The sequence below is a fragment of the Hydrogenophaga sp. genome (assembly GCF_019264445.1).
Classification (GTDB): domain Bacteria; phylum Pseudomonadota; class Gammaproteobacteria; order Burkholderiales; family Burkholderiaceae_C; genus Hydrogenophaga.
The window spans coordinates 1-55986 of record NZ_JAHVAB010000042.1 but is presented as its reverse complement, the minus strand read 5'-3'; the positions used below and the strand labels follow the sequence as shown (position 1 = coordinate 55986).

The window sequence follows — 55986 nt, the reverse complement described above, 5'->3', positions numbered from 1 at the left end:
GCGCCGGTGTATGCGCCCTTGCGTGCACCGAAGAACTCGGCCTCGATGAGGTTTTCAGGGATGGCGCCGCAATTGACCGCCACGAAGGGGCCTGCGCTGCGGTGGCTGCAGTCGTGCACCGCGCGCGCCACGAGCTCCTTGCCGGTGCCGGATTCGCCCAGGATGAGCACGGGCGCCATGCTGGAGGCCACTTTTTCGATGCGCGCCTTGATCTGCACGATGCTGGGCGAGCCGCCCACGATGCGCTGCAGCGAGGGCGCACTGGTGGCGAGTGGCGATCCTTTGCGTGCCGCGTCGGTCGCACCGCCAGCAGGGGCAGCGACGGCACCTGCGACCGCGTTGAGTACCGACCCGGTCACGCTCTGGCGCTGGCTTTGCAAGGCGGCCGTGACCGCGCTGCGCAGTTGTTTGAGGTCGACCGGTTTGGTGAGGTAGTCAAACGCACCCGCCTTGAGCGACTCGACGGCGTTCTCGGCCGAGCCATAGGCGGTGATGACGATGCTTTTCTCGGGGCGTTGCGCCTCGGCCAGCTCGCGCAGCAGGTCCAGGCCCAGACCGTCGGGCAGGCGCATGTCGGAGATCAGCACGTCAAAGCGTTGCTGCGCCAGCCATTCGCGCGCCTGTGCGAGGTCGGGTGCGGCCACCACCGCGTGGCCCTCGCGCAGCAGCGTGAGCTCGTACAGCGTGCGCAGATCGGGCTCGTCGTCGACGACCAGCACGGAGGCGGGGGTGTTGGAGGTGGGCATCTCGGTGCTCGGGCGTGGAGGCGTCAGCGCGCGCCCAGAGGGGCGTCACCCGACAGCCGGTAGCCATGCGGCTCGTTGCGCGTGGCGACGGAATCGCCCACCGGGTACGACAGGCTTTGCTGCATGGGCTCGCGGGGGGTGGCAGCGGCTGGCCCGCTGGCGGGGATGAGCGCATAAAACTCGTTGCCTTCGCGCTGGTCCAGCCGCGTGCGCCGGTAGGCGATCTGTGCGCCATAGCGCTCACAGAGCTCGCGGCAGATATAGAGGCCCAGTCCGCTGGAGCGGCTCTCGGAGGAGAAGAAGGGCTCGAACAGGTGGCGCATCACGCTGGCTTCGAGCGGCTGGCCATCGCTCCACACCGAGAGGCGCACGTGTTCGTTGCCGCTGGGCTGCGAGATCAGCCGGATCGAAGAGGGCTTGCCGCTGGCGTGACGCAGCGCGTTGTCCAGCAGGTTCACCAGCAGCCGGCGCAGGTGCTCAGGGTCGAAGCCCACGTAGGCTTCGGGCGCATGCACGTGCACACCCAGCACGCGCTCGGCGCGGCTTTGCCTGGCCCATTCCTGTGCGATCTGCCGCACGGTCTGGTCCAGGGGCAGCGTGGGCGATGAGACCTGGCCCTGGCTCGGTTGGGCGCGCGCGACGTTGAGGATGTCGTCGACGATGCGGGCAAGGCGCTGGGCGTTCTGCTCGATCATGCGCGTGAGGCGCTTCTGGGCGGGGGCCTGAACCTCTTCGTCGAGCAGCGCGTTGGCCTGCGTGATGGCCGACAGCGGGTTGCGGATTTCGTGTGCCACAGCGGCCGACATGCGCCCCATGGAGGCCAGCTTCTCGGTGCGCACGCGCGCCTCGACCTCCCGCAAATCTTCCAGAAACAACACACACAGTCCCGCGCGCCGGCCGCCCTGCGCGGTCAGCCGGGTGCGGGCGTGCAGGCGCTGGATCGGGCGGTCCTCGTTGTCGATGGTGGTCTCGGTTTCCAGGGCCTCACCCATGGAAAACGTTTCGTTCACGATGTGCGCCAGGTGCTGCCAGCTCGATCGCGCCGAGAGCAGCAACTTGGCCGCTTGCGGCGATACCTGGCCCAGCAGCATGGCTTGTGCGGCCGGGTTGGCGCTGCGCACGACACCGTGCGGGTCCACCACCAGCACACCCACCGTCAGGCTCTCGATCACGAGTTCGTTGACCTGGGCTTGCGCGCGCGCGGCGGCCTGGCTGCTGGCGGCAAGCGCTTCTTCGCGGGCCAGCCGGATGGCGAGCTGGTTGGCCAGCACCGCCACCAGAAAGAAGCCGGTGCCGGTCAGGCCGGCTTGCAGGAAACGGGCGGTGGACAGGTCGCTGAACAGCGTGGCGTTGAGCGCGGCCTCGCCCAGCAGGTACAGCGTGACGCTGGCGGCCGTGGCCAGCGCCAGCGTGAGCGAGCCCATGATCGCCGCGAGCAGCACCGGCAAGGCAAACAGGGCCGTGTAGTTGATGCTGCCGATCTGGAAGGTCTGCAGCAGGGCGAACACCACCACATCCACGCCGATGGTCAGCAGCCACTGCAATTTCGCTGCGCGGCCTTGCTCGCTCGGTCGCCAGAGGTACAGCGTGAGGAACGCGATGCACAGGTGGGCCGAGCAGACCAGCGTCAGCCAGTCGGGTCCGCCGGATTTCGTGACCAGCAAGAACGCCTGCAAGGCCAGCAGCACGGTGGCAATGAACACCCGTGCGCGCATGAAGGCCCGCCAGAGCCTCACGAAGGCCCGCTGGCGCTGCTCGCGACCCTGGTTGCTCCCGCCTTCGAAGGCCGAGTACCAGGACGGCGCGAACTGCGAGCTGACGTCCCGGACCATCTCAGTCTTCGCGCAGGCGCCGGTGTTCTGCGCTGCAGTAGTGCCCCTGGCTGCCTCGCACGGCTTCGGTTTGTGGCAGGTGCGTGCCGCACTGCTGGCAAGCCACCATGATGGCCGGCGCCTGGGCCCGACCCGACGGGGGCGCGCGGCGCGCGGCCTGGTCCCTGTCGGCCAGGCGGTTGTTGCGCCACACATAGAACGCGACCACGACCACGGCCAGAACGAGCAGGTACTTCATGGGGGCAGTGTCAGGCGCGGTGCAGCAGCACTTCAAGCACGAAGCGCGAGCCGGCGTAGCCCAGCAGCAGCAGACCGGCCGCCAGATAGAGCATGCGCACCGCCACGCGGCCGCGCCAGCCGAGGCGCCAGCGCCCCCCCAGCAGCACGCCCATGGTGAGCCAGGACAGCACGGAGAAGGTGGTCTTGTGGTCCCAGACCCAGCGGTGGTTGAGGGTTTCAGAGAAATACCAGCCCGCCAGCAACGTGGCGCTCAGCAAGGCGAAGCCCGCCGCCACGAAGCGGAAGGTGAGCCGCTCCAGCGTGAGCAGCGGCATGGCCGCATCGTTGGCTTCGCCCAGGCGCATGGACCGCTCGGCGCGTTGCATCAGCCAGGCATGCACCACGGCAGCGCCGATCAGGCCGTACGAGGCGATGCCCAGTGCCCAGTGCAGGGGCATCAGCGGCGATTGCAGGGCCGGGTAGGGTGTGCCGGGGAATACCCAGGCCAGCACCACCACGGCCATGCCCACCACCGCGAGCGTCCAGCGCGCGCGCATCTGCGGGTACAGGCGACTCTCGATCAGGTACACCGTGAGCACCAGCCAGGCCGTCACGGACAAGGCCGGCGCAAAGCCGAAGCGCGTGGGTTGCTCGAAGAGACCCAGCATCAGCACGAGCAGATGCAGGGTCCAGGCCAGCACCAGGAAGCCCCGCCTCTGCGGCCCCGACATGCGCGGTTGCGTCCAGGCCAGCACGGCATACACCAGCGCGGCAAGGGCAGACGCGGTGGTCACAGGCAGGTTGGTGGCGAGGGAGGGGAGCAGGCTCATGACCGGTGGAGCGCGCCAGGCGTGAAAGGGGAGGGCGCGGCTAAAATCATCCGGACAGTTTAACGGGCTTGTTCGGCCCGAGCGCGCCGGCCCGCTGGCCGTGCCACCCGCCTGACGGCCCGCATCCACGCGGGTCAGCGGCCTTTTCCCCCACCAAGCGCAGCATGGCTTCAGCCCTTTCAGATCGACTCTCACGCATCGTCAAGGAAATGCGCGGCCAGGCCCGCATTACCGAAAGCAACGTCACGGACATGCTGCGCGAGGTGCGCATGGCCCTGCTCGAAGCCGACGTGGCGCTGCCCGTGGTGCGCGATTTCATCGCCCGGGTGAAGGACAAGGCGCTGGGCCAGGAGGTGGTGGGCTCGCTCACCCCGGGGCAGGCGCTGGTGGGGATCGTCAACCGCGAGCTGGCCGCCACCATGGGCGACGGCGTGGCCGACATCAACCTGGCTGCGCAGCCACCGGCGGTCATCCTCATGGCCGGCCTGCAGGGCGCGGGCAAGACCACGACCACCGCCAAGCTGGCCAAGCACCTGATCGAGAAGCGCAAGAAAAAGGTGCTGACCGTCTCGGGCGACGTGTACCGCCCCGCGGCCATCGAGCAGCTCAAGACGGTGACCGGGCAAGCCGGCGCCGAATGGTTCCCCAGCACGCCCGACCAGAAGCCGGTGGACATTGCGCGCGCCGCCCTGGATCACGCGCGCAAACACTACTTTGATGTGTTGCTGGTCGACACGGCCGGCCGGCTGGCGATCGACGAAGCCCTGATGCGCGAGATCCAGGAGCTGCACGCCGTGCTCAAGCCGGTGGAGACGCTGTTCGTGGTGGACGCGATGCAAGGCCAGGACGCGATCAACACCGCCAAGGCCTTCAAGGACGCACTGCCGCTCACCGGCATCGTCCTCACCAAGCTCGACGGCGACTCGCGCGGTGGGGCGGCGCTTTCGGTGCGGGCCATCACCGGCGCGCCGATCAAGTTTGCCGGCGTGTCGGAAAAGATCGATGGCCTGGAGGTGTTTGACGCCGACCGCCACGCGCAACGCGTGCTGGGCATGGGGGACATCCTGGCGCTGGTCGAGCAGGTGACCGCCGGGGTGGACATGGCGGCGGCCCAGAAGCTCGCGGCCAAGGTCAAGAGCGGCGAGGGCTTCGACCTCAATGACTTCCTCGACCAGCTGCGCCAGATGAAGCAGATGGGGGGTCTCTCCAGCCTGATGGACAAGCTGCCCGCCGCCATGGCGGCCAAGGCGGGTCAGGTGGACATGAACCGCGCCGAGAAGGACATCAAGCGCAAGGAAGGGATCATCTGCAGCATGACGCTCAAGGAGCGCAAGAAGCCCGAGATCATCAAGGCCACGCGCAAGCGCCGCATTGCCGCCGGCGCGGGCGTGCAGGTGCAGGAGGTCAACCGCCTGCTCAAGGAGTTCGAGCAGATGCAGGACATGATGAAGAAGATGAAGGGCGGCGGCATGATGAAGATGATGAAGCGCATGGGTGGCATGAAAGGCATGCCCAAGCTGCCCGGCATGGGCTGAACCCCGACACGCCATGACGCTGCGCGACTCCGACCACACCATCGAAAACCTGGCCGCACTCCAGGCCCTGTTTGGTGCCGTGGGCGAAGCCTCGGTGCGCAAGGAGGTTTCGCACCTGCACCCGGTGTACCAGCGCTGGATCGAGGCCTCGCCCTTCGCGGTGCTGGCCACCGTCGGGCCCGACGGGCTGGACGCATCGCCGCGCGGTGACCCGCCGGGGCTGGTGACGGTGCTGGACGCCCACACCCTGCTGTTGCCCGAACGCGCCGGCAACAACCGCATCGACAGCTTGAAGAACATCCTGGCCGATCCGCGCGTGGCCTTGCTGTTTCTGGTGCCGGGCGTGGGCGAAACCCTGCGTGTGAACGGCCGCGCGCGCATCTCGGTGGCGCCAGACTTGCTGCAGCGCCTGGCCATGGACGGCAAGCCGCCCCGTTGCGTGCTGGTCATCAGCGTGGAGTCGGTGTTCTTCCAGTGCGCGCGGGCCATGAAGCGCGCGGGTCTCTGGGATGCGTCCACCCAGACCACGGTGCCCACCGCCGGCGAGATGCTGGCGGCGCTCACCCGGAACGACATCGACGGGGCGGCCTACGACCGCGCCTTGCCCGCGCGCCAGCGCGACACGCTCTATTGAAGTGACACGGGGTGCTCAGCCGAGCGTGCGCGCCAGCGCTTGCGCGGCGGTCTGCAGGCGCGGCAGCTGCAACCGGGCCTGGGCCAGCGTCATGCGCGCGGCGGGGGCTTGCAGCGCAAGGGCGCACCGCACCGTGGTCTGACCGGGTGCGAACACCGGCACCGCCACGCAGACCAGGCCTTCGACGAATTCTTCGGCGTCCACCGCATGGCCGTCGCGCCGGATGGTCTCCAGTTCGGCTTCCAGCGCGTCGCGCCCGGTGAGCGTGCTGGCGGTGTAGCGGCGCAAATCCAGCCCATCGAGCACGGTGCGGCGCTGCCGTGCGCCCATCCAGGCCAGGAAGAGCTTGCCGCTGGCCGAGCAGTGCACTGGTACGCGGGTGCCCGGTCGCAGCTCCATGCGCAGCGGAAACGCCGACTCCACGCGGTCAAGGTAGATCACCTCGGCGCCCGACAGCGCAGTGAGGTTGCAGCTCTCGCCCACCTCGCTGACCAGCTGGCGCAACACCGCGTGGCGCACGCCCTGCAGCGTGCTGCTGCTCAGCGCCGCTTCCGACAGTCGCAGCAGCCGTGGCGCCAGCGCAAAGTGCCGACCGTCCGGTTCGCGCACGAGCCAGCCACCGGCTTCGAGTTGCGTCAGCATGCGGTGCACGGTGGGCTTGGGCCAGCCGCTCTTGGCCACCACGTCGGGCAGGGCCTGGGGCGTGTTTTCACGGGCCAGCAGGTCCAGCAGTTCCAGCAGGCGCAGGCCGGGGCTGACCTCGGTGTCTGTGTTCATATCTCGAATAATGAGACGATTACCGAAAATATTTCGAGACAAATTCTAGTGCCGCCTACATTGCGGGCACAAGCAAACACGAGGAGACGGTGGTTTGACACGTTTGAGCTTTCGCAACGCGGTGGTGACGGGCGCGTGTGGTGGCCTGGGCCAGGCGCTGGTGCGCGAGCTCCTGGAACAGGGCGCGTGCGTGGCGCTGGTCGGCTTGCGGCGACCCGCGCTGGAGGCGCTGGCATCGTTGGCGCCCGGGCGATGCGCCGTCTACACACCGGAGGTGTCCGACGCTGAAGCCATGCAGGCCATGGCGGCCGACTGGCTGGGCCGCTTCGGCCCGCCCGATCTGGTGATGGCCAACGCTGGCGTGGCCGGGGGTTTTGACACCGCGCAGGCCAGCGACCTGGCCACGATGCGCCGCATGCTGGAGATCAATTTGCTGGGCGCGGCCACCACCTTTCAACCGTTTCTGGACCCCATGCGCGCGAGCGGGCAGCGCGGCGCGCTGGTGGGCGTGGCCAGCGTGGCGGGCTGGCGCGGCATGCCGGGCAATGGCGCCTATTGCGCGAGCAAGGCCGGGCTGATCGCCTACCTGCAGAGCCTGCGCGCCGAGCTTCGGCCCACCGCGCTGAGCGTGCACACCGTGAGCCCCGGCTACCTGCGCACGGCACTCACCGCCGGCAACCGCTTTGCCATGCCGGGCCTGCTCGAGCCCGACGAGGCCGCGCGCCGCCTGCTCGCGGGGGTGGCCCGCGGCACCGAACACATCGTGCTGCCCCGGCGCATTGGCTGGCTTTCGCGTGCACTCAGCCTGCTGCCCGCACGGCTGCACGACCGCATCTTGCTAAGCCAGCCGCGCAAACCCCGCGCTGGCGAACCCGGTTCGACCGACATACCAGGTTTGAGGAAATGAAACACCCCCGCCGCGCTGCGCGCGACCCCCTCGAGGGGGCGACGTCTGCGGCCCGGCAAAGCCGGTTCCGCGACGTCTCTGGATCGACAGCCGCCTCTCACACACCATGACCACATCAACACAAGAACAAATCGCCCTCATCGGTGCCGGGCCCTCGGGCCTGGCAGGCGCGCGGTGCCTGCAGAAGCACGGCATCGCCTTTCAGGGCTTTGAGGCCCATACCGATGTGGGCGGGCTGTGGAACATCCACAACCCGCGCTCCACGGTGTATGCCTCGGCGCACCTCATTTCCAGCAAACGCATGACGGAGTTCAGCGAGTTCCCGATGGCCGAGCGCGTGGCCGACTACCCGAGCCACCGCGAGCTGCTGGACTACTTCATGGCCTTTGCCGACCACTTCGGGCTGCGCCAGCACTACCGCTTTGGCGTGCGCGTGCTCCGGGTGGCACCGGTGAGCGACGCGCCCGACACGCTGTGGCGCGTGACCACCGAAGACGCCCAGGGCCAGCAGACCACCGCCGACTACAAGGGCGTGGTGGTGGCCAACGGCACGCTCGCCGAGCCCAACATGCCCGCGTTCGAAGGGCGCTTTGCCGGCGAGCTGCTGCACACCTCCGCCTACAAGCAGGCCTCGCAGTTCAAGGACAAGCGCGTGCTCATCGTGGGAGCCGGCAACTCGGGCTGCGACATTGCGGTCGACGCCGTGCACCAGGCGCGCAGCGTGGACATTTCGGTGCGGCGCGGCTACTACTTCGTGCCCAAGTACGTGTTCGGCAAACCGGCCGATTCCATCGGCGGCAAGATCAAGCTGCCGCCCTGGCTCAAACAGAAGATCGACAGCACGGTGCTGAAGTGGTTTACCGGCGACCCGGTGCGCTTTGGCTTTCCCCAGCCGGCCTACAAGATGTACGAGTCGCACCCGGTGGTGAACTCGCTCATCCTGTACCACATCGGCCATGGCGACGTGGGCGTGCGCGCCGACATCGCGCGCTTTGACGGCCCCACCGTGCACTTCAAGGACGGCAGCCAGGGCGACTACGACCTCGTGCTCGCGGCCACCGGCTACAAGCTGCATTACCCCTTCCTCGACCACGCCCTGCTCAACTGGCAAGGCATGGCGCCGCGCCTGTACCTCAACATCTTTGCGCCGCGCTTTGACCGGCTCGCCGTGCTCGGCATGGTCGAGGCCAGCGGCCTGGGCTGGCAGGGGCGCTACGAACAGGCCGAGCTGGTGGCCCGGTACTTCAAGGGTCTGGACGAAGGCAAGGCCAGCGCGTTGGCACTCCAGGTGGCCAAGGCCGGGCCACCCCCTGATCTCTCGGGTGGCTACAAATACCTGCAGCTCGAGCGCATGGCCTACTACGTGAACAAGGACGTCTACCGCGCCACGGTGCGCAAGGCGGTCGAGGCGCTGGCCTGACGAGCGCCAAGAACAACAACCGAGGAGACCTCCATGCTGCCTGTTGACGAGATCCGCCTGAATTTCAACCCGGCCTCGCTTGCCGTGCTCAACGGCGTGCTGGCCTTCCTGATGTTCGGCATTGCGCTGGACACGCGCATCGATGACTTTCGCCGAGTCGCGCGCATGCCGCTGGCGTTCACGGTCGGCATCGTGGCGCAGTTCATCGCGCTGCCCGCCATCACCTTCGGGCTCACGCTGCTGCTGCAGCCCGCCACGAGCATCGCGCTGGGCATGATCCTGGTGGCCTGCTGCCCTCCCGGCAACGTGAGCAACATCCTGACCCACCGCGCCAACGGCAACGTGGCGCTCAGCGTGTCGATGACGGCGGTGTCCAACGCGATTGCCATCGTCGCCATGCCGCTGAACTTTGCGTTCTGGGGCGGCATTCACCCCACCGCCGCGCCGCTGCTCAAGACCATCGCGCTGGACCCGGTGGAGATGTTCGGCCACATCCTGCTGATCATTGGCGTGCCCTTCGTGCTGGGCCTGTGGTGCGCGCACCGCTTCCCGAACTGGACCACACGCTTCAAGAAGCCGCTGCGCATCCTGAGTTTCATTGCGCTCATCGCCTTCATCGTGGGCGCGATCGCGGGCAACTGGCGCTACTTCCTGGACTATGTCGGGCTGGTGCTGCTGGCGGTGGTGACCCACGACGCGCTGGCCTTTGGCACCGGCTACGCCATCGCCCGCGCCGCCGGCCTGCCCGACTACGACCGCCGCGCGCTCTCCATTGAAGTCGGCATCCGCAACGCGGGGCTCGGCCTCGTCATCATCTTCAGCTTCTTCGGGGGCCTCGGTGGCATGGCCGTGGTGGCGGGCGTCTGGGGCTTCTGGGACATCATCGCGGGCCTGGCCCTGGCGAGCTGGTGGGCACGGCGGCCTTTGCAGGGCGGCGTGCCCGACGCAGGCCGGCCATGAACGCACCGCAAGACAAGGCGCCGGCAGCGCGGCGCGTGCTGGTCACGGGTGCGCAGGGCTTTCTGGGGCGTGGGTTGGTCGAGGCGCTCGCGCGCGCGCCGCATATTGAACACGTGGTGGCGGTGGATGTGCGGGACGTGCCGCCCGAGAACCGCCTGCCCCGTGTGACCTGCGTCGTGCAGGACGTGCGCGACAGCGCCCTCGCCGACACCGTGGGCCAGCACGCCATCGACACCGTGGTGCACCTGGCTTCCATCGTCACACCCGGCAAGGGATCGAACCGCGCGTTCGAGCATTCGGTGGACGTGGGTGGCACCCACAACGTGGTCAGCGCCTGCCTGGCGCACCGCGTGGGCCACCTGGTGGTCTCCAGCAGCGGTGCGGCGTACGGCTACCACGCCGACAACCCGGCCTGGCTGACCGAGGCGCACGCGCTGCGCGGCAACGAGGTGTTTGCCTACGCGCATCACAAGCGCCTGGTGGAGGAGATGCTCGCCGAGGTGCGCCAGACGCACCCCGCGCTGCGCCAGACGGTGCTGCGCATCGGCACCATCCTGGGGGAGCGGGTCGACAACCAGATCACCGCGCTGTTCGAAAAGCCGCGCATCCTCGCCATCGCCGGCAGCGACAGCCCGTTCGTGTTCGTGTGGGACGAGGACGTGACCGGTGCCATCCTGCATGCCCTGAGCGGGCAGGCCGTGCCCGGCTGCTACAACCTCGCCGGCGACGGCGCGCTCACGCTGCCCGAGATCGCGCAGCGCCTGGGCAAGCGGCTGCGCGTGCTGCCCGCCGGCTTGCTGCGCACGCTGCTGCGGGTGGGCTCGGCGCTGGGCGTGAGCCGCTACGGACCGGAGCAGCTCGACTTTCTGCGCTACCGCCCGGTGCTGCTGAACACGGCGCTGAAAGAGCGCTTCGGCTACACGCCGCGCAAGACCAGCGCGCAGGCGTTCGGCGCGTTTGTGGCCGCGCGCGACGCGCAAGGCAGACCCGTGAGGGCGATGCCATGATCGCGTTGCCTCTGTCGCGCGGCGACCTGCTGCGCGCCCTCGCGGTGGTGGTGATCTGGGGCCTGAACTTCGTGGTCATGAAGGTGGGGCTGCAGGGCATCGGCCCCATGTTGCTGGGCGCGCTGCGGTTTGCGGCGGCGTCGCTGCCGTTCCTGCTGTTCGTGCGGTTCCCGAAGCTGCCCGTGCGCTACGTGGTGGCCTATGGCCTCGCGCAGGGGCTGGGGCAGTTCGGCTTTCTGTTTCTGGGCCTGAGCCTGGGCATGACGGTGGGCATGGCCTCGGTGGTGATGCAGACGCAGGCGTTCTTCACGCTGCTGCTGGCGGTGCCGCTGCTGGGCGAGCGCGCGCGTGCCCACCAGTGGCTGGGGCTCACGGTGGCCCTCAGCGGCCTGGTGCTGATCGCCACGGCGCATGGTGAAGGCCCTGGCCAGATGACGCTGGCAGGCTTTGTGCTCACGCTGGGCGCGGGCTTCATGTGGGCGGTGTCGAACATCGTCGTGCGCCTGGCCAACCGGCAAGGCGACTACGACCCGATGCCCTTCATCGTCTGGAGCAGCGTGTTTCCCATCCTGCCGTTTGTGGCGCTGGCGCTGTGGATGGACGGCCCGCAGACCGTGCTGGCCCAGCTCATCGGCCTGCGCTGGCCGGCGCTGCTGGCGGTGTTGTTCCTGGCCTGGCTGGCCACCTTGCTGGCCTACACGCTCTGGACGCAGCTGCTCAAGCGCCACCCGGCTGGCCGCGTCACGCCGTTTTCACTGCTGGTGCCAGTGGTGGGCTTGTGGTCGGCCTGGATGTTCTTCAACGAGCTGCCCATGCCGCAGCAGTGGCTCGGCACGGGCTTGGTGTTGCTCGGGCTCTTGGTGAACCAGCTGGGGGGCTGGTGGGTGGCGCGGCGCGCCTGACGGGACCGGATCACCCGACCTCGCCCACCCGCGGGCGAGCAAGGCAGGCGATCAAAACATCAAGCCGCCTGGTGCGCCAGGGTGAACCGGCTGGCATGCCGCCACGCACGGCGCAGCACCGCAGGCGACCACGATTCCTCAGGGATCAGCAGCACACCGCGCGAGCGCATCCAGGCACCCAGGTCGACGTGGCTCGTGGCCACCGTGAGGGGCACGGCCAGCAACAGCGGCAGGGCCACGGGCATCAGCCAGATCAGCGCGTTGGCGTTGATCGCCGCCACGCCCGCACCCAGCAGGCCAATCACCAACGTCATGGGCGCCAGGCGGGCCAGCGCATCGCGCCACGACACGCCGTTGGCTTCACGCGGGGGCGACTTCCACTCCAGCTTCAGGCCGGTGATGGCCACCAGCACGAACAGCGAGTGGGCCAGCATGCGGATGGGCGCCTGCATCAAGGCCAGCACGGTCTCGACCACCGAACTGCTCAGCAGGCCCACGGTGCCACCGAAGGACTTCTGCTCGCCCTTCATGAACACGGCCAGCAGACCCAGCACGCGCGGCATGAACAGCATCGTCAACGTCCACATCCACAGCGCGCGCAGCTCTTCAGGCACGGCTTGCCAGCTGGGGATGGCGCTCGAATCGGCCGCCCACAGCGCGGTGCCGATGGACAGGAAGGCCAGCCACAGCGGTGCCGACAGGTAAGACATGGCGCCGATGGCGAACATGGTGCGGTGCACGCGGTGGATACCGGGCTCGGCCATGAGGCGCGAGTTCTGCAGGTTGCCCTGGCACCAGCGGCGGTCGCGCTGCAGTTCGCTCAGCAGGTCTGGCGGTTGCTGTTCGTAGCTGCCGGTCAGGTCGGAGACCAGCCACACGTGGTAGCCAGCGCGGCGCATCAGGGCGGCTTCCACGAAGTCGTGGCTCATGATGCCGCCGGACATGCCGCCGGTGCCCTTGATGGGCGCGAGCGCGCAGTGCTTCATGAAGGGCTCGACGCGGATGATCGCGTTGTGGCCCCAGTAGTGCGACTCGCCCAGCTGCCAGAACTGCATGCCCAGCGTGAACAGGCGACCCGTCACGCGCGAGCCGAACTGCTGCGCGCGGGCGTGCAGCGTGGCGTGGCCGATGGCCTGCGTGGCGGTCTGGATGATGCCGGCCTTGGGGTTGGCTTCCATGAGCTTGACCATGGACACCAGGCAGCTGCCGCTCATGACGCTGTCGGCGTCGAGCACGACCATGTAGCGGTAGTCCTTGCCCCAGCGGCGGCAGAAGTCCGCCACGTTGCCGGCCTTGCGGTGGGTGCGGCGGGTGCGCAGGCGGTAGTACACCTCGATCTGCGGCAGGTCGGGCTGGGCGGCGAGGGCGGCGCGCAGGTCTTCCCAGGCGGATTTTTCAGCGGCAGCAATGGCGGGGTCGTAGCTGTCGGACAGCACGAACACGTCGAACTGGCCGGCGTGGCCAGTGGCCGCGAGCGACTCACACGTGGCGCGCAGGCCGGCAAACACCGTGGGCACGTCCTCGTTGCAGATCGGCATGATGATCGCCGTGCGCGCATCGGGGTTCATGGCGTGCTCGCGCACATCGGCCGCGCGCAGCGTGTGGCGGTCGCCAAACAGCGAAACCCAGAAGCCCATGAGGGCGGTGACGAAGCCGGTGACCACCCAGGCCGAGAGCAGGCCGAAGAGCGCCAGCTGGCCATATTGCATCCAGGCGTTGTGGTGCTCGGGTTGCGCGTCGGCAAACAGGCTGGTGGCAAAGGCCGTGCTCAGCACCGCGAGCACCGCGAACACCAGGCGGCGGCGGTTGGCCGCGCTCTGCCAGGCCATGGGCGACTCAGCGACCTCGGTGGCGGTGGCAACGGGCGTGCGCGGGGGCAGCGCGCGGCTGGCAGCGCTCAGCAGGGCGGTGCCGATGCTGTTCCAGAAACCGCGCCAGGGGCGCGGCACCATCGAACCGCGGTTGATCGGGGGCGCCGTCACCGAGTTGGGGTGGCGCTCTTCGCGCAGCTGCGTGCGGGCATGCAAGGGCATGGGAAGGCTCTCAGGCGTGGCACCGTGGTGCGATGGCGCAGGGGCCGTGCTCATTCGGGAAGCAACAGATGTGTCCATGTTTCGCTCACGGTGTCGTTGTGGTGTTGAAGGAAGGCGCGCAGTTCGACCGGCTGGGTCGCGTCGACGCGCTCGACGCGCACGGTCACGCGCCAGGAGCGCGTGGCGGGGTTGGGGTAGGCCAGCGTTTCGAGCACGCGGCCATTGGCGTTGGCGGTGACGACGGCCTTGACCGGTGCGTCAGCGGGCAGGGCGTCGAGCGCGGGGCCGGCGAAATCGATCACGTACTGCGGCTGGCGCGTCTGCTCGGCCGGTGACAGGCGGGTGAAGCCGTAACCGCGGCGGGTCTGCGTGACCCAGCTCGACGGCGGGCGCTGCTGGGTGTCGCCTTGCCAGGCGAGTTCGTAGCTCAGCTCCAGCGGCTGGCCGGGGGCGGGCAGCTGACCGGGCACCCAGTAGGCGACGATGTTGTCGTGCGTCTCATCGGGCGTGGGCAGTTGCACCAGCTCGACGCGCCCGGCGCCCCAGTTGCCCAGCGGCTTGATCCAGGCGCTGGGGCGGCGCTCGTAGCGGGCTTCCACGTCTTCGTAGTTGGCGAAGCTGCGGTCGCGCTGCATCAGGCCGAAACCGCGCGGGTTCTGCATGGTGAAGGAGCTCACCGTGACGTCTTTCGGCCGCTGCAGCGGGCGCCACAGCCATTCGCCTTCGCCGCTGACCATCATCAGGCCGTCGGAGTCGTGCACTTCGGGGCGGAAGTCGCCGCGCAGGGGCTGGTTTTCGCCCGAGAGGAACATGCTGGTCAGCGGTGCCAGACCCAGCGTGTGGACGGGGCCGGCGCCGGCGCGCAGGAACACGCGGGCGTTCACGGTGGTGGTGGTCTGCTGACCAGGGCGGATCACGAAGCGGTAGGCGCCGGTGGCGCGTGGCGACTCCAGCAGGGCCAGGACCGTGACCTCGGTGGCGCCGGCGGCGGGCTGCTGCAGCCAGAACTCGGAGAAGCGCGGGAATTCCTCGCCGCTGCCACCCACGGTGTCGATCGCCAGACCGCGGGCCGACAGGCCGTACTGCTGGCCGGCACCGAGCGCACGGAAGTAGCTCGCGCCCTGGAACACCACCAGCTCGTCCTTGTACGCCTGGCCGTTGAGCGGGTAGTGCAGGCGGAAGCCGGCGTGGCCCAGGTCGCCCCAGCGGCTGGTGTCGAAGTTGTTTTTGCCCTGGTCGAAGTCGGCGCTGCGGTAGGGCAGGTGGTTCACCCGGCCGTCAGGCTTGAGCTCGTGGATGCGCACCGGCTCGGTCTGGTACAGGCCGAGGTGGAAGAACTGGACCTCAAACGGCAGGTTCTGATCTCGCCAGACCGACTGGTCCGGCTTGAAGCGGATGTCGCGCAGCTGGTCGTAGGTGATGGTGGCGAGCTCGGCGGGGAGCTTGTCGCTGTTTGCGCGGTAGGGCTGCGTGGCGCGCGTCTGGGCGAGTTGCGTGAGACTGTCCCAGTCAAAGCGCTCGGCTTGGGCCGACGCCCCGCACAGCGAGACCAGCAGGGCGCCAAGCACGGTCCAGCCGCGCAGCTGGCGGGAGGTGAAAAGGGGGCGAATCGTGTGGGGCATGCCGGTATAAGGGCAAACCCTGTGCCAACACGAAAAAACCCTTTCAAATCAACCGCTTTTCAGGTATCCAGATGTGTCCGGCGCCCTGAAGGGCTGTTCGGGGTGTCTGAACCCCCTGTTTTTGTCGCCAGATGGCGACAGGCTGTTGGGCTGCCGGGGAAAAATCCAGCAAAAACAACAGCTTGTGCGTGTCACTCTTCAGCGACAGCGTCGCCAGAGGCGCCTTGGGCGTCGGTTTTGAACAGCCCGGGCGTGAGGGCGTGTTTTTGCAGCAGCCGGTAAAACTCGGTGCGGTTGCGCTGGGCCAGGCGCGCGGCGTCGGCCACATTGCCGTCGGTCATCTTGAGCAGGTCCACGAGGTACTCGCGCTCGAAGCGCTGCTTCGCGTCGGCAAAGCTGAGCACTTCCACCGAAGGCGTGCGCAAGGCGCGCTGCACCAGCGCGAGCGAGACCAGCGGCGTGGTGGAGAGCGCGCACACCTGCTCGACCACGTTGTAGAGCTGGCGCACGTTGCCCGGCCAGGCCGCCATCGTCAGCGCCTTGAGCGCTTCCGGCGCAAAGCCGGAGCTGCGCTTGCCGTACTTGGCGGCCAGGCGCGCCAGGAAATGGTTGGCCAGCAGGGCGATGTCTTCGCGCCGCTCGGCCAGGGTGGGCAGCGTGAGCGTGACGACGTTGAGGCGGTAATACAGGTCTTCTCGGAACTGGGCGTTGGCCATCGCGTCTTCGAGGTCGCGGTGCGTGGCCGAGATAATGCGCACGTCCACCGGCAGCGACTGGCTCGAGCCCAGCGGGCGCACCGCGCGCTCCTGCAGCACCCGCAGCAGCTTCACCTGCAGCGCAGGGGGCATGTCGCCGATCTCGTCGAGCAGCAGCGTGCCGCCATCGGCCGCCTGGAACAGGCCCTTGTGGTTGGACACGGCGTCGGTGAAGGCGCCTTTCATGTGACCGAACAGTTCGGACTCCAGCAAGGCCTCGGGGATGGCGCCGCAGTTCACCGCAATGAAGGGCTTGCTGGCCCGCGCACTGGCCTTGTGGATGGCGCGCGCCAGCATTTCCTTGCCGGTGCCCGAGTCGCCGCGCAGCAGCACGCTGGCATCGCTCTGGGCGACCATGCGCGCTTCGGCCAGCACATCGGCCATGCGGTTGGAGCGGCTCACGATCTCGCTGCGCCAGGCCTCGTCCACGCGGGCGCTGTCGTCGGCGGGTGCGCCCAGGGCCAGGGCCTGCGCGATTTTCTCGAGCAGCTCCTTGGCGTCGTAGGGCTTGGTGAGGTAGGTGAACACGCCGCGCGCGGTGGCTTCCACGGCGTCGGGAATGGTGCCGTGCGCGGTGAGCAGGATCACCGGCAGCGAGGGGTGGCGCTTGCGGATTTCGTCAAACAGGGCCAGGCCGTCCTTGCCTGGCAGTCGCACGTCGGAGAGCACCAGCTGCGGCCGCTCGATGTCGAGCTGGCTGAGCGCGGCTTCGGCTGAGCCGACCGAGGTGACCTGATACCCCGCTGCGCCCAGGCGCATCGCCAGCAGGCGCAGCATGTCGGCGTCGTCGTCGACGACCAGCAGGCGCGCGCGGTGCGTGGATGGCAGGGGCGTAGGGGTGTTCATGGGTTGGGGCGCGTGCCGTTGGGCGCGGCGGCAGGGGGGCGGGTGGTGAGGCTGCGTTCGATGGCGCGCATGGCTTCGAGCCGCTCATTGAGCTGGTCGATGCGGCGCTGGCTGTCGCGCAGCTGCTGGGCCTGTCGCTCGGCCGCGTCTTCCAGCCGGCGCTGGTCCATCAGCCGGTTGGCCAGCAGGCGCGCCAGCGGCTTGAGCGGCAGGCTCTCGGGGCCGGTGTGCGTGATCACGCGCTGCAGCAGGCCCAGCGAGCGGGCGGTGTCGGCGGGCTGGCGCAGGTGCATCAAGGCCAGGGCCAGCTGCATCTGGCGCAGCGCCACGTTGCCCGGGTCACCCTGCACGACGATTTCGGCGGCGAGGTCGGTCGGGCTGAGTGCGTGAAGCCGGTCGGCGTAGCTCAGCAGGGCGGTGATCACATCGGGCACGGGCGGGGTTTCGGCGCTGATCACGCTGGGCGTCTCGACGGGCGCGGTCAACACGGGCGTGGCCGTGGGCGACGGCGCGGCCACCACGGACGGGCTCTTCTGCGGCATGGGCACGCTGCCGTTGTCGGTGCTCTCGGGTGCGGCTGGCGCGGTGCTGCATGCCGCCAGAGACAAGACCAGCACGGCGGCGAAGCCCGCCACGCGCAAGGGGTGGGCGGCGTTGGGGAAGTTAGTGGGCATGGGGCAGTTCAATCCGGAAATGAGCACCCTGGCGCTGCGGCAGCAGGGTGATGCGGCCACCGTGGGCCAGAATGTATTCGTGCACGATGGACAGGCCGATGCCGGTGCCGCGCACGGCCCCTTGCGGTTGCCGTTCGCCACGGTAGAAGGGTTCGAAGATGCGTTCGCGGTCGGCCTCGGCCACGCCGGGGCCCTGGTCCATGATGTCGATGCAGGCGCGCCCGGGCAGGTCGATCAGGAGCAGGCGGATGTGACCGCCGTGCGGTGAAAAACGGATGGCGTTGGACAGCAGGTTGCCCACGGCGGAGGCAATCTTCTCGCGATCCACCGGCATCGTCACGGCAACGCCTTCCACCCGCACCGTCAGGGCCTGGGCCTGCCATTGCAGGCGCTGGGTGTCGATCTGGTCTTCGAGCAGGGCGAGCAGGTCGGTGCGTTCGCGCTTGAGCTGGCGCGCCTCGAAGGCGGCGGCGTTGAAGCGCAGCAGGGCCTCGATCTGGTGCTGCAACAACTGGGTGTTGTGCTGCAGGATGTTGACCACCTCGGCCTGGCTGGGGTTGAGCGCGCCGGCCACGCCATCGCCCAGCACGGCCACGCCTTCGTGCAGCGAGGCCAGCGGGGTCTTGAGTTCGTGCGAGATGTGGCGCAGGAAGCGGGCCTTGTCGGCATCCAGTTCGGTCAGGCGCAGGCGCAGCCACTCGAGCTGCTGGCTCACGCGCCGCACGTCGGAGGGGCCGGGGATGTCGATCGGTACGTCGAGCTGGTTTTCACCCAGTCCCTGGATCGCCTTCTCCAGCCGCTTGAAAGGCCGTGCCAGCCAGATGCCGAACGCCAGCGCCAGGATCGCAGCCACCCCGATGGAGCCCACCACCTGCTGCGTGAGTTCCTGCCGGCTGGTTTCGAAGCGGGCTTGCAGCGCCTCGTTGCGGTCCGTGATGATGGACTGCACCTTTTGCGCAATGGAAGCGCTGTGGCCATCGATCTCGCGAAACACCTGTGCCACCTCGCGCTCGCGGTCCAGGGCGGTTTCGGGCGGCCCGTCGAGCAGCAGGGTGATGGCGTCGAGGCGGTCGCGCCAGTTGTAGGCGTAGTCGGCGGGCAGGTCGTTGTCTTCCAGCCGGCGCAGGATGTCGCGCGCATTGCCGGCGGCGTCGTCGAAACGCTGGCGCAGCTGGCGGTCGCGCAGCACCAGCGACTGCCGCGCCGCGCGCTCCATGGTCAGGCTGCGTTCGGACAGCGACTGCGCGGCCGTGGACAGCGCAATGGCCTGGGCCGCGCTCTCGCGGCTCTGCGCCATGAGCGTTTCCAGCGAGAACAGGGCACGCACCGCCGCCACGCCCAGCAGCGCGCCGATCAGCAGGAAGGCCACCAGCAGCAGCTGCTGGAAGGAAAAGCGCAGGGGTTTCACGCGGCGTCAGGCCTCTTGTGCCACGAGCACAGCGCCTCTGAGCGAATGCGGCCGCGCTTCGGTGATGCGCACGTCCACCATCTGGCCCACCAGCCGGTCCGCCAGCGGCCCGCCCTCGAAGTTGACGATGCGGTTGCATTCGGTGCGGCCCATGAGTTCGGCTGCGCTCTTGCGCGAGCGGCCTTCCACCAGGATGCGTTGCACCGTGCCTTCGCGGCTGGCGCTGATGCGGCGCACGTTGTCTTCGAGCGTGGCCTGCAGGTGCTGCAGACGCTCGAGTTTCACGGCGTGCGGCGTGTCGTCGGGGAGGTTGGCCGCGGGCGTGCCCGGGCGCGGGCTGAAGATGAAGCTGAAGCTGGCGTCAAAGCCGACGTCGGTGATGAGCTTCATCATCTTGTTGAAGTCGTCGTCTGTCTCACCGGGGAAGCCGACGATGAAGTCGCTGCTCAGGGCCATGTCGGGGCGGATCGCGCGCAGCTTGCGCACGGTGCTCTTGTATTCCATGGCGGTGTAGCCGCGCTTCATCGCCATCAGGATGCGGTCGCTGCCGTGCTGCACCGGCAGGTGCAGGTGGTTCACGAGCTGCGGGATCTTGCCGTAGGCCTCGATCAGGCGCGGCGTGAATTCGTTGGGGTGGCTCGTGGTGTAGCGGATGCGCTCGATGCCGGGGATCTCGGCCACGTACTCGAGCAGCAGCGCGAAGTCGGCGATCTCGCGGGTGTCGCCCATGGTGCCTCGGTAGGCGTTCACGTTCTGGCCCAGCAGCGTCACTTCCTTCACGCCCTGGTCGGCCAGGCCGGCTACCTCCACCAGCACGTCGTCGAAAGGGCGGCTGACTTCTTCGCCGCGGGTGTAAGGCACCACGCAGTAGCTGCAGTACTTGGAGCAGCCCTCCATGATCGACACGAACGCCGAAGCGCCTTCCACCTTGGCCGGCGGCAGGTGGTCGAACTTCTCGATTTCAGGAAAGCTGATGTCGACCTGCGGCAACGCGTGGCGCGCGCGCTGGTTCAGCAGCTCGGGCAGGCGGTGCAGCGTCTGCGGGCCAAACACCACGTCCACATACGGCGCGCGCTTGATGATCTCCGCGCCCTCCTGGCTCGCCACGCAGCCGCCCACGCCGATCAGCACGCCCTTTTCCTTGAGATGCCGGACGCGGCCGAGATCGCTGAACACCTTCTCCTGCGCCTTCTCGCGCACCGAGCAGGTGTTGAACAGGATCAGGTCCGCCTCTTCCACGTCTTGCGTGGGCACGTAGCCTTGCGCGGCGCCGAGCACGTCGGCCATCTTGTCCGAGTCGTACTCGTTCATCTGGCAGCCGAAGGTTTTGATGAAGACTTTTTTGCTCATGGGAATTTCCAACCAGAAAGGGAGAGGACACCAGCGGGTGGCGTCCTGTGCGCGCGGCCGGCGCGGGCGGCGGCGGGGCCGGGTCAGTTCGTCGTGCGCGCCGGCGTGCCGGCGGGCGAGGCTTGCTGCGACTCGAAGATGAAGTTGCGCTGGGTGCCGTAGCCCGGGCGCTTTTCCTTGGCCTCGGCCTCGGTCAGCAGCCACACCTGATGCACCTGGCCGCGCTGGTCCAGGGTGTAGTTCACCACCAGTTCCTGGTTGACCAGCGTGGCCGACATCACCAGGTTGTTGCGGGTGTCCAGAATACGGGCGCCGGGCGAGAAGCGTGTGGGCCGATCGTCCATGGCCACCAGCGGTGGCTGCACCACCACCATGGAGCCGCGCAGCGCCTTGGCAGGAAAGTTGCGCTGCACGGCCTGGGCGTGCGCCGCAGCGGGTGCGAGGGCCAGCAGGAGCGCAGAGCTCAAGCCCAGCAGGGCGGTGTGAACGAAACGGCAGCGGTTCATGGCATCTATCCAGAGGCTGTGGGGGTGGGGTGAAGCCCCGGGCATGAGGGGCATTCAGCGGGGGGTGATTGTCTCACGCGGGTCGCGGCGCACAATCTCCCACCACCATGACCCCACACCTTTCATCGCGCCCCTGCCACCGCTGGCTCCTGGCCTTGTGCCTGAGTGTGCTGCCCTTCCTCTCGGCCTGCTTCACCACCCCACCGCAGGGGGTGGCCGTGGTGAGTCCGTTCGACGTCAAGCGCTATGCCGGGCAGTGGTACGAGATCGCCCGGCTCGATCACCGCTTCGAGCGCGGCCTCAGCGACGTCAGCGCCACCTACGGCCTGAACGCCGATGGCACCGTGTCGGTGGTCAACCGCGGCTTTGACACCGCCCGTGGCGAGTGGAAAGAGGCCAAGGGCGTGGCGCGTTTCACTGGCGACCCCGGCACCGGATCGCTCAGGGTGTCGTTCTTCGGGCCGTTCTATGGCGGCTACCACGTCATCGCGCTCGACCCGGCTTACCGCTGGGCCATGGTGATCGGTCCCGACACCGACTACCTGTGGATCCTCTCGCGCGACAAGCAATTGCCCAGCGGCGTGCGCGAGCGGCTGGTCGCGCAGGCGGCATCGCTGGGTGTGAACACCCGTGAACTGATCTGGGTCGAGCACCGGCGCAGCGACCGCTGAAGCCGGCTCAGGCCGAGGGCCTGCGCAGCAGCACCACGTTGGGAGCCGGTACCTCGCAGCTCCAGCCGTGCTGGAGCGCCAGGCGCTCGAAGGTGGCCTGACGATAGAACACCACATGCGTGGGGTCGCGCCGGTAGTGCCATTGCGCAAAGCGCGCGTCGTCCGTTTGAAAGCGCGTCATCACGGCGAGCCACCCGCCTGGCTGCAGCAGCGTGTGCAGGCGCCGAAATTCATGGGCAGGCCGGTGGAAATGCTCCACCACCTCGGTGCAGGTGATGAAGTCGTAGCGCTCGTTCAAGGCCGCCGGGTCGGGGTGAAAGAACGGGTCGTACAAGGCCACGCGGTGGCCGGCCTCGCGCAGCATGCCCGCCAGCACCGGCCCGGGGCCACAACCGAAATCGAGCCCGTGGCTGGCGGGGCTGAGGCGCTGCAACAGGGGTGTGGCCAGTTGCGACAGAAAGCGTCGGTAGCCCGGGTCGTCAGGCGTGTTGCGGTGCAGTTCGTATTCCGCCCGCTCAGCTTGGGGAGACGGCAGGTGCGCCGTCAGCAGGAAGGTCGCCTCGCAGAGCAGGCAGCGGGCATAGGCACGGGCGTCAATGGTTTGAAAGTGTCGGCTGTCAGCGCCTTCACAAACAGGACAACGCACGGCCGATGGGCAGGTTATTTCCAGCGCAGCGGCTCGATGTGCACGCTGCCGCGCTCGCTGGAGAGGGTGAGTGCGCCTTCCTGCACCGTGGCTTGCAGCTGCATGCTGCGCTCGGCCAGCTGCGCCAGCGCGGGCGCCACTTCGGTGGGCAGGCGCCAGGCCTGCAGGCGGTCCAGGCGGGTGAGCTTGCCTTCAATGCCGCGCCACCACACGTCGGCGGCGCTGCCGAAGGCGTACACCACCACCGCATCGGCCTTGCTGCAGGCTTTTGCCAGGGGTTTGTCTTCGGGTTGACCGACCTCGATCCACAGGCGTTTGCGGCCCGTGAAGTCGGTGAGTGACACGTCCGGATCGTCCGGGTCGGACAGCCCGGCCCCAAAGGCCAGCGTGCCGTCGCCGCGGCAGGTGTCCTGGAGTTCGTGTGCGTGGATGGCCATGGCCACCAGCCGCACCATCATGCGTTCGTCCGTCTCGCTGGGGTGGCGGGCCAGGGTGAGCGCGTGGTCGGCGTAGTAGCCGTGGTCGATGTCGGCGATCTGCAGGTTTGCTTTGAAAATGGTCGATTTCAACGCCATGCTGCATGCCCCAAATGAAAGAAGCGGGCCCGTTGCCGGTACCCGCTTCTGGAATGTGCTGGTGGCGATAGGTGGACTTGAACCACCGACATCAGCATTATGAATGCTGCGCTCTAACCAACTGAGCTATATCGCCAACGAAGCGCGCATTATAGCCAGCTTTTTTTGGCGTTCAGCGGTGCTGGAAGACCGGCTTGCGTTTGTTGACGAACGCGTCCATGCCTTCCTTCTGGTCTTCGGTGGCGAACAGGGCGTGGAAGAGGCGGCGCTCGAACATCACGCCATCCGACAGCGTGCCCTCGAACGAACGGTTGACGGACTCCTTCGCGGCCATCACGCTGGGCAGCGACAGGCCACAGATGGTCAGCGCGGCTCCCAGGGCTTCGTCCATGAGCTTGTCCAGCGGCACCACGCGGCTCACCAGGCCGGCGCGCTCGGCTTCGGTGGCGTCCATCATCCGGCTGGTGAGCACCATGTCCATGGTCTTGGCCTTGCCCACGGCGCGCGGCAGGCGCTGGGTGCCGCCCGCGCCGGGGATGATGCCCAGCTTGATTTCAGGTTGGCCAAACTTGGCGTTGTCGGCCGCGATGATGAAGTCGCACATCATGGCCAGCTCGCAGCCGCCGCCCAGCGCAAAGCCGCTCACCGCCGCAATCACCGGCTTGCGGATGCCGCGGATGGTTTCCCAGTTGCGGGTGATGTAGTCGCCGTTGTAGACGTCGGCAAAGGTGTAGGTCGCCATGGCCCCGATGTCGGCGCCGGCCGCGAAGGCTTTTTCGCTGCCGGTGATGATCATGCAGCCGATGCCATCGTCCAGATCGAAGGCCTTGAGCGCGGCGCCGAGCTCGTCCATGAGCTGGTTGTTCAGTGCATTGAGCTGCTTGGGGCGGTTGAGCGTGACGATGCCCACGCGGCCTTCGGTGCGCACGGTGATGCATTCGGGTGAGGTGGCGGCGGTCATGGTGTCTCCTGGGGCAATGAAGGGCGGATGAGGGTGCACCACTATATCGAGCCGCACCAAGGGAAAACATTAGCCGACCGATTGGTTGGTTAATGTTAAATTCCGGCCAACCCACAACGCCGCGCAGGAGACAAACCGATCATGAGCAACACCACCGTGGTGTACGAAGAGCGCGGGGCCGTGGCCCTGGTCACGCTCAACCGCCCCGACGCCCTCAACAGTTTCACCCGCCAGATGCACCGCGACCTGTGGGCCGCGCTGGATCGGGCCGAGGCGAATGCGCAGATTCGCGCCCTGGTGATCACCGGTGCAGGCCGCGGCTTCTGCGCGGGCGCCGACTTGGCCGAGTTCGATTTCGAACCCGGTCCGGATCTGGTGAAACGCGCCGACCCCGGCCCGGTGATCGATCAGGCCTTCAACCCCACCGCGCGCCGCCTCCAGGGCCTGCGCATGCCCACCATCGCAGCGGTCAACGGCGTGGCAGCGGGGGCGGGGGCTTCGCTGGTCATGACCTGCGACATCGCCATCGCCGCGCCCAACGCCAGTTTCATCCAGGCCTTCAGCAAGATCGGGCTCATTCCCGATGCCGGCGGCAGCTGGTTCCTGGTGGAGCGGCTGGGGCTGGCGCGCGCCATGGCGCTGGCCATGACGGGCGACAAACTGCCCGCCGCGCAGGCCAAGGAGTGGGGGCTGGTGTGGGACGTGGCCGAGGATTGCGTGGGCGCTGCCATGGCGCTGGCCGAGCGGCTGGCCACCATGCCCACCCAGGCGCTGGTGGCCACGCGCGCGCTGCTGCGCGATGCCGGCACGCGCACGCTCAACCAGCAACTCGACGCCGAGCGCGACGCGCAGTCGGCGCTGGGTCGCACGCACGATTACATCGAAGGCGTGATGGCGTTTCGAGAGAAACGCCCGGCGCGGTTCAAGGGGGAATGATGTCGCCAGAAGCACGGGCCGCCAGAGTCGGCCAGACGATGTTCGCGGTCGACGCCGCCAGCAAGGACACCATGGGCATGGAGTTGCTGAGCTGCGAGCCGGGCCGGGCGAGCATCCGCATGGTCGTCAAGCCGTTGCACCTCAACGGGCACCAGATCTGCCACGGGGGGTTCATCTTCACGCTGGCCGATTCCACCTTCGCATTTGCCTGCAACAGCCACAACAAAAACGCGGTGGCTGCAGGCTGCAGCATCGAATTTCTGAAACCCGCGCGGCTGGGCGACGTGCTCACCTGCGAGGGCGTGGAGCAAACGCTGTCGGGCCGCCACGGCATCTACGACATGCGTGTGACCAACCAGACCGGTGAGGTGGTGGCGATGTTTCGCGGCAAGAGTGCCGTGATCGCCGGCACGGTGTTTCCTGAGGACGAGCAGCCATGAAGACATTTGCCCTGGAGCCCATTGAAAAAGCCAGCGTCGACGAGTTGCGCTCACTGCAGCTCCAGCGCCTGCAGGCCACCCTGCGCCACGCCTACCAGAACTCGCCCGTGTACCGCGCCAAGTTCGACGCGGCAGGCGTGCACCCGGACGACTGCCGAAGCCTCGCCGACCTGGCGAAGTTTCCGTTCACCACCAAGAAGGACCTGCGCGACAGCTATCCGTTTGGCATGTTCGCCGTGCCGCGCGAACAATGCGCGCGCATCCACGCCAGCAGCGGCACCACCGGCAAGCCCACAGTGGTGGGCTACACGCGCAAGGACATCGACACGTGGTCCACCGTGGTGGCGCGCAGCATCCGCGCCAGCGGCGCCCGCCCGGGGGACCTGGTGCACGTGAGCTACGGCTATGGCCTGTTCACCGGTGGCCTGGGCGCGCACTACGGCGCTGAAAAGCTGGGCCTGACCGTGGTGCCCTTCGGTGGCGGACAGACCGAGCGGCAGGTGCAGCTGATTCAGGATTTCCGGCCCGACATCATCATGGTCACGCCCAGCTACATGCTGGCGATCGCCGACGAGTTCGAGCGCCAGGGTCTGGACCCGCGCGAGAGCAGCATCCGCCTGGGCATCTTCGGCGCCGAACCCTGGACGAACGACATGCGCACCGCGATCGAAGCGCGCATGGGCATCGATGCGGTCGACATCTACGGCCTGTCGGAAGTGATGGGCCCGGGCGTGGCCAACGAGTGCGTGGAAACCAAGGACGGCCCGACGATCTGGGAGGACCATTTCTATCCCGAGATCATCGACCCGGAGACCGGTGAACCCGTGCCCGACGGCGAGATGGGCGAGCTGGTGTTCACCAGCCTGACCAAGGAAGCGCTGCCCATCATCCGCTACCGCACGCGCGACCTCACGCGTCTGTTGCCGGGCACCGCACGCACCATGCGCCGCATGGAAAAGATCACCGGGCGCAGCGACGACATGATGATCGTGCGCGGCGTCAACGTGTTCCCGACGCAGATCGAAGAGCTCATCCTCAAGCGGGCCGAGCTCAGCGCGCACTACCAGTGCGTGCTGACGCGCCAGGGACCCATGGACGACCTCTCGGTGGTGGTGGAAACGCGCGCAGGGCTGGCGCCCGAGAGCGAGGCGGCACAAGCGGCGGCGCGGCAGTTGCAGCACGACATCAAGGTGTTCGTGGGCAGCAGCGTATCGGTGCAGCTCAAACCCGAAGGCGGTGTGGAGCGCAGCCAGGGCAAGGCCAAGCGCGTGGTGGACCTGCGCAAGGGGTGACGGCGGCATTGGATGCCGTCTCCGTGACACGCTGCTCGAAATGGGGGGTGCCCTAGGGCGCTACCCGGTTGGCATGGGCTGATGCTGGCCTTACATTTCGGCAAACTGTCGAACACCATGGACAAAAACACATTGCTTGCCAAGACCGATCTGGGCCGCGAAGCGCTGACGACACGCCCTCCGAATCTCGGTCCCCGCCTGCGCTCATTGCTCATCATGGTGGACGGCAAGCGCTCGGTGGGCGATATGGACAAGTTGCTGGGGGGTGAGGGGGTTGCGGGGCCCTTGCTGGAACAGCTGGAGGCAGCCGGCTGGATCGCCCAGGTGGATGCCGGCGGCGCGCTGCTGTCGCACAGCGCCAGCGCAGATGCGGGAGCGGTGGCGTCGGGTCACGCGGGGGCGGCATCGCCACACCAGGCGCCGTTGCCCGCACTGCCTTTTAGCGAGGCGCGCCGGCTGGTGGCGCGCTTCCTCAACGACCAGCTGGGCCCCATGGGCGAGCAGCTCGCCCTGCGGGTCGAAGCTTGCAAGACACCGGCCGACCTGCAGATCCTGCTGCCGCGCTTGCGCGAAGGCCTGAAGAACTTCAAGAACGCGGCCACCGTGCAGCAGTTCGACCAGGAGCTGGTCGCGCGCTTGCCGAAGATCTAGGGCGCAGCGCCGAGCCAGGCAGCCACCGGGGCCGCTTCTCCCGTGGCCAGGCGCACGGTGAGCGATTCGGTGGGCCATGCGAGTGGCAGACGCAGCAGGCGCTTGTCGCGCGAGACCAGTGCGGTGAGTTGCGGGCGGCGCGCTCGCACGGGCGGCACGTCCTCGAGCTTGTGGATGCGCCAGGCTTCGGCGGTATCGCCGGGTGTGCTGGCGGGGAATTCCACACCCAGCCATTCGTCGCCCGCCGCCAGGCCTGCGGCTTCGGCCGCGCCGCCACGCAGCACCTGCTTGAGCACCAAGGTGCCGTTGGTTTCGCTCACGCGCAGGCCCAGCTGCTGTGCCAGCGGCGCCTTGTCGTGCGACACCTTCACACCGTGTGCCTGCAACAGCGACGAGAGCGGAAGCTCGTCCGTGCTGTGCACCCAGGCGGCGATGTCGGCGTCAAAGCTGCGTTTGCCCAGGCGCTTGAGGGCCCGCAGCAGGTCGGCCTCGCGCATGGGGCCACCCTCGCAGCGCTGCCAGAGTTCGCGCATGACCGCATCGAGCGAGGTGTGGCCTTCGGCGCGCAAGGTGAGGTCCAGGCACAGCGCCACCAGCGAGCCCTTGGTGTAGTAGCTCACCGTGGCGTTGGGAGTGTTCTCCGTCATGCGGTAGTACTTCACCCACGCATCGAAACTCGCTTGCGCCACCGTCTGCACGAGCCGCCCAGGCGTCTGCTGCACCTGGTTGATGGTCTTGGCCACGAGCTGCAGATAGGCCGTGTCGTCGATCAGCCCGGCGCGGCGCAGCATCAGGTCGTCGTAGTAGCTGGTGAAGCCCTCGAAGAACCACAGCAGCTCGGTGTAGTTCTCGGTGTCGTAGTCGTAGCGCGCGAATTCGGCGGGGCGCAGGCGCTTCACGTTCCAGGTGTGGAAGTACTCGTGGCTGATGAGACCGAGCAGGGTGGTGTAGCCGTCGGTGGCTTTGAGTGGCGCGGTTTTCTCGCCCGGCGCTGCAGGGCGCGGCAGGTCGGCGCGCTGGCAGATCAGGGCGGTGGAGTTGCGGTGCTCCAGGCCGCCGTAGCCGTCGGCGCTGGCGTACAGCATGAACACGTAGTGGGAGAACGGTGGTGCCTGTTTGCCGTGCCAGAAAGCAATCTGCGTTTCGCAGATTCTGCGCGTGTCGGCGATGAGCCGCTCGCCATCCATCCAGGGGCCCGCACCCGCGACCACGAAGCGGTGTTCCACGCCGGCCGCGGTGAAGCTGGCGCTCCAGAAGGCGCCCATCTCCACCGGGCAATCCGCCAGCTCGTCGTAGTTTTCTGCCAGGTACTGGCCAAAGCCTTGCGCATCCACCCGGTGCGGCGTGAGGCCAGTGGCCACCTGCCAGGTCGACAGGGTCGGCGCGGGCGCCAACTCGAGCGCGTGCGGCAGGTCTTCCTGCCCGAGCACGCGCAGGCACAGGCTGGTGGCGTTGAAGAAACCGCGTGAGGCGTCGAGGAAGGCGGTGCGAACGGAGGCGTCAAACGCGTATACCTCGTAGCGCAGCTCCAGCGGCTGGTCGGCCTCGCACTGGGCTTGCCAGCGGTGTTTGTCGAGCTGCTTCAGCGCGACGGCAGCGCCGTGTTGCGAGGCGCTCAGGGCCTGCAGGTTTTGCGAGAACTCACGCACCAGGTAGCTGCCGGGAATCCACACCGGCAGGCTCACGCGCTGGTGTTTCGCAGGGCGGTCGATCTGCAGCGTGACGGCGAACAGGTGGGCATGCGCGTTCAGCACCGAGACGGTGTAGCGCACGCCTGCGGGCGCTGCTTTCGAGCGGCGAGGCCGGGCCTTCGCTGCGGCGCTCAAGGCTTGGCTTCCGCGAGCTGCTTTTCGATCTGCTCCGCGCCGATCGCACCCGGCACGCGCGCGCCGTTGGCAAAGATGATGGTGGGCGTGCCGGTAATGCGTGCGCGCTTGCCGAACTCGAAGTTGCGCGCCACGGCGGCGGCGTCGCAGTTGGCGGCGGGCGGCGTCACGTCGCGCACCATCCAGTCGATGAAGGCCTTGCCTTTGTCTTTGGCGCACCAGATGTTGCGCGACTTCTCGCCCGAATCGGCGCTGAGAATGGGGTACAGGAACACGTGCACCGTCACGTTGTCGATCTTCATCAGGTCGCGCTCGAAGCGCTTGCAGTAGCCGCAGTTCGGGTCTTCGAAGACGGCCATCTTGCGCTTGCCGTTGCCACGCACGATGGTGAAGGCGTCCTTGAGGGGCAGGTCCTTGAACGCGATGGCGGTGAGCTTTTCCACGCGTTGTTCGGTCAGGTCCACGCGTGCCTTGGTATCGATCATCGAGCCCTGGATCAGGTAGTTGCCTTCGGCGTCGGTGTAGAAGATGTCGCTCTGGTTGACGCGCACCTCAAAGATGCCGGGCATCGGCGTCTTGCTGATCTCATCGATCGCCGGCAGGTTGGGCAGGCGCTCGGCGAGGTTCTTGCGGATGGTGGCTTCTTGCGCCGCGGCGGCCAGCGAGAGGGCCGCCAGGGCCGTGAACAGAAGGGTCTTGAGAAGTTTCATCGTGCGGGCCGCGTGGGTGTTCAGAACAATCGGAGGATGGAGAGGGGCTCAGGCCTGAGGCGCCCCGATGGCCTGGCGGGCGATCCAGCGCTTGAGCGGGCCGCTGCGATCAAAGCCATTGAGGCCCCAGTTGCGCAGCGCCTGCACGCGCGCGTCGGCATGGGAGAACAGGCCGAACAAGCCATCGGTGACCCAGCCCATGGCGGCCACCTCGGCTGCACGTGCACGCTCGTAGCGGCGCAGCAGCTTGAGGTCGCCCAGCTCGCGCCAGTACTCGCGCTGCTGCAGCACGCGGGCCAGTTCGGCCGCGTCGGCCAGGCCAACGTTGAGCCCCTGGCCGGCGAGCGGGTGCATCGTGTGCGCCGCATCCCCGGCCAGCGCCACGCCGCCTTGGGCGGTGCGGGTGATCCAGCGTTGGGCGCGCGCGAGTTCGAGAGGCCAGGCCTGGGCGGGGCTTTCCATGTGCATGTGGCCCAGGGCCTGGGCGCAGCGCGCCTGTACGGTCTGGGTGAAGGTGGTGGGGTCGGCTTGCAGCCAGGCGTCCGCCTGCTGTGCAGGAACTGACCACACCAGCGCCACGGAGTTCCCCTGCGCGCCGCCCAGGGGCAGCAAGGCCATCACCTCGCCCTGGGTGAACCATTGGCGTGCGATGCCGCCGTGGGGCTGCTCGCAGTGCAGCCGCGCGGCCACCGCCTTGTGGGGGTACGGACGCACATCGAAGGCCAGGCCCAGCTCGTCGCGCGTGTGGCTGCGCTTGCCTTCGCACACCACGGTGAGCGCCGCTGGCGGGGCTTCGCTCATGCACTCGATACCGGCCTGAAAGCCCACCGCGTCGGCGAGCCGTTGCTCCAGCGCGGGCACGTCGACGATCCAGGTGAGTGCGTCGGCGCCCTGCTCATCGGCGGAGAACTGCAGTTCGCCGCCTTCGTCGCCCCACACCTGCATGGCGCTCACCGGGGTGATGGGGGTGGCGCGCGCATCCTGGAGGTCAACCTCGGGCCAGGCGCGCACCGAGCGCAGCAGCTCGCGGGAGGCGGCGTTGATGGCGTAGGCCCGCACATCGGGTTGGTCCTGCGCGCCTCGTGGCGAACCCACCAGGGCCACGCGCAGGCGGTCGCGGGCGAGCAGCAGGGCCAGTGTCTGGCCCACCACGCCGGCCCCGCGAATGGCAACGTCGAAACGCCGGGGGGAGCCGGTGCGGGGGGCGGGAGAGTTCATGCGGGGATTTTAGGAGCAGGGCACAATCCGGGCCTCCCTGTGGCGATACCCCGGCTGGCATCGCTGCCTTTGGCCCGACCGCCGTGCACGACGCGGCGCCAGACGGTGCCGCCGCCCCCCACACAAGGCCACGAACAGCACCATGAGCGCAGACACCCCCATTGCCCCGACCGACGTCCAGGCCACCATCGCCCAGCTCTGGGTGTATCCCGTCAAATCCTGCGCCGGCATCTCGCTGACCGAAGCGGAACTCACCGACACCGGGCTGCTGTACGACCGCGCATGGATGGTGGTGGACGAAGACGGTGAATTCGTGACCCAGCGCGAACTGCCCCGCATGGCGCTGATCCAGACCGCATTCAAGATGGGGCAGCTCGTGCTGCGCGCCCCGGGCATGCTCTCCCTGCATCTGGCGCTCGATGCCGCTGAAGGCCCACTGAAAGTGCGCGTGTGGGACGACGAGGTGATGGCTTGCGACATGGGGGACCTGGCCGCGCAGTGGTTCAGCGACTTTCTCGGCCCCGAGGCGCCCGCGAACCTCAAACGGCTGCGCCTGGCCCGGTTTGACCCCGAAGTGCGGCGTGTGAGCAGCCTGAAATGGACCGGCGGGCGCGAGGCCACCACGCAATTTGCTGACGGCTTCAGCCTGCTCGTGACCAGCACCGCATCGTTGGACGAACTCAACCAGCGGCTGGGCGCTGCGGGTCACGCACCGGTGGCCATGAGCCGCTTTCGGCCAAACATCGTGCTCGATGGTGTGCAAGCACACGACGAGGACCGCGTGGGCACCCTGCACATCACCACGGGCGACGCCGTGGCTCGCGTGGAGCCGGTCAAGCCCTGTGGCCGCTGCCCGATACCCAACATCGATCCAGAGACCGCCCTCTCCAGCCCCGAGGTGAACGACACCTTGCAGGTGTACCGCCAAGACCCACGCCTCCATGGCGCCATCACCTTCGGCATGAACGCCATCGTGCTCGAAGGCGACGGACAGGTGCTGCGCGTGGGCCAGGCGGTGGGGGCCGACTGGCGCTTCGAGTAAACACCGACCCCACCCGTAAAATCACGGGTTTCCCCGACCGATCCGAAAGTCTTCCATGAGCCTCCAATGCGGCATCGTGGGCCTGCCCAACGTGGGCAAGTCCACCCTTTTCAACGCGCTGACCAAGGCCGGCATCGCAGCCGAGAACTACCCCTTCTGCACCATCGAGCCCAACACCGGTGTGGTCGAAGTGCCCGATCCGCGCCTGCAGCAGCTCGCCGAGATCGTGCAACCCGAGCGCATCGTGCCGGCCATCGTGGAGTTTGTGGATATCGCCGGCCTGGTGGCCGGTGCCAGCACGGGCGAAGGCCTGGGCAACAAGTTTCTTGCGCACATCCGCGAGACCGATGCCATCGTGAACGTGGTTCGCTGCTTTGAAGACGACAACGTCATCCACGTGGCCAACAAGGTTGACCCGATTGCCGACATTGAGGTCATCCAGACCGAGCTGTGCCTGGCCGACCTGGCCGCGGTGGAGAAGGCGCTGCACCGGGTGAACAAGACCGCGCGCTCGGGCGACAAGGAGTCGATCAAGCAGGTGGCCATTCTGGAAAAGTGCCAGGCCGCGCTCAACGACACCCAGCCGGTGCGCACCATCGACTTCAGCAAGGAAGAGCAGGCCCAGCTCAAGCAGTTTTTCCTGATCACCGCCAAGCCCGCCATGTTTGTGGCCAACGTGTCGGAAGACGGCTTCGAGAACAACCCTTTCCTGGACCGCCTGCGCGCCTTTGCCGACAAGCAGAAGGCGCCCGTGGTGGCCATCTGCGCCAAGATCGAAGCCGAGTTGTCCGAGATGGACGATGCCGACCGGCTCGAGTTCCTGAAGGAACTCGGCCAGGACGAGCCCGGCCTGAACCGCCTGATCCGCGCGGCGTACCAGCTGCTGGGCCTGCAGACCTACTTCACCGCCGGCGTGAAGGAAGTGCGTGCATGGACCATCAAGGTGGGTGACACGGGACCGCAGGCCGCGGGCGTGATCCACACCGATTTCGAGAAGGGCTACATCCGCGCCCAGACCATCGGGTTCGATGATTTCATCGCCTTCAAGGGCGAGCAGGGGGCCAAGGACGCAGGCAAGATGCGCGCCGAAGGCAAGGAATACGTCGTCAAGGATGGCGACGTGATGAACTTCCTCTTCAGCAGCTGAACGCCGGCATGAGCGACACCGGCCGGCCCGAACCGCAGCGCCTGGCCAAACGCCTGGCGGCACAGTTGCCGTGCTCGCGCAGCGACGCCGAGAACTACATCGCCGGCGGGTGGGTGCGCGTGGATGGCGTGGTGGTCGAAGAACCCATGGAACGGGTGCGCGACGACCAGGCCGTGGTGCTCGACCCCAGGGCGAAGCTGGAGCCACTGGCCTCCATGACACTTCTCTGGCACAAGCCTGCCACCCGCGTGCTGCCCGACGAACCGCTTCTGCCGGACGCACTGGCCGCCAAGTGGTTCACGGCCAGCAACCGTTTCAAGGGTGACCGCTCTGGCGTGCGACCACTCAAGGCCCACTTGCACAAGCTGCTGCCGGTGTCGCCCCTGGGCACCAAGGCCAGCGGCCTGATGGTGTTCACCCAGAACCCCGGCGTGGCCCGCAAGATGACCGACGACGCCGGGCAGCTCGAGCACGAATGGCTGGCTGAGGTGGCGGCCGATCCCGAGCTCGAAGACGAGGCCCGCCGCGACGCGGTGCTGAAGTCGCTGGGCAAGGCGCTCTTCTTTGACGGCTGGGCCGTGCCGTCGGCGCGCGCGAGCTGGCAGAGCGAACTGCGCCTGCGCCTGGCCATCAAGGGCAACCAGCCTGGCCAGGTGGCCCACCTGTGCGAGCGCGCCGGCTTGCAGCTCACGGGCTTGCGCCGATTGCGGCTGGGCCGCATCTCGCTGGCCGGCCTGCCGGTGGGCGAGTGGCGGTACCTGCTGCCCTACGAGCGTTTCTGAAGCCGCGCGGCCCACACGCTCACGGCCATCGCCAGCATCAGCACCACCAGGCCCACCTGGTGCAGGTCGAGCATGCGGCCCTGCGCGATCATCACGCCGCCCAGCGCGGCGCCCAGCGCCTGGCCGCCATACATGGCCGAGGTGTTGAGCGCGACCGTGGCGGACGCCAGCTCGGGCGAGATGTTCACCAGCCGTGCCTGCTGCGCCGAATTGCAGGAAAAGCACCCCAGCGCCCAAGGCACGAGCACGAAGGCCTGCGCCCAGAAGCCCTGTCTTCCCAGCGGCCACACCAGCAGCGTGACCACCATGGCACCCAGTGTGATCAGCACCGCGTGGGGCGCGCCTATGCGGTCGATGTAGCGCGTGACCGCCACATTGCCCGCCAGGCCAAACACGCCGAACCACAGGAACATCAGCGAGAGCAGCCCGGCGCTGGCGCCCAGCGTCTGGGCAAAGTAGGGCGCAAAGTAAGAGAACAGCGTGAACTGCCCGAAGGCCGAGAGCAGTGTCACGCCCACCGCAGACATCAGCGCGGCAGAACCCAGCGTGCGGCCCCAGGCCTCGCGTGAGAGGGCAGCTGGCTTGATGCCGTTGGGCATTTCGCGCCACACCCAGGCGCTGCTGGCAAACGACATCACCGCCACCAGTCCGAAGGCCCAGCGCCAGCCCAGCTCGCCGCTGATCCAGGCGGACAAGGGCATGCCCATGACCGAAGCGATCGACCAGCCCAGAAACACGAAGGTGATCGCGCGGCCTCGCTGCGTGGTCGGGACCAGCAGACCCACGCTGGCCGCCGCTTGCGGCGTGAACACTGCGGGTGCGATGACGGCGAGCACCCGAAGCGGCAACAAGGCGGCGTAGTGGGGCGCCAGCGCGCAGGCACCCAGCAGCACGCCGTACCAGACCAGCGACAGGGTGAGCAGACGACGGCGGTCCCAGCCGGCGACGAGGCTGGCAAACAGGGGCGCGCCCAGCCCCATGAGGATCGCCGCCGCGGTGATGAGCTGGCCGGCCTGCGGGATCGAGACGCCCAATGAATGGCTGATGTCGTTGAGCGTGCCGGGCACCACCATCACCCCGGTGCCGATCACGAAGTTGCCGACCATCAGCGCCCACAGCGAGCGCGGCAGCGCGTGACGGCTCATGGGTGCAGCGCTCCGGGGAAGAACCACAGCAGCGCGGCCGTCATGGTGAGGTAGCGCGCGAACTTGCCGATGGCCATGTACGCGAGGCAGGGCCAGAAAGGAAACTTCATCCAGCCCGCCACCGCGCACAGCGGGTCGCCCACCACGGGCAACCACGACAGCAGGCAAGCCTTGGGGCCAAACCGTTCGAGCCACTTCAGGGCACGCACGTCCACATGGCCGCCGCGCGCGCGGTCGACCACCTTGTGGGTGCCCAGCCCCATCAGCCAGCTCACCGCGCCGCCGCCCGTGTTGCCCGCCGTGGCCACCAGAATCGCGGGCCAGAACAGATCGGGATTGAGCTTGATCAGTCCAAACACCGCGGGCTCGGAACCCAGCGGCAGCAGTGTGGCCGACAGGAACGACACGACCAGCACGGTGCTCAGCCCGAACTCGGGCAGCGCCAGCAATTGCATCAGTTGATTCAACCAGTCGGGCATGGATGAAGGGTGGCTCTGTGCCGGTGACCGGCGCATCGAAAAGAGAGGGAGCTGGACAGGGTTCGACGGGTGGATCGAACATATCGCCTGCTGAAAAAACAGGCAGATACAATCGCGTTCCTTCGCCCCCCGCGTTTGCTGGGATCGCGGCCGCTACACCGCTCGACACCGATTCTCCCACCGCCATGCAACTCGGGGCTTTTACCCTGCCCAATGCCCTGTTCGTCGCGCCCATGGCAGGGGTGACGGACCGGCCATTTCGCAAGCTCTGCAAGCGGCTGGGCGCGGGTTATGCGGTCAGCGAAATGGTGACGTCACGCCCCGATCTGCAGGACAGCCTGAAGACCTCGCGCCGTGCCAACCACGAGGGAGAGGCCGCGCCCATCGCGGTTCAGATTGCTGGCACCGACGCGCAGATGATGGCCGATGCCGCGCGCTACAACATCGACCGTGGTGCGCAGATCATCGACATCAACATGGGTTGCCCGGCCAAGAAGGTGTGCAACAAGTGGGCCGGTTCGGCCCTCATGCAGGACGAAGCCCTGGCCATCGAGATCGTGCAGGCCGTGGTGGCTGCATGCGAGCCGCACCGCGTGCCCGTCACGCTCAAGATGCGCACGGGCTGGTGCGCCAGCGTGCGCAATGCGCCCACACTCGCGATGGCCGCGGAAGCCGCTGGCGTGCAGATGCTGACCGTGCATGGCCGCACCCGCGAACAGGGCTACAAAGGCCAGGCCGAGCACGACACGGTGGCCCACATCAAGAGCCGCTTGCGCATTCCCGTGGTGGCCAACGGCGACATCACCAGCCCCGAGCAGGCGCGCGAGGTGCTGCGCCGCACGGGGGCTGACGCGATCATGGTCGGGCGCGCCGCGCAGGGCCGACCCTGGATCTTTCGCGAGATCGCCCACTTTCTGGCCACAGGCGAGCACCTGCCCCCACCCTCGATGGCCGACGTGCGCGTCTGGCTGCTCGACCACCTGCACGATCACTACGACCTGTACGGCGAGTCCACCGGCGTGCGCAGCGCGCGCAAACACCTGGGGTGGTACGCGCAGTCCTTGCCGCTGCCGCCCGGTGCCGCGGCGCTCTTTCGCTCGCGAGTCAATGCCACGACCACCGTGCAAGACCAGTTGCGCTGCGTGAGCGACAGCCTGGACGAGTGGTCGAGTCCCACCATTTCAACCCCGAGAGACGACTGGAAGCTGGCCGCATGAAACAGAACACATTGCACGACTGTGTGCGTGCCAGCATGGAAGATTTCTTTCGCGATCTCAACGGCACCGATCCGTCCAACCTGCACGACATGCTCGTCAAGGCGGTGGAAAAGCCCCTGCTTGAAGTCGTGATGGAGCAAGCGCAGCACAACCAGTCGCGTGCCGCGCAATGGCTCGGCCTGAACCGCAACACGCTGCGCAAGAAGTTGCTCGAACACAAGCTCATCGACTGAGCCCGACCTTTTCAAAAACCACCAAGACCCTGCTCATGCGCGCACTCATCTCCGTCTCCGACAAGACCGGCATCGTCGAACTCGCCCAGGCCCTTCACGGGCTCGGTGTGGCCCTCATCTCCACCGGCGGCACCGCCAAACTGCTGGCCGACAAAGGCTTGCCCGTTACCGAAGTGGCCGAGGTCACCGGTTTCCCCGAGATGCTCGATGGCCGCGTGAAGACGCTGCATCCCAAAGTGCATGGCGGCTTGCTCGCCCGCCGCGATCTGCCCGAGCACATGGCCGCGCTCAAGACGCACGGCATCGACACCATCGACCTGCTCATCGTCAACCTCTATCCGTTTGAGGCCACCGTGGCCAAGGCCGGATGCACGCTGGAAGACGCGATCGAGAACATCGACATTGGCGGCCCCGCCATGGTGCGCAGCGCGGCCAAGAACTGGAAGGACGTGGCGGTGCTCACCGATGCCGCGCAATACGCGGGTGTGATCGACGAGCTCAAGGCCAGCGGCAAGCTCAGCGACAAGACGCGCTTCGCGCTGTCGGTGGCGGCGTTCAACCGCATCAGCAACTACGACGCGGCCATCAGCGACTACCTCTCCTCCATCGCATTCGAAGACGATGCCAGCGTGCCCCGGCGCAGCGAATACCCCGCGCAGAGCAATGGGCGCTTCGTCAAGCTGCAGGACCTGCGCTACGGTGAGAACCCGCACCAGAGCGCCGCCTTCTACCGCGACCTGCATCCCGCGCCCGGCTCGCTCGTGACGGCCAGGCAGCTGCAGGGCAAGGAGCTGAGCTACAACAACATTGCCGACGCCGATGCGGCGTGGGAATGCGTCAAGAGCTTTGATGTGCCCGCCTGCGTGATCGTCAAACACGCCAACCCCTGCGGTGTGGCCGTGGGCAAAGACGCGCTGGAGGCCTACAGCAAGGCCTTCCAGACCGATCCCACCAGCGCCTTCGGCGGCATCATCGCGCTCAACCGCGTGCTCGACGGCGCTGGCGCGCAGGCGATCAGCAAGCAGTTCGTCGAGGTGCTCATGGCGCCCGGCTACACGCCCGAAGCGCTCGAAGTCTTCAAGGCCAAGGCCAATGTGCGTGTGCTCGAAATCGCACTGCCGCCTGGAGGCCCGACCGCCTGGGACAAGGGCCTGAACCTCAGCGACGTGAAGCGCGTGGGCTCAGGCTTGCTGATCCAGAGCGCCGACAACCACGTGCTGCAGCGCGCCGACCTCAAGGTGGTGACGAAGCTGCAGCCGAGTGAGCAGCAACTCGACGACCTGCTGTTCGCCTGGAAGGTGGCGAAGTTCGTGAAGTCCAACGCCATCGTGTTCTGCAAGGACGGTATGACGATGGGGGTGGGCGCGGGTCAGATGAGTCGTCTGGATTCCGCGCGCATCGCCAGCATCAAGGCCGGCCACGCGAAGCTGAGTTTGCAAGGCACGGCGGTGGCCAGCGACGCCTTTTTCCCGTTCCGCGACGGTCTGGATGTGGTGGTGGATGCGGGCGCGACCTGCGTGATCCAGCCCGGCGGCTCGATGCGCGACCAGGAAGTCATCGACGCCGCTGACGAGCGCGGCGTGGTGATGGTGTACTCAGGCGTGCGCCACTTCCGGCATTGAGCGTTTTCACCCAAGGAAAAAAGGCCGCTGGGACATCAGCGGCCTTTTTCTTTGGGCTGTCCGGTGCTTCACCGGGGCAGCGTTTTGAACACGTCTCGTGCAGCCGCCACGGTGTCGGCGATGTCCTGCGCCGTGTGCGCCGCGCTCACGAAGCCCGCTTCGTACAACGCGGGTGCGATGTACACGCCGCGGTCGAGCAATCCGTGGAAGAGGTGGTTGAAGCGCGGGCCGTCGGTCGTCATGACCTTGGCGTAGTTTTGCGGCAGCTCATCAAACAGGAAGAAGCCGAACATGCCGCCTTCGCTGTCACCGCTGAGCGCCACGCCCTCAGCCGCTGCAGCGCCCTTGAGGCCTTCCACCAGCGAGCGCGTGGTGGCCGACAGCGCTTCGTAAAAGCCGGGCTTGCTGATTTCCTTCAACGTGGCGAGACCGCAGGCGGTGGCCACGGGGTTGCCCGACAACGTGCCAGCCTGGTAGACGCCACCCAGCGGTGCCAGCTGCTCCATGACCGCGCGCTTCGCGCCAAAGGCGGCCAGCGGCATGCCGCCGCCGATGACCTTGCCCATCACCGTCATGTCGGGCTCGAACCCCGGGATCAGTCGGGCGTACACGCTTTGCGCGCCGCCCAGCGCCACGCGGAACCCCGTCATGACTTCGTCGAAGGCCAGCAGCGCACCGTGCTGGGTGCACAGTTCGCGGCAACGTTTCATGAACGGCACGCTGGCGCGCACAAAGTTCATGTTGCCGGCAATGGGTTCGATCATCAGGCAGGCCACTTCGGGACCGTGCTCGGTGAAAGCCGCTTCGAGCTGTTCGAGGTTGTTGTACTCCAGCACGATGGTGTGCTGAACGACCTCGGGCGGCACGCCGGCACTGGTCGGGTTGCCGAAGGTGGCCAGGCCCGATCCAGCTTTCACCAGCAGCGCGTCGGCATGGCCGTGGTAACAGCCTTCGAACTTGATGATCTTCTTGCGCCCGGTTGCGCCCCTGGCCAGGCGGATCGCGCTCATGCCCGCCTCGGTGCCCGAGCTCACCAGCCGCACCATGTCGATGCTGGGCACCAGCCGGATGATGGCCTCGGCCAACTCCACTTCGCGCTCGGTGGGCGCGCCATACGAGAAACCTTCGAGCACTGCTTTCTGCACGGCTTCCACCACGGCCGGGTGGCCGTGGCCGAGGATCATCGGGCCCCACGAGCCGATGTAGTCGATGTAGCGCTGGTCGTTGGCGTCCCAGAAATATGCGCCCTGCGCACGCTGCACAAAGCGCGGTGTGCCCCCCACCGCCCGAAAGGCGCGCACAGGTGAATTCACGCCGCCTGGGATCAGGGCCTTGGCGCGTTCAAAGAGTTGCAGGTTGCGGTCGGTCGTGGTCATGTTTGAAGCTCAGTGTCGTGTGGTGTCGAGCGGAAAGGCGTCGGCGTCCAGCGTGCTGTCAGGTGGCGTCTCGGAGGTCGCTGCGTCCTCGGCACCATCGTCGTCGTGCGCCCAGAACAGGCGATCGGGCACCGCGTGGCCCATGCCGGGCTGGAAGCCGGCGTCCAGACATTGGTCGAGGTACGTCAGTGCTTCAGCGCACGCCGACTGCAGGTCGCTGCCGCCCGCGATGAGCGCGCACAGTGCGGCCGACAGTGTGTCCCCTGCGCCCGTGAAGGTGGCCTCGAAGCGCTCGTAGCGGGCGGTGGCCAGCACGGCTTCCGGGGACGCCAGATGGCTCTCGAGGTATTGGTCCGCTGCGTTGAAGCCGGTGACCAGTGTGTACGGCACGCCGTGCACCGCTGCAGCGCGGGCGACATCGCGGGGGCTGGGCGCCCGGTCGCCTTCCCACTCGGGCAAAAGCCAGCGGCACAGCGTGCTGTGGTTGCCCACCAGCACGGTGGTCTGTGGCAGCAGCAGTTCGGCGCACGCATCCAGGTAGGTTTCAATGGCCAGCTCGTCCCACCACGAGAGATCGGGCATGTAGGTGATCACGGGCACTTCGGCGTAGTCGGTCGTGATCTCTGCGATGGCGCTCAGGTTTTCGGGGCTGCCCACAAAGCCGACCTTGAAGGCCTGTACGGGCATGTCCTCCAGTGCGCAGCGCGCCTGGTCCACGACGGCCTCTTCGTCGAAGGCGATGTGGTCGTGGATCTCGGAGGTGTCGCGAACATAGGCGCCCGTGACGATGGGCAACACATGCGCCGATGCGCTCGACATGGCCGTGATGTCTGCGCTCAGGCCGCCTGCGCCGCTGGGGTCGCTGGTGTTGAAGGTCATCACGCAGGGCAGCGAAGTGTCTCCAGGCTGTTCGCCCGTTGCAGGCGCTGAAGAGGCAGGTGTATCGGGCATGGTTCTCAGGAAGGGCAGGGTGAAGACGTAGAGGCCCGAGACGGGTTCCGCGCAGCGCCGGACGTGATCGACAGCCGGCGCAACTGGCTTGCGGAGCGGCACATATGGCTCGATACAATGATTGCATTCTAAGACAATGACCCCTATAACCATGACCGAAACCAAGACTTGGATGTGCCTGATCTGCGGCTGGATTTACGACGAAGCTGCAGGCGCTCCCGAGCATGGTGTGGCCGCTGGCACCCCATGGGCTGAGGTGCCGATGAACTGGACCTGCCCCGAATGCGGCGCCCGCAAAGAAGACTTTGAAATGGTGCAGATCTGAGCTTCATTCGGCGCACCTGATGGTTTCATGGCGGGTCCGGTCGCCCGGTCTTGCTCTCCTCGTTCTGTCCATCTCTGGAGCTAGTGAAACGTGAGCACAACGCCTGCCCTCAAAGTTCTGGTGGTTGACGACAGCAACACCATCCGCCGAAGCGCCGAAATTTTCCTCAAGCAGGGCGGGCACGAAGTGCTGCTGGCCGACGATGGTTTCGATGCCCTGGCCAAGATCAACGACTACCAGCCCGATCTGGTGTTCTGCGACATCCTGATGCCGCGTCTGGATGGGTACCAGACCTGCGCCATCATCAAACGCAACGCACGCTTCGCCGGCATTCCCGTGGTGATGCTGTCGTCCAAGGACGGCGTGTTCGACAAGGCTCGCGGACGCATGGTCGGCTCGCAGGACTACCTGACCAAACCCTTTACCAAAGATCAGCTGTTGCAAGCGGTGCAGCAGTTCGGTGCCAACCTAACCGGAGCAGTGTGATGCCCATTCGGAAAATCCTCGTGGTCGACGACTCGAAAACCGAGCTGATGGTGCTGTCCGACCTGCTGGGAAAAAACGGCTACACAGTGACCACCGCTGAGAATGCGGACGAGGCCTTTCGTCGGCTTGGCGAGGAAAAGCCCGACCTGATCCTCATGGACGTTGTGATGCCCGGTCAGAATGGGTTTCAACTCACGCGTGCCATCACGCGGGACCCTCAGTTCTCGAGCATTCCCATCGTCATGTGCACAAGCAAAAACCTGGAGACCGATCGCGTTTGGGGCATGCGCCAAGGGGCCCGTGACTACGTGACCAAGCCGGTAGACGCAGAAGAACTGCTGTCGAAGATTCGTGCTCTGGGTTGACCGCACCTAAGACCTGAACCTCACCGAGCATGGCCAAACGTCAATCACTCAAGGAACTTCAGGAACGATTGGCTCAGCGTTTGACGGCCGCCAAAACCGAAGCTGTCACTGCCACTTGGCTCGCGGTTGAAGCGGGTGGCCATCGCTACCTGCTGCCTCTGGTGCAGTCTGGCGAAATTTTTCCCTGGTCGGTGCTGCAGCGCGTGCCTTACACCAAGCCCTGGTACGCCGGGGTGGCGAGCCTGCGCGGTGGCCTGCATGGCGTGATCGATCTCGCGCGACTGGTCGAGACGACCCTTCACGCCCATGCACCGTCCGTGAATGACCGGGTGACCTCGGAGTCCCGGTTGGTCAGTCTCCACACGGCGCTGGGCGTGAACGCCGTGATCTGGATCGACCGCTTGCTGGGCTTGCGCAATCCCGCCATGTTTTCCGCCATCGGCGCGAATCCCCAGGGCGCCCCTTCTTATTTCACGCGCTCGCTGGTCGATGTGCAAGGCCAGTCCTGGCAAGAGCTGGACTTGCAGGTGCTCGTGACCGAACCCGAATTTCTGGCGATCGCCGCCTGAAGCTTGAACCCGCGGACCGCTTGGGTCCATTTGTCATTCTGTTTTCAGTTGGAAGGTGTTTACATGGCCATGCTTGATCGATTCCAGGGTCTCTTCAAGAAAAAAGCCGGCGATGAACCTGACCTGTCCAACGCCACCGACCAGGAGGTGGCCGAGCTGGCTGCGGCCCGGCTGGCGCCCGAGCTCTCGTCGGAAGGCCTGATCGACAGCCCGCAGGAGGAAGACAGCACGGATCGCACCGGTCACGTGAGCTTGCCGTTGCTGGGCAGCCGTCCTGCTGAACAGCACCAGCGTACGTTGGCCACGTTGCTTGCCATGGGTCTGGTGGTGCTGGGCGGCGTGACCTTCTTCGCTTTGAGCCAGACGGAGAAAGTGGGTCAGCAGGTGGCGGCCAGTGGCCAGGCGCTGATGCAGTCTCAACGGCTGGCCAAGAGCGTCTCGCAGGCCCTGATCGGCAGCCCGACCGCGTTCCCCGAAGTGCGTGACAGTTCGGACGTGATGGCCCGCACCGTGCGTGGCCTCAAGAGTGGTGACAACGACATGTCACTCGACGCGCTGGGCCCGCAGTATGCGGGGCAGCTGGAAGAGTTGCTGCCCAAGGTGGATCAGGCCGAGCGCAACGCGTCGGCTGTTCTCGCCCAGCAGAACATCCTGACGCAGGTGGGCAACGCATTGCGCACCATCAACCGTCAGTCGTCGGATCTGCTGGAAATTGCAGAGACCATTTCTTCGCTGAAGCTGCAGCAGAACGCGCCCGCCGCAGAAATTTCCGCTTCGGGTCAGCTGGTGATGCTGACGCAGCGCATCGGCAAATCGGCCAACGAGTTCCTGACGATGGAGGGCGTGAGTCCGGAAGCGGTGTTCCTGCTCGGCAAGGACTTGAACACCTTCAAGGAAATTTCCGAGGGCCTGCTCAAGGGCAGTGACGAGTTGCGTCTGGCGGCGGCGCGCGACCCCCAGGTGCGTGAACGTCTGGATGCCCTGCTCAAGTTGTACGAAGCCACGCGCGTGGAAGCGGGCGCCATTCTGGGCAACCTGCAGGGTCTGGTGTCGGCGCGTGAGGCGCAGGCCAGCATCATTGCGGACAGCGAGCCCCTGCGGTTGAGTCTGGAGAAGCTGCAGGGCGACCTGTCCTCGCGCTCCGGCTTGGGTGGTGGCGAGCTGCTGGCCCTGTTGTTGTCGGCCTTGTTCGCACTCGCCTGCGCGGGTGGTCTGGCGTATGTGCAGCTGCTCGACAGCCGTCAGCGCCAGTCTGTGGCGGAGTCGCAGCGACTCGCCGCAGAGTCGCTGGAGCAGGATGCCAAGCGCGTCAACGATGCCAACCAGGCCGCCATTCTTCGCCTGATGAACGAACTGCAGACGGTGGCTGAAGGCGATCTGACGCAGGAAGCCACCGTGACCGAAGACATCACCGGCGCCATCGCCGACTCGGTGAACTACACGGTGGAAGAACTGCGCTCGCTGGTGGGCAACGTGCAGGCCACGGCCACGCGCGTGGCGCAAACGACGTCGGCGGTGGAAAGCACCTCCACCGAACTGTTGGCGGCCTCCACCGAACAGCTGCGCGAGATTCGCGAAACCGGTCAGTCGGTGCTGGACATGGCGCAGCGCATCAACCAGGTGTCTGGTCAGGCGCAGGAATCGGCGACAGTGGCCCGTGCATCGCTGCAGGCGGCCGAGTCCGGTCTGCAGGCCGTGCAGGACGCCATCGGCGGTATGAACGCCATTCGCGACCAGATTCAGGAGACCTCCAAGCGCATCAAGCGACTGGGTGAGTCGTCGCAAGAGATTGGCGAAATCACGGAGCTGATTTCCGACATTACCGAGCAGACCAACGTGCTGGCGCTCAACGCCGCCATCCAGGCGGCATCGGCCGGTGAAGCCGGTCGCGGCTTCTCGGTGGTGGCGGAAGAAGTGCAGCGGCTGGCCGAGCGCTCGGCGGACGCCACGCGCCAGATTTCGGCGCTGGTGAAAGCGATTCAGACCGACACGCAGGACGCGGTGGCCGCCATGGAGCGCTCCACGCAGGGTGTGGTGGAAGGGGCCAAGCTGTCGGACAACGCGGGTACCGCGCTCTCCGAGATCGACCGCGTGTCGCGCCGGCTCGCCGAGCTGATTGAACAGATTTCTGGCGCTGCATCGCGCGAAGCCGATTCCGCCAACGAAGTGGCCGGCAACATTCAGCACATCTTTGCCGTGACGGAGCAGACCGGCGAGGGCACGCGCTCCACGGCATCGCAGGTGCGCGAGCTCTCCGCCATGGCCGAGGAACTGCGTCAGTCGGTGGCCCGATTCAAGATTGCCTGAGTCCGGTCCGCGTCCGCGTCAACCCACTGGAAGAACATGCTCGACACTGCCATCGACACCGACAGCCTGCAGGCGGACGCGCCGACGACCGATCTCGGCCCTCTGGCGTGGGTCTTCGAGGAGCTGCGCAAGTCGCTTGACGGCGCCAACAAGGCCATCAAGCGTTTTGTGCGGGAGACCGAACAATCCCGCAACAACGACCTCGAGGCGGTCGATCCTGGTTCGCTGCGCCTGGCGCGCCAGCAGCTGCATCAGGCGGTGGGCGCTCTTGAGATGGTGGGTCTGGGCGCGCCTGCCCAAGTGCTGCGAGCCATGGAGGCGGCGGTCCAGCGGTTTGTGCAGCGTCCCAATACCTGCACCGAAGAGGCCGCAGGCAAGGTCGAGCGCGCCAGCTTCGCCTTGATCGAGTACCTGGAGGCGGTGCTCAACAACAAGCCGGTGCAGCCTGTGGCCCTGTTTGCGCAGTACCGCGACGTGCAGGAGCTCGCTGCGGCCGAGCGCGTGCACCCGGCCGACCTGTGGCCTTTCGAACACCGTGGCAAAGACATGGCGGCCGCTGCCGACGCGACACCGCTGGCCTGCAACGCAGCGATCCGCTCGCTGTTCGATCGCCTGGTGCTCCTGGTGGTCAAGACGCAGAGTGCCGCCGCTGCCCAGCAGCTGTCCAAGCTGTGTGGCGGGCTCTCTGCCGGCGCCACAGACGTGCGTGTGCGCACGTTCTGGCGGGTGTCTGCCGCTTATTTCGAGGCGGTGGCGCACCGTCTGCTGCCGCCCGACGTCTTCGTCAAACGGGCCACCTCCCGCATCCTGCTGCAGTTGGTCAACCTCACGCAGAACAAGCCGCAGGTGTCGGAGACGCTGCTGCACGACCTGCTGTTTTTCTGTGCCCAGCCCGCTGCGGTCTCTGCAAGCACCACGCCGCACTTGGCGGCGGTGCGCGAGGCCTTCGGCCTGGGCAGGCTCCCGCCTGTGGACTACCACCAGGCCACGCTGGGTCGCTACGACCCGGCGGTGCTGGCGCAGGCACGCAAGCGCATCCATGCCGCCAAGGAAGTCTGGTCGCTGTACGCGGGCGGTGACGCCAGTCGCAGCCGCCAGGTGGCTGATCAATTCAGCTTGATTGGCGATTCGTTGTTGAAGCTGCACCCCGCCAGCACCGTGCTGGCCCAGGCGCTGGTGAAAGCCGCCGATCAGGCGGTGCATGAAGCCGGCGGCGTGCGCGCCGAACTGGCGATGGAAGTGGCCACCACCACCCTGTACCTCGAAGCCGCCTTTGAAGATTTCGACCCCAGCGCGCCTGAACTGACCGAGCGCACCCTGGCGTTGGCCGAGCGGCTCGAAGGGGTGCTCGCAGGCCAGCCCGCGCAGCCGCTGGAAGCCTGGATGGAGCACCTCTACCGGCGTGTGAGCGACCGCCAGACCATGGGCAGCGTGGTGGGCGAACTCAAGGTCTCGCTGGGCGAGGTGGAGAAATCACTCGACCAGTTCTTCCGTGCGCCACAGGAAAAATCCGGGCTGCACGTGGCTGCATCCCAGCTGGCGCAGATGCGCGGCGTGCTTTCCGTGCTCGGTCTGGATCAGGCGGTGCACACGGTGGTCCGCATGCGCACCACCGTCGAGCAGATTCTCGACACCGAAGTGGACGAGGCCATGGCCCGCGAGGCAGGCACGTTCCAGCAACTGGGCAACAACCTCAGTGCGTTGAGCTTCCTGGTGGACATGCTCAACTACCAGCCCGCGCTGGCCAAGAAGCTGTTTGTGTTTGACGACGACAAGGGCGAGTTGCTGCCGCTGATGGGCCGCACCCTGGGTGCCAGCGAGCTGGACCAGCCTGCGCGTGCCGAAGCCCAGGCCATCAGCGATGGCGTGCAGCGCGTGGTGGATGGCGTGCAGGGCGGCCTGAGTCTGGTGGACCTGAGCGAACAGCTCGATTCGCTGGCCGATCAGGCGTCGCTGGCCGAGCAGTCTGGCGTGGCGCGTGCCGCGCGCGAAGCGGCCGAGGCCGTGGTGAAGGACGACGCCGTCGCTGGTGCACAAGCCCTGATGGGGCTGTCTGAATCGTCGGTGGCAGGGCAGCCGTCCGCGCCCGAGGCGTTGAGCGAGGACGACGCGCACGACAACGACGAAGACGATCTGCTGGACATCTTCCTGGAAGAAGCCCGCGAAGTGGTCGCCAATGGCCTGGAGGCCGTGTCCCACCTGCGGGAGCATCCGGGCGATCTTGAACACCTCACCACCTTGCGCCGGGCGTTCCACACCCTCAAGGGCAGCTCGCGCATGGTGGGCCTGGACGAGTTCGGCGAAGCCGCATGGGCCATGGAGCAATTGCTCAATACCGTGCTGGCTGAACAGCGCCCCGCCAGCTCGGAGCTTCTCGCCCTGGCGGGTGAGGCCATGACCGCATTCGGTCGCTGGGTGGACGACATCACGGCACGCCAGGAATCGGGCTGGCGCTCGCAGCCTTTTCGCGCCAGTGCCGAGGCCTTGCGCGAGCAGGGCGTGCACCTGCCGCTGGCATCCCCCGGCGCGCCGCACAGCGTGCCGGTCGCGGCGGCGGCCGAGGTCTCCCTGCCAGACGCGATCGCGCCCGCCGAATCCACAGACCCGCAAGAGGCTGTGGCCGAGCCGACGTTCGATCTGAACCTCGAAGCCGTTTCTGCCGCAGCCGCTGCCGCTGCCGCCGCCCCGGCAGCTCTGGTGAACGAAGCGCCCGTCGAAGACTTCGCGCCCACGAACGCCCTTGAGCAGTCCAGCGAGCTGGGCGAGCCGGATCACACACCACCCAGCGGTGAAGCCTTGCTCGCCGACATCGATTTCGGCAGCCTCGCCGCCTTGTCGACCAGCGCGCAATCCGCGGCGGGTGCGGCCTTGCTGCCCCAGGCCACCGATGCGCTGCCCGTCCTTGAGACCCCTCACGATGGGCCGGACGACGTTAGCCCGAGCCACGCGAGCACCGAGCTCGTGGAGCCGGAGGTCGTGCAACCCGAGGTGGCGGATTCCGAAGTCAAGGCAGACGATGCCCAGGAAGAACAGGCCCAGGAAGACCAGGCCCAGGAAGACGAGGCACCTGCCTCCGTCGCCCTGGAGGTGGTGCAATCCGTGGAGCCTGTCGACGTGCCCGAGGTCGAGAGCCTGCCGGACGAACAGACGAAGGTCATCGGCCCGCTGCGCATCGGCATCAAGCTCTACAACGTGTACCTCAACGAAGCCGACGAATGGTCGCGCCGTTTGAGCACGGTGCTGGCGGAGTGGGCGCTGGAGCGCCACGAGCCTGTGCCCGAGCAGGCCGAGGCGCTGGCGCATTCGCTGGCGGGCAGTTCGGCCACGGTCGGGTTCCAGCCGTTGTCCGATATCGCGCGGGCGCTGGAGCACGCGATCGAATCGGTCAGCCGGCACCAGCAGGCCGGCCAGCCAGCCACCGCCGAGCAGGCGCAACTGTTCGTTGAAGCGTCAGACGACATCCGCCGGCTGCTGCACCAGTTCGCCGCCGGTTTCCTGAAAGACCCCCATCCCGAGTTGATGGATGCGCTGTACCGTGTCGTGCACGACCCGCAGCCTGAGCTGCCGGACACCTCACTCGATGCGGATGCGCCTGCGCAGGAGGATGCCGCAGCCGCTGCGCCCGAGTTGGATCCCGAACCCGTGCCGCACGCGCAGCCGCAGGCCGACGAGGCGCCCGTGCTGGCCCTGACCGGCTTTGAAGTGCCCGGGCGCACCGAGCCCGCGCCCAGCTTCACCGCCCCGCATGCCGACACGAGCCGTGTGCACCAGGGCGCCGTGCAGGACATCGACGACGACATCGACGCGATGGACACCGTCGACGTCGACCTTTTCCCCATCTTTGCCGAAGAAGCCCAGGAGCTGATGCCCCAGCTGGGCGGCGCCTTGCGCCAGTGGGTGGCGCGCCCGGACAACGCCAGCGCGCGCGCCGAGGTGCTGCGCAATCTGCACACGCTCAAGGGCAGTGCCCGCCTGGCGGGCGCGCTGCGACTGGGCGAAATGGCGCACCGCATGGAAACCTCCGCCGAGCGGCTGGGCTCCGACCTGCAGCGCGGTGCCGACCTGGAACCGTTGCAAGCCGCCTTCGACGCCATCAGCGCGCGCTTCGAGCAACTGCGCCACGCCGACGCCGAGATTGTCGAGATCGTCCAGCCCGCACCGGAACCTGCGCCCTTGCAGGCCGCACCCGAAGTTGCCGCTGCCGTGGCGCCCGATGCGGTGGCCAGCGATACCGGCGGCCTCACGGGCATCACCTTGCCGCAGGCCCCCACCTTGTTGCAGGCGCGCGCGGGTGCCGCCGTGCGCGTTCGCCCCGAACTGCTGGACCGCCTGGTCAACCAGACCGGTGAAGTCATGATCACGCGCTCGCGCATGGAGTCCGAGCTCGTCACCCTGCGCGGCTCGCTGAAAGACCTCACGGGCAACCTGGACCGCCTGCGCGGCCAGCTGCGCGACATCGAGTTGCAGGCCGAGACGCAGATGCAGTCGCGACTGGCGCAGGCGCGCGACGCCGACCAGTCGTTCGACCCACTCGAGTTCGACCGCTTCACCCGCGTGCAGGAACTCACCCGCATGATGGCCGAGTCGGTCAACGACGTGGCCACCGTGCAGCGCAACCTGCAGCGCGCCGTGGAGGCGACCGAAGACAGTCTGGTGGCTCAGGCGCGCCAGACGCGCGAGCTGCAGCGCGACCTGCTGCGCACGCGCATGGTGGAATTCGAAGGCATCTCCGAGCGCCTGTACCGCGTGGTGCGCCAGGCGTCGAAGGAAACCGGCAAGCAGGTGCGGCTGGACATCACCGGCGGCAACATCGAAATGGACCGCGGCGTGCTGGACCGCATGACCGGTGCGTTCGAGCACTTGCTGCGCAACAGCGTCGTGCACGGCATTGAAGCGCCGCAGGCGCGTCAGCAGGCGGGCAAACCAGCCGAAGGTCAGATCGAGATCGTGCTGGGCCATGAGCTCAACGACGTGTCGCTGGTGTTCACCGACGACGGCGCGGGCCTGGATCTTGTGCGTTTGCGCGAAAAAGGCGTGGCACAAGGGCTGATCGAGCCCGGTGCCCAGCTGAGCGACGAAGAGGCTGCGCAGCTGGTGTTCGAGCCGGGACTGAGCACGGCGCGCGAAGTCTCGGAGCTCGCGGGCCGTGGCATCGGCATGGACGTGGTGCGCAGCGACGTGGTGGCACTCGGTGGCCGCATCGAGACCGCCACCCAGGCGGGCCAGGGCAGCAGTTTCAAACTCGTGCTGCCGCTCACCACGGCGGTGACGCAGGTGGTGATGCTGCGCGCGGGATCGCTCACGGTGGGCGTGCCCTCCAACCTGGTCGAAGTGGTTCGCCGCTTGAGCGACGACGAACTGGCCAAGGCCTATGCCAGCGGCCACCTCAACGTCGCTGGCGAAGAGGTGCCTTTCTACTGGTCGGGTGCGCTGTTGCAGTCATCCACCCATTCCAGTGAAACCCAGGGCCGCACCAAGGCGGTGGTGATCTTCCGAAGCGCGGCGCAGCGTGTGGCGCTGCACGTGGACGAAGTGCTGGGCAACCAGGAAGTCGTGGTCAAGAACCTGGGCGCGCAGCTCTCGCGCTTGCCGGGCCTGGCGGGCATGTCGGTGCTGGCGTCGGGCGCTGTGGCGCTGATTTACAACCCGGTGGCCCTGGCCACGGTGTATGGCGCGCAGGTGCCTGAGTGGGTGGCGCAGCAGCGCGCGGCCGCGCCGCAAGCCGGTGCGTCGGGCGATGCGCTGGCGCCCACCGCCGTTGAGGTCAATGCCGTGCCGCTGGTGCTGGTGGTGGACGACTCCATCACCGTGCGCCGCGTCACGCAGCGCCTGCTGCAGCGCGAGGGCTACCGCGTGACGCTGGCGGCCGACGGCTTGCAGGCGCTGGAGAAACTGCAGGCCGAGCGGCCGACCGTGGTGTTGTCCGACATCGAAATGCCGCGCATGGACGGCTTCGATCTGGTGCGCAACATCCGCAGCGACGTGCGCCTGTCCGACCTGCCGGTGATCATGATCACCTCGCGCATCGCGGAGAAGCACCGCGAGCACGCGCGCGAGCTCGGCGTGGACCACTACCTGGGCAAGCCCTACTCGGAAGACGAGCTGCTCGCCCTCATCGGTCACTACGCCAAGGCGGCTGCCGAGGCCTGAGTTCGACGCAGCGGGGTGTCAGCCCGGCGTCTTGCCGGGTTGCTTCACCACCGCGTACCGCAGCAGCGTGCGCTCGCGCGCCTCGGCATGGTCCACGATGGGCAGGGCGTAGGTCTCGCCCGGCACCACGCCGGCGGCGGCCAGCTCGATCGCGTTGGCCTTCCAGGGTGCGTGGATGGCGGCGTCGGGCAGGCTGGCGAGTTGCGGCAGGTAGCGGCGAATGAACTTGCCGCTGGGGTCGAACTTTTCACTCTGCGTCACCGGGTTGAAGATGCGGAACCAGGGTTGCGCATCGCAGCCGCTGGAACTGGCCCATTGCCAGCCCCCGTTGTTGGCCGCGAGATCGAAGTCGATCAGGTGGTCGGCAAAGTAACGCTCACCCCATTGCCAGTGGATGCCGAGGTCTTTCACCAGGAAGCTGGCCACCACCATGCGCAGGCGGTTGTGCATGTAGCCGGTCTGGTTGATCTGTGCCATGGCCGCGTCGACCAGGGGGAAGCCGGTGCGTCCCTCGCACCAGGCGGCAAACAGCTCCTTGGCGTGCTTGCCGTGCTCGAACTTGATGGCGTCGTACTCGGCCTTGAAAGCCTTCTCCACCACGTGCGGAAAATTGGCCAGCACCTGGTGGTAGAAGTCGCGCCAGATCAGTTCCGACAACCAGGTGCTGGCGCCCGCGATGCCCTGCAGGTGCATCTGGTAGGCGACCGAGGCGAGGTGCCGGATCGAGATGGTGCCAAAGCGCAGATGGGCGCTGAGGTAGCTCGGCCCTTTCACGGCGGGAAAGTTGCGCGCTTCGTCGTAGCGGTCGATGCGCTCGACGAAATCGTCAAACAGCTGGTGCGCGCCGCTGGCGCCGGTGGGCAGCGCGAGCTGCGACAGGTTGGAGGGCTCGAACCCGATGGCTGCGAGCGTGGGCACGGCCACCGCATGTTCGGCCGGCACCCCGGCCAGGTGCGCGGCGTACCTGGCCACCGGGTAGGCCTTCAGGTGAAAGGGCGTGATCGCCTTGAGCCAGGCGTTCTTGTAAGGCGTGAAAACGCCAAACGGATGCCCGGCCTGGGTGAGCACCTCGCGCCGCTCGAAGATCACATGGTCTTTGTGGCTGTGCAGCAGGATGCCGGCGTGCGCCAGGTCGCCAAACACCTTCGCATCGCGCGCCAGCGCGGCGGGCTCGTCGTCGTGGTTGGCAAACACCGCCTGGGCGCCGAGCTTTTGCGCCAGCGCCGGGATGGCTTGCGTGGCCGACGCGTGCAGCACGATCAGACCCACGCCCTCGGCACCGTTGTCGCGCCCCAGCGCGCGCAGGTTGTCGTCGAGTTCCACGAGCGCTTCGCGGATGAACTCCACGCGGCGGTCCTGGCGCAGGCCGCGCACCAGCAGGTCGTCCAGGATGTCGGTGTCGAACACGAACACGCACCACACCTGCCGGCATGCCTTGAGCGCGTGGTAAAGCGCTGCGTTGTCGTCGGCCCGCAGGTCGCGGCGAAACCACATCAGACCTTTGTCGTAGCTGTTCATGAGCAAGCGTGGGGTTGCCCCTGCGCGATGAGAGCCGGCAGGGTAGGCGGCTTAAAATCGCGCCATGTCTGCTGATTTTGCCCCCATCAATCTGACCAATCATTTCCTGATTGCGATGCCCGGCCTCAGCGACGAGCTATTTGGCCGCAGTGTGGTCTTCATGTGCGAGCACAGCGAGCGCGGCGCGCTGGGGCTGGTGATCAACAAGCCGAGCGACATCCTTCTTCCCCGCCTGTTTGAAAAGGTCGACCTGCCGATGGGCCGCGACGACCTCAACGAGCTGCCCGTGTTCCAGGGCGGTCCGGTGCAGACCGAGCGCGGCTTCGTGCTGCACGACGCCGTGTCGGGCGAGGGCGAATCGGTGTACGCCTCCACCCTGTCCATTCCCGGTGGCCTGGAAATGACCACTTCCAAGGACGTGCTGGAGGCCATGGCCTCGGGAGCGGGTCCGCGCCGCGTGTTCGTGTCGCTGGGGTATGCCTCGTGGGGGCAGGGCCAGCTTGAATCGGAAATCACCGAGAACAGCTGGCTCACGGTGGAGGCAGACCCTTCCCTGATCTTCGATGCGCCCGTGGCCGAGCGCTACGAACGCGCGATGGCGCTGCTGGGCCTGCAACCGTGGATGCTCTCGCCCGACGCGGGTCACGCATAGTGCTGGAGCCCGCCCGCCCCGCCTCCACACCGGTTGCCGCACCGCAGGGTGCCCGCCCTGAAGGCCCGGTGGCTGGCCAGATGTTTCTTGCATTTGATTTCGGCCTCAAGCGCACCGGCGTGGCCACGGGCAACCGCATCACGCGCAGCGCCACGCCGCAGGCCACCATTGCCGCCGAGGGCGATGCGCGCTTCGCGCAGATCGCCCAGCGTTTGAAAGAATGGCAGCCCGATGCCCTGGTGGTCGGCGTGCCGTACCACCCCGATGGCGCGCCCCATGAGAACACCGCGCGGGCGCTGAAGTTTGCGCGCCAGCTGCGGGGCCGCTACGGCCTGCCGGTGTTTGAAGTGGACGAGCGTTACAGCACCACCGAAGCCCACAGCCTGGGCGCCAAAGACGCCGACGCGGCGTCGGCCTGCATCATCCTGGAACAATTCTTGAGGAGCCTGCCTTGACGTTGCCGTCGTCCCCCCACCTGCCCGATGCCGAGGCGCTGTACAGCGAGCTGCTGCGCGGCGTGAAGCAGCTGCTGGCGTCTTCCCCCGTGTCGCTGTCGCTGGCGGGCATCACCTCGGGCGGCGCCTGGCTCGCCGAGCGCCTGCAGCGCGACCTCGGCCTCCCGGGCACCGCTGGTGTGATCTCGTCCAGCATGCACCGCGACGATTTCGCGCAGCGTGGCCTGGCCGCCAGCGCGCAGACCGCGCTGCCGTTTGATGTGAACGGCGCGCACGTGCTGCTGATCGACGATGTGCTCTACACCGGCCGCACGCTGCGCGCGGTGATCAACGAACTCTTCGACTACGGCCGCCCGGCCAGCGTGCGCCTGGCGGTGCTGGTGGACCGGGGCGGGCGCGAGCTGCCGATCCAGGCCGACGTCTGCGCCTTGCGCGTCGAGCTGCCGGCGGGCCAGTCGCTCGAACTCGCGCGCGACGAAGCCGCCCGCCTGAGCTTCGTGCTGGAAACCAAGGAAGCCTGACCGTGCAACGCCGAAACCCCCAGCTCAACAAGAACGGTGAACTCATTCACCTGCTGTCCACCGAAGGCCTCTCGCGCGACATCCTCACGCAGATCCTGGACACCGCCGCCAACTTCGTGAGCGTGAGCAACCGCGAGGTGAAGAAAGTGCCGCTGCTGCGCGGCAAGAGCGTGTTCAACCTGTTCTTCGAGAACAGCACACGCACGCGCACCACCTTCGAGATCGCGGCCACGCGGCTCTCGGCCGACGTGATCAACCTCGACATCGCGCGCAGCTCCACCGCCAAGGGCGAGTCGCTGCTCGACACCATCGCCAACCTGAGCGCGATGGCGGCCGACATCTTCGTCGTGCGGCACAGCGAGAGCGGCGCGCCCTACCTGATCGCGCAACACGTGGCGCCGCATGTGCACGTGGTCAACGCCGGCGACGGGCGCCACGCGCACCCCACGCAGGGCCTGCTCGACATGTACACGATCCGCCACTACAAGCACGACTTCACTAAGCTGTCGGTGGCCATCGTCGGCGACGTGCTGCACTCGCGCGTGGCCCGCTCCGACATCCACGCCCTCACCACGCTGGGCTGCCCCGACGTGCGCGTGGTCGGCCCGCGCACGCTGGTGCCCAGCGACCTCTCGCACATGGGCGTGCGCGTGTGCCACACCCTGGAAGAGGGCATCAAGGACTGCGACGTGGTGATCACGCTGCGCTTGCAGAACGAGCGCATGAGCGGCGCGCTGCTGCCGTCCAGCCAGGAGTATTTCAAGAGCTTTGGCTTGACGCCGGAGCGCCTGCGCTGGGCCAAACCGGATGCCATCGTCATGCACCCGGGCCCGATCAACCGGGGTGTGGAAATCGACTCGGCCGTGGTGGACGGGCCGCAGAGCGTGATCCTGCCGCAAGTCACCTACGGCATCGCGGTGCGCATGGCGGTGATGGGTATCGTGGCCGGCAATGAAGCTTGACCCCCACGCTCCACCGCTTCGCGGGTCGCTGCCCCCCGAGGGGGCGCGTTTCGCCGTGGGGCGGCCCGGCGGCGAAACCTATGAGGACCTAACGTGAAAATCCTGATTCAGAACGGCCGCGTCATGGACCCGGCCACCGGGCGCGACGAGATCGCCGACGTGGCCATTGCCGCGGGCCGCATCATCGCCATCGGCAACGTGGCACCCGACTTCCACGCGGCCCGCACCATCGACGCCACCGGCTGCGTGGTCGCGCCGGGGCTGGTGGATCTGGCGGTGCGCCTGCGCGAGCCCGGCCAGGAACACGCCGGCATGCTGGAGAGCGAAATGGCCGCGGCCGTGGCCGGTGGCGTCACCTCGCTGGTGTGCCCGCCCGACACCGACCCGGTGCTCGACGAACCGGGGCTGGTGGACATGCTCAAGTTCCGCGCCGAGAAGCTGCACCTGGCGCGGGTGTTCCCGCTGGGCGCACTCACGCGTGGCCTGCAGGGCGAGGTGCTCACCGAAATGGCCGAGCTCACCGAGTCCGGCTGCATCGGCTTTGGCCAGGCCGAGGTGCCCATCGTCAATGTGCAGGTGCTGCAGCGCGCGCTGCAGTACGCGGCCACCTTTGGCTACACCGTGTGGCTGCGCCCGCAGGACTTCTGGCTCGGCAAAGGTGTGGCCGCCAGCGGCCCGCTGGCCACGCGCCTGGGCCTCTCGGGCGTGCCGGCGGCTGCCGAAACCATTGCGCTGCACACACTGTTCGAGCTCATGCGCGGCGTGCAGGGCAAGACGCCCGGCAGCCCCAACG

50 protein-coding genes, 1 tRNA gene and 2 pseudogenes (1 of these 53 only partly in view) are annotated in these 55986 nt (G+C 67.3%); 29 read left to right on the top strand and 24 right to left on the bottom strand.

The window, feature by feature from the left end; all coding sequences use genetic code 11:
• The 4 genes in view from KXJ60_RS06990 to ccsA are tightly spaced (at most 23 nt apart) and all read right to left on the bottom strand, a layout consistent with a single transcriptional unit that may run on beyond the window.
• Window positions 1–746, bottom strand: the 5' portion of a protein-coding gene (locus KXJ60_RS06990) for a sigma-54 dependent transcriptional regulator (protein ID WP_291125612.1). Its footprint begins 769 nt before the window's first position; only the first 746 of its 1515 coding nucleotides appear in the window; its start codon is at window positions 744–746; its stop codon lies off the left edge, out of view.
• Window positions 747–769: 23 nt separating this feature from the next.
• Entirely contained in the window at window positions 770–2578 is a 1809-nt protein-coding gene (locus KXJ60_RS06985; RefSeq protein ID WP_291125609.1) for a PAS domain-containing sensor histidine kinase, read from the bottom strand.
• A 1-nt stretch (window position 2579) separates the two neighbouring features.
• Complete coding sequence (locus KXJ60_RS06980) at window positions 2580–2816, bottom strand: PP0621 family protein (RefSeq protein ID WP_291125607.1); 237 nt, start codon at window positions 2814–2816, stop codon at window positions 2580–2582.
• Between the two features lie 10 nt (window positions 2817–2826).
• Window positions 2827–3627 carry a cytochrome c biogenesis protein CcsA gene (gene ccsA / locus KXJ60_RS06975; RefSeq protein ID WP_291125604.1) on the bottom strand — a complete coding sequence of 267 codons (801 nt, stop codon included), beginning with the start codon at window positions 3625–3627 and terminating at the stop codon, window positions 2827–2829.
• A 164-nt stretch (window positions 3628–3791) separates the two neighbouring features.
• Here ccsA and ffh point away from each other — a divergent pair, with 164 nt between their 5' ends.
• Window positions 3792–5162, top strand: coding sequence for a signal recognition particle protein (gene ffh, locus KXJ60_RS06970; RefSeq protein ID WP_291125602.1), 1371 nt, complete (start codon window positions 3792–3794; stop codon window positions 5160–5162).
• Between the two features lie 13 nt (window positions 5163–5175).
• Entirely contained in the window at window positions 5176–5796 is a 621-nt protein-coding gene (locus KXJ60_RS06965) for a pyridoxamine 5'-phosphate oxidase family protein (RefSeq protein ID WP_291125600.1), read from the top strand.
• 15 nt (window positions 5797–5811) lie between these two features.
• Here the strand turns inward: KXJ60_RS06965 and KXJ60_RS06960 are convergent, their stop codons facing one another.
• Complete coding sequence (locus tag KXJ60_RS06960) at window positions 5812–6573, bottom strand: IclR family transcriptional regulator (RefSeq protein WP_291125598.1); 762 nt, start codon at window positions 6571–6573, stop codon at window positions 5812–5814.
• Window positions 6574–6667: 94 nt separating this feature from the next.
• On the opposite strand from KXJ60_RS06960, the gene KXJ60_RS06955 reads away from it, so the two are divergent.
• The 5 genes from KXJ60_RS06955 to KXJ60_RS06935 all read left to right on the top strand — a co-directional run bounded on the left by KXJ60_RS06955 (window position 6668) and on the right by KXJ60_RS06935 (window position 11769).
• A complete protein-coding gene (locus KXJ60_RS06955) occupies window positions 6668–7480 on the top strand; it encodes an SDR family oxidoreductase (protein WP_291125596.1) in 813 nt (270 codons plus the stop codon).
• Window positions 7481–7586: 106 nt separating this feature from the next.
• A complete protein-coding gene (locus KXJ60_RS06950; RefSeq protein ID WP_291125594.1) occupies window positions 7587–8900 on the top strand; it encodes an NAD(P)-binding domain-containing protein in 1314 nt (437 codons plus the stop codon).
• Window positions 8901–8933: 33 nt separating this feature from the next.
• Window positions 8934–9860 (top strand): bile acid:sodium symporter family protein, encoded by a 927-nt coding sequence (locus KXJ60_RS06945; RefSeq protein WP_291125592.1) that lies wholly within the window; start codon window positions 8934–8936, stop codon window positions 9858–9860.
• A complete protein-coding gene (locus tag KXJ60_RS06940) occupies window positions 9857–10867 on the top strand; it encodes an SDR family oxidoreductase (RefSeq protein ID WP_291125590.1) in 1011 nt (336 codons plus the stop codon). Before KXJ60_RS06945 ends, KXJ60_RS06940 begins: the two co-directional genes overlap by 4 nt.
• Window positions 10864–11769 (top strand): EamA family transporter, encoded by a 906-nt coding sequence (locus tag KXJ60_RS06935; RefSeq protein ID WP_291125588.1) that lies wholly within the window; start codon window positions 10864–10866, stop codon window positions 11767–11769. Before KXJ60_RS06940 ends, KXJ60_RS06935 begins: the two co-directional genes overlap by 4 nt.
• Window positions 11770–11828: 59 nt before the next feature.
• Here the strand turns inward: KXJ60_RS06935 and mdoH are convergent, their stop codons facing one another.
• The 7 genes from mdoH to KXJ60_RS06900 all read right to left on the bottom strand — a co-directional run bounded on the left by mdoH (window position 11829) and on the right by KXJ60_RS06900 (window position 20963).
• Window positions 11829–13802, bottom strand: a complete 1974-nt coding sequence (mdoH, locus tag KXJ60_RS06930; protein ID WP_291125586.1) for a glucans biosynthesis glucosyltransferase MdoH — start codon at window positions 13800–13802, stop codon at window positions 11829–11831.
• A 50-nt stretch (window positions 13803–13852) separates the two neighbouring features.
• Window positions 13853–15424 (bottom strand): glucan biosynthesis protein G, encoded by a 1572-nt coding sequence (locus tag KXJ60_RS06925; RefSeq protein WP_291125583.1) that lies wholly within the window; start codon window positions 15422–15424, stop codon window positions 13853–13855.
• 191 nt (window positions 15425–15615) lie between these two features.
• A complete protein-coding gene (locus KXJ60_RS06920; RefSeq protein ID WP_291125581.1) occupies window positions 15616–17025 on the bottom strand; it encodes a sigma 54-interacting transcriptional regulator in 1410 nt (469 codons plus the stop codon).
• Window positions 17022–17699, bottom strand: a complete 678-nt coding sequence (locus KXJ60_RS06915) for a hypothetical protein (RefSeq protein ID WP_291125579.1) — start codon at window positions 17697–17699, stop codon at window positions 17022–17024. Before KXJ60_RS06915 ends, KXJ60_RS06920 begins: the two co-directional genes overlap by 4 nt.
• Window positions 17689–19107 (bottom strand): ATP-binding protein, encoded by a 1419-nt coding sequence (locus KXJ60_RS06910; protein WP_291125577.1) that lies wholly within the window; start codon window positions 19105–19107, stop codon window positions 17689–17691. The genes KXJ60_RS06915 and KXJ60_RS06910 overlap by 11 nt, the downstream gene beginning before the upstream one ends.
• A 6-nt stretch (window positions 19108–19113) precedes the next feature.
• Entirely contained in the window at window positions 19114–20457 is a 1344-nt protein-coding gene (gene miaB, locus KXJ60_RS06905; protein WP_291125574.1) for a tRNA (N6-isopentenyl adenosine(37)-C2)-methylthiotransferase MiaB, read from the bottom strand.
• An 83-nt stretch (window positions 20458–20540) separates the two neighbouring features.
• Complete coding sequence (locus tag KXJ60_RS06900; RefSeq protein ID WP_291125571.1) at window positions 20541–20963, bottom strand: hypothetical protein; 423 nt, start codon at window positions 20961–20963, stop codon at window positions 20541–20543.
• Window positions 20964–21070: 107 nt separating this feature from the next.
• Between KXJ60_RS06900 and KXJ60_RS06895 the strand changes: the two genes are divergently transcribed.
• Window positions 21071–21634 (top strand): lipocalin family protein, encoded by a 564-nt coding sequence (locus KXJ60_RS06895; RefSeq protein WP_291125568.1) that lies wholly within the window; start codon window positions 21071–21073, stop codon window positions 21632–21634.
• Between the two features lie 7 nt (window positions 21635–21641).
• Here the strand turns inward: KXJ60_RS06895 and KXJ60_RS06890 are convergent, their stop codons facing one another.
• From KXJ60_RS06890 to KXJ60_RS06875, 4 genes are all read right to left on the bottom strand, one after another.
• A complete protein-coding gene (locus tag KXJ60_RS06890) occupies window positions 21642–22280 on the bottom strand; it encodes a class I SAM-dependent methyltransferase (RefSeq protein WP_291125565.1) in 639 nt (212 codons plus the stop codon).
• A gap of 14 nt (window positions 22281–22294) precedes the next feature.
• Window positions 22295–22855: a YaeQ family protein gene (locus tag KXJ60_RS06885; protein WP_291125562.1), complete on the bottom strand. Its 561-nt coding sequence runs from the start codon at window positions 22853–22855 to the stop codon at window positions 22295–22297.
• Between the two features lie 59 nt (window positions 22856–22914).
• Window positions 22915–22991: transfer RNA gene (locus KXJ60_RS06880), tRNA-Met, on the bottom strand.
• A 36-nt stretch (window positions 22992–23027) separates the two neighbouring features.
• Complete coding sequence (locus tag KXJ60_RS06875; protein WP_291125560.1) at window positions 23028–23816, bottom strand: enoyl-CoA hydratase; 789 nt, start codon at window positions 23814–23816, stop codon at window positions 23028–23030.
• Window positions 23817–23957: 141 nt separating this feature from the next.
• On the opposite strand from KXJ60_RS06875, the gene KXJ60_RS06870 reads away from it, so the two are divergent.
• From KXJ60_RS06870 to KXJ60_RS06855, 4 genes are all read left to right on the top strand, one after another.
• Window positions 23958–24752 carry an enoyl-CoA hydratase-related protein gene (locus KXJ60_RS06870; RefSeq protein ID WP_291125559.1) on the top strand — a complete coding sequence of 265 codons (795 nt, stop codon included), beginning with the start codon at window positions 23958–23960 and terminating at the stop codon, window positions 24750–24752.
• A complete protein-coding gene (gene paaI, locus KXJ60_RS06865; RefSeq protein WP_291125626.1) occupies window positions 24752–25192 on the top strand; it encodes a hydroxyphenylacetyl-CoA thioesterase PaaI in 441 nt (146 codons plus the stop codon). Before KXJ60_RS06870 ends, paaI begins: the two co-directional genes overlap by 1 nt.
• Window positions 25189–26484 (top strand): phenylacetate--CoA ligase PaaK, encoded by a 1296-nt coding sequence (gene paaK, locus KXJ60_RS06860; protein WP_291125557.1) that lies wholly within the window; start codon window positions 25189–25191, stop codon window positions 26482–26484. Before paaI ends, paaK begins: the two co-directional genes overlap by 4 nt.
• A gap of 117 nt (window positions 26485–26601) precedes the next feature.
• Window positions 26602–27135: a hypothetical protein gene (locus tag KXJ60_RS06855; RefSeq protein ID WP_291125554.1), complete on the top strand. Its 534-nt coding sequence runs from the start codon at window positions 26602–26604 to the stop codon at window positions 27133–27135.
• On the opposite strand, the gene KXJ60_RS06850 is transcribed toward KXJ60_RS06855, so the two are convergent.
• The 3 genes from KXJ60_RS06850 to KXJ60_RS06840 are packed head-to-tail and all read right to left on the bottom strand — an operon-like array spanning window position 27132 to window position 30889.
• Window positions 27132–28907, bottom strand: coding sequence for a peptidase M61 (locus tag KXJ60_RS06850; RefSeq protein ID WP_291125623.1), 1776 nt, complete (start codon window positions 28905–28907; stop codon window positions 27132–27134). The genes KXJ60_RS06855 and KXJ60_RS06850 overlap by 4 nt on opposite strands.
• Before the next feature lie 50 nt (window positions 28908–28957).
• The gene (locus KXJ60_RS06845) at window positions 28958–29671 is read right to left on the bottom strand and encodes a DsbC family protein (RefSeq protein ID WP_291125551.1); all 714 of its coding nucleotides are present in this window, start codon (window positions 29669–29671) and stop codon (window positions 28958–28960) included.
• A 48-nt stretch (window positions 29672–29719) separates the two neighbouring features.
• Window positions 29720–30889, bottom strand: coding sequence for an FAD-dependent monooxygenase (locus KXJ60_RS06840; protein WP_291125549.1), 1170 nt, complete (start codon window positions 30887–30889; stop codon window positions 29720–29722).
• Window positions 30890–31031: 142 nt separating this feature from the next.
• Between KXJ60_RS06840 and KXJ60_RS06835 the strand changes: the two genes are divergently transcribed.
• From KXJ60_RS06835 to KXJ60_RS06825, 3 genes are read left to right on the top strand one after another with little or no spacing between them, the layout of a single operon-like run.
• A complete protein-coding gene (locus KXJ60_RS06835; protein ID WP_291125547.1) occupies window positions 31032–31931 on the top strand; it encodes an MOSC N-terminal beta barrel domain-containing protein in 900 nt (299 codons plus the stop codon).
• Window positions 31932–31986: 55 nt separating this feature from the next.
• Window positions 31987–33078: a redox-regulated ATPase YchF gene (gene ychF / locus KXJ60_RS06830; RefSeq protein WP_291125544.1), complete on the top strand. Its 1092-nt coding sequence runs from the start codon at window positions 31987–31989 to the stop codon at window positions 33076–33078.
• An 8-nt stretch (window positions 33079–33086) separates the two neighbouring features.
• Window positions 33087–33860, top strand: coding sequence for an RNA pseudouridine synthase (locus KXJ60_RS06825; protein WP_291125541.1), 774 nt, complete (start codon window positions 33087–33089; stop codon window positions 33858–33860).
• On the opposite strand, the gene KXJ60_RS06820 is transcribed toward KXJ60_RS06825, so the two are convergent.
• Window positions 33845–35005, bottom strand: a complete 1161-nt coding sequence (locus tag KXJ60_RS06820) for an MFS transporter (protein WP_291125539.1) — start codon at window positions 35003–35005, stop codon at window positions 33845–33847. The genes KXJ60_RS06825 and KXJ60_RS06820 overlap by 16 nt on opposite strands.
• Window positions 35002–35484 carry a YqaA family protein gene (locus KXJ60_RS06815; protein ID WP_291125537.1) on the bottom strand — a complete coding sequence of 161 codons (483 nt, stop codon included), beginning with the start codon at window positions 35482–35484 and terminating at the stop codon, window positions 35002–35004. Before KXJ60_RS06815 ends, KXJ60_RS06820 begins: the two co-directional genes overlap by 4 nt.
• A gap of 185 nt (window positions 35485–35669) precedes the next feature.
• On the opposite strand from KXJ60_RS06815, the gene dusB reads away from it, so the two are divergent.
• The 3 genes from dusB to purH are packed head-to-tail and all read left to right on the top strand — an operon-like array spanning window position 35670 to window position 38556.
• A complete protein-coding gene (gene dusB / locus KXJ60_RS06810; protein ID WP_291125535.1) occupies window positions 35670–36701 on the top strand; it encodes a tRNA dihydrouridine synthase DusB in 1032 nt (343 codons plus the stop codon).
• A complete protein-coding gene (locus tag KXJ60_RS06805) occupies window positions 36698–36934 on the top strand; it encodes a helix-turn-helix domain-containing protein (protein WP_291125533.1) in 237 nt (78 codons plus the stop codon). The genes dusB and KXJ60_RS06805 overlap by 4 nt, the downstream gene beginning before the upstream one ends.
• A 29-nt stretch (window positions 36935–36963) precedes the next feature.
• The gene (gene purH, locus KXJ60_RS06800; protein ID WP_291125621.1) at window positions 36964–38556 is read left to right on the top strand and encodes a bifunctional phosphoribosylaminoimidazolecarboxamide formyltransferase/IMP cyclohydrolase; all 1593 of its coding nucleotides are present in this window, start codon (window positions 36964–36966) and stop codon (window positions 38554–38556) included.
• Window positions 38557–38624: 68 nt separating this feature from the next.
• On the opposite strand, the gene hemL is transcribed toward purH, so the two are convergent.
• Together hemL and KXJ60_RS06790 are read right to left on the bottom strand one after the other, a co-directional pair.
• The gene (gene hemL / locus KXJ60_RS06795) at window positions 38625–39932 is read right to left on the bottom strand and encodes a glutamate-1-semialdehyde 2,1-aminomutase (protein ID WP_291125531.1); all 1308 of its coding nucleotides are present in this window, start codon (window positions 39930–39932) and stop codon (window positions 38625–38627) included.
• Between the two features lie 9 nt (window positions 39933–39941).
• Complete coding sequence (locus KXJ60_RS06790; RefSeq protein ID WP_291125528.1) at window positions 39942–40883, bottom strand: bifunctional hydroxymethylpyrimidine kinase/phosphomethylpyrimidine kinase; 942 nt, start codon at window positions 40881–40883, stop codon at window positions 39942–39944.
• 151 nt (window positions 40884–41034) lie between these two features.
• On the opposite strand from KXJ60_RS06790, the gene KXJ60_RS06785 reads away from it, so the two are divergent.
• The 6 genes from KXJ60_RS06785 (at window position 41035) to KXJ60_RS06760 (ending at window position 51085) form a co-directional block, all read left to right on the top strand.
• A complete protein-coding gene (locus KXJ60_RS06785) occupies window positions 41035–41208 on the top strand; it encodes a rubredoxin (protein ID WP_291120767.1) in 174 nt (57 codons plus the stop codon).
• Window positions 41209–41298: 90 nt separating this feature from the next.
• Entirely contained in the window at window positions 41299–41694 is a 396-nt protein-coding gene (locus KXJ60_RS06780) for a response regulator (protein ID WP_291125525.1), read from the top strand.
• Window positions 41694–42059, top strand: a complete 366-nt coding sequence (locus KXJ60_RS06775) for a response regulator (RefSeq protein ID WP_291125524.1) — start codon at window positions 41694–41696, stop codon at window positions 42057–42059. Before KXJ60_RS06780 ends, KXJ60_RS06775 begins: the two co-directional genes overlap by 1 nt.
• Before the next feature lie 29 nt (window positions 42060–42088).
• Window positions 42089–42628: a chemotaxis protein CheW gene (locus KXJ60_RS06770; protein ID WP_291125522.1), complete on the top strand. Its 540-nt coding sequence runs from the start codon at window positions 42089–42091 to the stop codon at window positions 42626–42628.
• Window positions 42629–42691: 63 nt separating this feature from the next.
• Window positions 42692–44935, top strand: coding sequence for a methyl-accepting chemotaxis protein (locus KXJ60_RS06765; RefSeq protein ID WP_291125520.1), 2244 nt, complete (start codon window positions 42692–42694; stop codon window positions 44933–44935).
• A 36-nt stretch (window positions 44936–44971) separates the two neighbouring features.
• On the top strand, window positions 44972–51085 hold the full coding sequence (locus KXJ60_RS06760) for an Hpt domain-containing protein (protein WP_291125518.1): 6114 nt from the start codon (window positions 44972–44974) through the stop codon (window positions 51083–51085).
• Between the two features lie 18 nt (window positions 51086–51103).
• On the opposite strand, the gene KXJ60_RS06755 is transcribed toward KXJ60_RS06760, so the two are convergent.
• Entirely contained in the window at window positions 51104–52603 is a 1500-nt protein-coding gene (locus KXJ60_RS06755) for a deoxyribodipyrimidine photo-lyase (RefSeq protein ID WP_291125516.1), read from the bottom strand.
• A gap of 64 nt (window positions 52604–52667) precedes the next feature.
• Here KXJ60_RS06755 and KXJ60_RS06750 point away from each other — a divergent pair, with 64 nt between their 5' ends.
• The 5 genes and pseudogenes from KXJ60_RS06750 to KXJ60_RS06730 all read left to right on the top strand — a co-directional run.
• Window positions 52668–53255, top strand: coding sequence for a YqgE/AlgH family protein (locus KXJ60_RS06750; protein ID WP_291125514.1), 588 nt, complete (start codon window positions 52668–52670; stop codon window positions 53253–53255).
• A gap of 80 nt (window positions 53256–53335) precedes the next feature.
• Window positions 53336–53710 carry a Holliday junction resolvase RuvX gene (ruvX, locus tag KXJ60_RS06745; RefSeq protein WP_291125512.1) on the top strand — a complete coding sequence of 125 codons (375 nt, stop codon included), beginning with the start codon at window positions 53336–53338 and terminating at the stop codon, window positions 53708–53710.
• Complete coding sequence (gene pyrR / locus KXJ60_RS06740; RefSeq protein WP_291125511.1) at window positions 53707–54231, top strand: bifunctional pyr operon transcriptional regulator/uracil phosphoribosyltransferase PyrR; 525 nt, start codon at window positions 53707–53709, stop codon at window positions 54229–54231. Before ruvX ends, pyrR begins: the two co-directional genes overlap by 4 nt.
• Window positions 54232–54239: 8 nt before the next feature.
• Window positions 54240–55193, top strand: a pseudogene (locus KXJ60_RS06735) (aspartate carbamoyltransferase catalytic subunit); the annotation flags it as partial.
• 93 nt (window positions 55194–55286) lie between these two features.
• Window positions 55287–55986 (top strand): annotated as a pseudogene (locus KXJ60_RS06730) (dihydroorotase); the annotation flags it as partial.

Bases quoted from the DNA above. Each gene is read 5' to 3' on its own strand.
- dusB (WP_291125535.1), top strand. From the start codon at position 35,670: ATGCAACTCGGGGCTTTTACCCTGCCCAATGCCCTGTTCGTCGCGCCC.
- KXJ60_RS06845 (WP_291125551.1), bottom strand. From the start codon at position 29,671: ATGAAACTTCTCAAGACCCTTCTGTTCACGGCCCTGGCGGCCCTCTCG.
- KXJ60_RS06815 (WP_291125537.1), bottom strand. From the start codon at position 35,484: ATGCCCGACTGGTTGAATCAACTGATGCAATTGCTGGCGCTGCCCGAG.
- KXJ60_RS06785 (WP_291120767.1), top strand. From the start codon at position 41,035: ATGACCGAAACCAAGACTTGGATGTGCCTGATCTGCGGCTGGATTTAC.
- KXJ60_RS06805 (WP_291125533.1), top strand. From the start codon at position 36,698: ATGAAACAGAACACATTGCACGACTGTGTGCGTGCCAGCATGGAAGAT.
- KXJ60_RS06790 (WP_291125528.1), bottom strand. From the start codon at position 40,883: ATGCCCGATACACCTGCCTCTTCAGCGCCTGCAACGGGCGAACAGCCT.
- KXJ60_RS06885 (WP_291125562.1), bottom strand. From the start codon at position 22,855: ATGGCGTTGAAATCGACCATTTTCAAAGCAAACCTGCAGATCGCCGAC.
- ffh (WP_291125602.1), top strand. From the start codon at position 3,792: ATGGCTTCAGCCCTTTCAGATCGACTCTCACGCATCGTCAAGGAAATG.
- ccsA (WP_291125604.1), bottom strand. From the start codon at position 3,627: ATGAGCCTGCTCCCCTCCCTCGCCACCAACCTGCCTGTGACCACCGCG.
- KXJ60_RS06765 (WP_291125520.1), top strand. From the start codon at position 42,692: ATGGCCATGCTTGATCGATTCCAGGGTCTCTTCAAGAAAAAAGCCGGC.
- paaI (WP_291125626.1), top strand. From the start codon at position 24,752: ATGTCGCCAGAAGCACGGGCCGCCAGAGTCGGCCAGACGATGTTCGCG.
- KXJ60_RS06895 (WP_291125568.1), top strand. From the start codon at position 21,071: ATGACCCCACACCTTTCATCGCGCCCCTGCCACCGCTGGCTCCTGGCC.
- KXJ60_RS06900 (WP_291125571.1), bottom strand. From the start codon at position 20,963: ATGAACCGCTGCCGTTTCGTTCACACCGCCCTGCTGGGCTTGAGCTCT.
- KXJ60_RS06980 (WP_291125607.1), bottom strand. From the start codon at position 2,816: ATGAAGTACCTGCTCGTTCTGGCCGTGGTCGTGGTCGCGTTCTATGTG.
- KXJ60_RS06985 (WP_291125609.1), bottom strand. From the start codon at position 2,578: ATGGTCCGGGACGTCAGCTCGCAGTTCGCGCCGTCCTGGTACTCGGCC.
- KXJ60_RS06755 (WP_291125516.1), bottom strand. From the start codon at position 52,603: ATGAACAGCTACGACAAAGGTCTGATGTGGTTTCGCCGCGACCTGCGG.
- hemL (WP_291125531.1), bottom strand. From the start codon at position 39,932: ATGACCACGACCGACCGCAACCTGCAACTCTTTGAACGCGCCAAGGCC.
- KXJ60_RS06950 (WP_291125594.1), top strand. From the start codon at position 7,587: ATGACCACATCAACACAAGAACAAATCGCCCTCATCGGTGCCGGGCCC.
- KXJ60_RS06760 (WP_291125518.1), top strand. From the start codon at position 44,972: ATGCTCGACACTGCCATCGACACCGACAGCCTGCAGGCGGACGCGCCG.
- paaK (WP_291125557.1), top strand. From the start codon at position 25,189: ATGAAGACATTTGCCCTGGAGCCCATTGAAAAAGCCAGCGTCGACGAG.
- ruvX (WP_291125512.1), top strand. From the start codon at position 53,336: ATGTTTCTTGCATTTGATTTCGGCCTCAAGCGCACCGGCGTGGCCACG.
- KXJ60_RS06770 (WP_291125522.1), top strand. From the start codon at position 42,089: ATGGCCAAACGTCAATCACTCAAGGAACTTCAGGAACGATTGGCTCAG.
- KXJ60_RS06840 (WP_291125549.1), bottom strand. From the start codon at position 30,889: ATGAACTCTCCCGCCCCCCGCACCGGCTCCCCCCGGCGTTTCGACGTT.
- ychF (WP_291125544.1), top strand. From the start codon at position 31,987: ATGAGCCTCCAATGCGGCATCGTGGGCCTGCCCAACGTGGGCAAGTCC.
- KXJ60_RS06835 (WP_291125547.1), top strand. From the start codon at position 31,032: ATGAGCGCAGACACCCCCATTGCCCCGACCGACGTCCAGGCCACCATC.
- miaB (WP_291125574.1), bottom strand. From the start codon at position 20,457: ATGAGCAAAAAAGTCTTCATCAAAACCTTCGGCTGCCAGATGAACGAG.
- KXJ60_RS06875 (WP_291125560.1), bottom strand. From the start codon at position 23,816: ATGACCGCCGCCACCTCACCCGAATGCATCACCGTGCGCACCGAAGGC.
- KXJ60_RS06915 (WP_291125579.1), bottom strand. From the start codon at position 17,699: ATGCCCACTAACTTCCCCAACGCCGCCCACCCCTTGCGCGTGGCGGGC.
- KXJ60_RS06920 (WP_291125581.1), bottom strand. From the start codon at position 17,025: ATGAACACCCCTACGCCCCTGCCATCCACGCACCGCGCGCGCCTGCTG.
- KXJ60_RS06750 (WP_291125514.1), top strand. From the start codon at position 52,668: ATGTCTGCTGATTTTGCCCCCATCAATCTGACCAATCATTTCCTGATT.
- KXJ60_RS06945 (WP_291125592.1), top strand. From the start codon at position 8,934: ATGCTGCCTGTTGACGAGATCCGCCTGAATTTCAACCCGGCCTCGCTT.
- KXJ60_RS06825 (WP_291125541.1), top strand. From the start codon at position 33,087: ATGAGCGACACCGGCCGGCCCGAACCGCAGCGCCTGGCCAAACGCCTG.
- KXJ60_RS06820 (WP_291125539.1), bottom strand. From the start codon at position 35,005: ATGAGCCGTCACGCGCTGCCGCGCTCGCTGTGGGCGCTGATGGTCGGC.
- KXJ60_RS06775 (WP_291125524.1), top strand. From the start codon at position 41,694: ATGCCCATTCGGAAAATCCTCGTGGTCGACGACTCGAAAACCGAGCTG.
- KXJ60_RS06940 (WP_291125590.1), top strand. From the start codon at position 9,857: ATGAACGCACCGCAAGACAAGGCGCCGGCAGCGCGGCGCGTGCTGGTC.
- mdoH (WP_291125586.1), bottom strand. From the start codon at position 13,802: ATGCCCTTGCATGCCCGCACGCAGCTGCGCGAAGAGCGCCACCCCAAC.
- KXJ60_RS06960 (WP_291125598.1), bottom strand. From the start codon at position 6,573: ATGAACACAGACACCGAGGTCAGCCCCGGCCTGCGCCTGCTGGAACTG.
- KXJ60_RS06935 (WP_291125588.1), top strand. From the start codon at position 10,864: ATGATCGCGTTGCCTCTGTCGCGCGGCGACCTGCTGCGCGCCCTCGCG.
- KXJ60_RS06965 (WP_291125600.1), top strand. From the start codon at position 5,176: ATGACGCTGCGCGACTCCGACCACACCATCGAAAACCTGGCCGCACTC.
- KXJ60_RS06925 (WP_291125583.1), bottom strand. From the start codon at position 15,424: ATGCCCCACACGATTCGCCCCCTTTTCACCTCCCGCCAGCTGCGCGGC.
- KXJ60_RS06870 (WP_291125559.1), top strand. From the start codon at position 23,958: ATGAGCAACACCACCGTGGTGTACGAAGAGCGCGGGGCCGTGGCCCTG.
- KXJ60_RS06855 (WP_291125554.1), top strand. From the start codon at position 26,602: ATGGACAAAAACACATTGCTTGCCAAGACCGATCTGGGCCGCGAAGCG.